51 protein-coding genes (1 of these 51 running past the window's edge) are annotated in these 57,671 nt (G+C 56.2%); 32 read left to right on the top strand and 19 right to left on the bottom strand.

Translation table 11 applies throughout. The features are described 5' to 3' along the window. Window positions 1–36: 36 nt before the first annotated feature. From AFL22_RS08905 to acs, 3 genes are all read right to left on the bottom strand, one after another. Window positions 37–1,692 (bottom strand): cation acetate symporter, encoded by a 1,656-nt coding sequence (locus tag AFL22_RS08905; RefSeq protein ID WP_052271198.1) that lies wholly within the window; start codon window positions 1,690–1,692, stop codon window positions 37–39. Further along, complete coding sequence (locus AFL22_RS08900; protein ID WP_010252143.1) at window positions 1,689–2,018, bottom strand: DUF485 domain-containing protein; 330 nt, start codon at window positions 2,016–2,018, stop codon at window positions 1,689–1,691. The genes AFL22_RS08905 and AFL22_RS08900 overlap by 4 nt, the downstream gene beginning before the upstream one ends. 140 nt (window positions 2,019–2,158) lie before the next feature. Then, entirely contained in the window at window positions 2,159–4,114 is a 1,956-nt protein-coding gene (gene acs, locus AFL22_RS08895; RefSeq protein WP_010252142.1) for an acetate--CoA ligase, read from the bottom strand. A gap of 583 nt (window positions 4,115–4,697) precedes the next feature. Between acs and gltP the strand changes: the two genes are divergently transcribed. From gltP to AFL22_RS08865, 6 genes are all read left to right on the top strand, one after another. Then, window positions 4,698–5,999 (top strand): glutamate/aspartate:proton symporter GltP, encoded by a 1,302-nt coding sequence (gene gltP, locus AFL22_RS08890; RefSeq protein ID WP_010252141.1) that lies wholly within the window; start codon window positions 4,698–4,700, stop codon window positions 5,997–5,999. A gap of 219 nt (window positions 6,000–6,218) precedes the next feature. Next, window positions 6,219–6,494 (top strand): type II toxin-antitoxin system RelE/ParE family toxin, encoded by a 276-nt coding sequence (locus tag AFL22_RS08885; RefSeq protein ID WP_010252139.1) that lies wholly within the window; start codon window positions 6,219–6,221, stop codon window positions 6,492–6,494. A 119-nt stretch (window positions 6,495–6,613) separates the two neighbouring features. After that, window positions 6,614–6,988: a helix-turn-helix transcriptional regulator gene (locus tag AFL22_RS08880; protein ID WP_033780420.1), complete on the top strand. Its 375-nt coding sequence runs from the start codon at window positions 6,614–6,616 to the stop codon at window positions 6,986–6,988. Window positions 6,989–7,443: 455 nt separating this feature from the next. Then, on the top strand, window positions 7,444–8,355 hold the full coding sequence (gene murQ / locus AFL22_RS08875; RefSeq protein ID WP_052271197.1) for an N-acetylmuramic acid 6-phosphate etherase: 912 nt from the start codon (window positions 7,444–7,446) through the stop codon (window positions 8,353–8,355). Further along, window positions 8,355–9,809, top strand: a complete 1,455-nt coding sequence (gene murP, locus AFL22_RS08870) for a PTS N-acetylmuramic acid transporter subunit IIBC (RefSeq protein ID WP_052271196.1) — start codon at window positions 8,355–8,357, stop codon at window positions 9,807–9,809. The genes murQ and murP overlap by 1 nt, the downstream gene beginning before the upstream one ends. A gap of 228 nt (window positions 9,810–10,037) precedes the next feature. Further along, window positions 10,038–11,582 carry a PAS domain-containing methyl-accepting chemotaxis protein gene (locus tag AFL22_RS08865; protein WP_010252127.1) on the top strand — a complete coding sequence of 515 codons (1,545 nt, stop codon included), beginning with the start codon at window positions 10,038–10,040 and terminating at the stop codon, window positions 11,580–11,582. A gap of 22 nt (window positions 11,583–11,604) precedes the next feature. Here AFL22_RS08865 and AFL22_RS08860 read toward each other — a convergent pair whose 3' ends face one another. Continuing rightward, a complete protein-coding gene (locus AFL22_RS08860) occupies window positions 11,605–12,570 on the bottom strand; it encodes an AraC family transcriptional regulator (protein WP_010252125.1) in 966 nt (321 codons plus the stop codon). 104 nt (window positions 12,571–12,674) lie between these two features. On the opposite strand from AFL22_RS08860, the gene AFL22_RS08855 reads away from it, so the two are divergent. From AFL22_RS08855 to AFL22_RS08835, 5 genes are all read left to right on the top strand, one after another. Beyond that, window positions 12,675–13,862 carry an MFS transporter gene (locus AFL22_RS08855; RefSeq protein WP_010252123.1) on the top strand — a complete coding sequence of 396 codons (1,188 nt, stop codon included), beginning with the start codon at window positions 12,675–12,677 and terminating at the stop codon, window positions 13,860–13,862. 212 nt (window positions 13,863–14,074) lie between these two features. After that, window positions 14,075–14,284 (top strand): DUF1471 domain-containing protein, encoded by a 210-nt coding sequence (locus tag AFL22_RS08850; protein ID WP_009092571.1) that lies wholly within the window; start codon window positions 14,075–14,077, stop codon window positions 14,282–14,284. A gap of 202 nt (window positions 14,285–14,486) precedes the next feature. Further along, a complete protein-coding gene (locus AFL22_RS08845) occupies window positions 14,487–15,539 on the top strand; it encodes a YncE family protein (protein ID WP_010672046.1) in 1,053 nt (350 codons plus the stop codon). A gap of 209 nt (window positions 15,540–15,748) precedes the next feature. Then, window positions 15,749–16,102, top strand: coding sequence for a type II toxin-antitoxin system RelE/ParE family toxin (locus tag AFL22_RS08840; RefSeq protein WP_022625232.1), 354 nt, complete (start codon window positions 15,749–15,751; stop codon window positions 16,100–16,102). After that, complete coding sequence (locus AFL22_RS08835; RefSeq protein ID WP_022625233.1) at window positions 16,095–16,394, top strand: helix-turn-helix transcriptional regulator; 300 nt, start codon at window positions 16,095–16,097, stop codon at window positions 16,392–16,394. Before AFL22_RS08840 ends, AFL22_RS08835 begins: the two co-directional genes overlap by 8 nt. 47 nt (window positions 16,395–16,441) lie before the next feature. Here the strand turns inward: AFL22_RS08835 and sbmA are convergent, their stop codons facing one another. Next, the gene (sbmA, locus tag AFL22_RS08830) at window positions 16,442–17,683 is read right to left on the bottom strand and encodes a peptide antibiotic transporter SbmA (protein WP_010672044.1); all 1,242 of its coding nucleotides are present in this window, start codon (window positions 17,681–17,683) and stop codon (window positions 16,442–16,444) included. A gap of 276 nt (window positions 17,684–17,959) precedes the next feature. Here sbmA and AFL22_RS08825 point away from each other — a divergent pair, with 276 nt between their 5' ends. Genes AFL22_RS08825 through AFL22_RS08815 form a run of 3 tightly spaced genes read left to right on the top strand, consistent with a single transcriptional unit; the run spans window position 17,960 to window position 21,802 of the window. Further along, window positions 17,960–18,694 carry a gluconate 2-dehydrogenase subunit 3 family protein gene (locus AFL22_RS08825; RefSeq protein WP_010672043.1) on the top strand — a complete coding sequence of 245 codons (735 nt, stop codon included), beginning with the start codon at window positions 17,960–17,962 and terminating at the stop codon, window positions 18,692–18,694. A 2-nt stretch (window positions 18,695–18,696) separates the two neighbouring features. Next, window positions 18,697–20,481: a GMC family oxidoreductase gene (locus tag AFL22_RS08820; RefSeq protein ID WP_052271195.1), complete on the top strand. Its 1,785-nt coding sequence runs from the start codon at window positions 18,697–18,699 to the stop codon at window positions 20,479–20,481. A 10-nt stretch (window positions 20,482–20,491) separates the two neighbouring features. Then, window positions 20,492–21,802, top strand: a complete 1,311-nt coding sequence (locus AFL22_RS08815; RefSeq protein ID WP_052271217.1) for a cytochrome c — start codon at window positions 20,492–20,494, stop codon at window positions 21,800–21,802. 46 nt (window positions 21,803–21,848) lie between these two features. On the opposite strand, the gene AFL22_RS08810 is transcribed toward AFL22_RS08815, so the two are convergent. Then, the gene (locus AFL22_RS08810) at window positions 21,849–23,258 is read right to left on the bottom strand and encodes an MFS transporter (protein WP_052271194.1); all 1,410 of its coding nucleotides are present in this window, start codon (window positions 23,256–23,258) and stop codon (window positions 21,849–21,851) included. A gap of 374 nt (window positions 23,259–23,632) precedes the next feature. On the opposite strand from AFL22_RS08810, the gene AFL22_RS08805 reads away from it, so the two are divergent. Then, window positions 23,633–23,965 (top strand): type II toxin-antitoxin system RelE/ParE family toxin, encoded by a 333-nt coding sequence (locus tag AFL22_RS08805; protein ID WP_033769627.1) that lies wholly within the window; start codon window positions 23,633–23,635, stop codon window positions 23,963–23,965. 1 nt (window position 23,966) lies between these two features. Next, window positions 23,967–24,251, top strand: coding sequence for a NadS family protein (gene nadS / locus AFL22_RS08800; RefSeq protein WP_022625237.1), 285 nt, complete (start codon window positions 23,967–23,969; stop codon window positions 24,249–24,251). 76 nt (window positions 24,252–24,327) lie between these two features. Here nadS and abgT read toward each other — a convergent pair whose 3' ends face one another. From abgT to AFL22_RS08785, 3 genes are all read right to left on the bottom strand, one after another. Continuing rightward, a complete protein-coding gene (gene abgT / locus AFL22_RS08795; protein ID WP_010252101.1) occupies window positions 24,328–25,845 on the bottom strand; it encodes a p-aminobenzoyl-glutamate transporter in 1,518 nt (505 codons plus the stop codon). 161 nt (window positions 25,846–26,006) lie between these two features. Continuing rightward, window positions 26,007–27,449 carry a M20 family metallopeptidase gene (locus AFL22_RS08790; protein ID WP_033769461.1) on the bottom strand — a complete coding sequence of 481 codons (1,443 nt, stop codon included), beginning with the start codon at window positions 27,447–27,449 and terminating at the stop codon, window positions 26,007–26,009. Then, the gene (locus tag AFL22_RS08785; protein ID WP_052271193.1) at window positions 27,446–28,759 is read right to left on the bottom strand and encodes a M20 family metallo-hydrolase; all 1,314 of its coding nucleotides are present in this window, start codon (window positions 28,757–28,759) and stop codon (window positions 27,446–27,448) included. The genes AFL22_RS08790 and AFL22_RS08785 overlap by 4 nt, the downstream gene beginning before the upstream one ends. Window positions 28,760–28,873: 114 nt before the next feature. On the opposite strand from AFL22_RS08785, the gene AFL22_RS08780 reads away from it, so the two are divergent. Then, window positions 28,874–29,770: a LysR family transcriptional regulator gene (locus AFL22_RS08780; protein WP_010252093.1), complete on the top strand. Its 897-nt coding sequence runs from the start codon at window positions 28,874–28,876 to the stop codon at window positions 29,768–29,770. A 75-nt stretch (window positions 29,771–29,845) separates the two neighbouring features. Then, window positions 29,846–30,283, top strand: a complete 438-nt coding sequence (yjdN, locus tag AFL22_RS08775) for a VOC family metalloprotein YjdN (protein WP_010252091.1) — start codon at window positions 29,846–29,848, stop codon at window positions 30,281–30,283. A gap of 96 nt (window positions 30,284–30,379) precedes the next feature. On the opposite strand, the gene AFL22_RS08770 is transcribed toward yjdN, so the two are convergent. The 3 genes from AFL22_RS08770 to AFL22_RS08760 all read right to left on the bottom strand — a co-directional run bounded on the left by AFL22_RS08770 (window position 30,380) and on the right by AFL22_RS08760 (window position 33,537). Beyond that, window positions 30,380–31,246: a nucleoside-specific channel-forming protein Tsx gene (locus AFL22_RS08770; protein WP_052271192.1), complete on the bottom strand. Its 867-nt coding sequence runs from the start codon at window positions 31,244–31,246 to the stop codon at window positions 30,380–30,382. A 279-nt stretch (window positions 31,247–31,525) separates the two neighbouring features. After that, entirely contained in the window at window positions 31,526–32,881 is a 1,356-nt protein-coding gene (locus AFL22_RS08765; RefSeq protein ID WP_010252088.1) for an ATP-binding protein, read from the bottom strand. Next, window positions 32,878–33,537 (bottom strand): response regulator, encoded by a 660-nt coding sequence (locus AFL22_RS08760; protein ID WP_052271191.1) that lies wholly within the window; start codon window positions 33,535–33,537, stop codon window positions 32,878–32,880. The genes AFL22_RS08765 and AFL22_RS08760 overlap by 4 nt, the downstream gene beginning before the upstream one ends. An 840-nt stretch (window positions 33,538–34,377) precedes the next feature. On the opposite strand from AFL22_RS08760, the gene AFL22_RS24005 reads away from it, so the two are divergent. From AFL22_RS24005 to AFL22_RS08745, 5 genes are all read left to right on the top strand, one after another. Then, window positions 34,378–34,719: a hypothetical protein gene (locus AFL22_RS24005; RefSeq protein ID WP_156311584.1), complete on the top strand. Its 342-nt coding sequence runs from the start codon at window positions 34,378–34,380 to the stop codon at window positions 34,717–34,719. 36 nt (window positions 34,720–34,755) lie between these two features. After that, window positions 34,756–34,974, top strand: a complete 219-nt coding sequence (locus AFL22_RS24000) for a hypothetical protein (protein ID WP_144340872.1) — start codon at window positions 34,756–34,758, stop codon at window positions 34,972–34,974. Window positions 34,975–35,408: 434 nt separating this feature from the next. Beyond that, window positions 35,409–35,777: a helix-turn-helix domain-containing protein gene (locus AFL22_RS08755; RefSeq protein ID WP_009092546.1), complete on the top strand. Its 369-nt coding sequence runs from the start codon at window positions 35,409–35,411 to the stop codon at window positions 35,775–35,777. A 170-nt stretch (window positions 35,778–35,947) separates the two neighbouring features. Further along, complete coding sequence (locus AFL22_RS08750) at window positions 35,948–36,844, top strand: LysR family transcriptional regulator (protein WP_052271190.1); 897 nt, start codon at window positions 35,948–35,950, stop codon at window positions 36,842–36,844. A gap of 110 nt (window positions 36,845–36,954) precedes the next feature. Then, window positions 36,955–38,160 carry an MFS transporter gene (locus AFL22_RS08745; RefSeq protein WP_010252067.1) on the top strand — a complete coding sequence of 402 codons (1,206 nt, stop codon included), beginning with the start codon at window positions 36,955–36,957 and terminating at the stop codon, window positions 38,158–38,160. Window positions 38,161–38,215: 55 nt separating this feature from the next. Here AFL22_RS08745 and AFL22_RS08740 read toward each other — a convergent pair whose 3' ends face one another. Then, complete coding sequence (locus AFL22_RS08740) at window positions 38,216–40,606, bottom strand: glucose/quinate/shikimate family membrane-bound PQQ-dependent dehydrogenase (RefSeq protein ID WP_010252065.1); 2,391 nt, start codon at window positions 40,604–40,606, stop codon at window positions 38,216–38,218. Between the two features lie 275 nt (window positions 40,607–40,881). Then, window positions 40,882–41,481: a hypothetical protein gene (locus AFL22_RS08735; RefSeq protein WP_029519503.1), complete on the bottom strand. Its 600-nt coding sequence runs from the start codon at window positions 41,479–41,481 to the stop codon at window positions 40,882–40,884. 400 nt (window positions 41,482–41,881) lie between these two features. Between AFL22_RS08735 and AFL22_RS08730 the strand changes: the two genes are divergently transcribed. Continuing rightward, the gene (locus tag AFL22_RS08730; RefSeq protein ID WP_052271189.1) at window positions 41,882–43,123 is read left to right on the top strand and encodes an MFS transporter; all 1,242 of its coding nucleotides are present in this window, start codon (window positions 41,882–41,884) and stop codon (window positions 43,121–43,123) included. 512 nt (window positions 43,124–43,635) lie between these two features. Then, on the top strand, window positions 43,636–44,277 hold the full coding sequence (locus AFL22_RS08725; RefSeq protein WP_052271188.1) for a hypothetical protein: 642 nt from the start codon (window positions 43,636–43,638) through the stop codon (window positions 44,275–44,277). A 623-nt stretch (window positions 44,278–44,900) separates the two neighbouring features. Here AFL22_RS08725 and AFL22_RS08715 read toward each other — a convergent pair. Both AFL22_RS08715 and AFL22_RS08710 read right to left on the bottom strand, forming a co-directional pair. Continuing rightward, window positions 44,901–45,110, bottom strand: a complete 210-nt coding sequence (locus tag AFL22_RS08715; RefSeq protein ID WP_010252057.1) for a hypothetical protein — start codon at window positions 45,108–45,110, stop codon at window positions 44,901–44,903. A 215-nt stretch (window positions 45,111–45,325) separates the two neighbouring features. Beyond that, window positions 45,326–46,483, bottom strand: coding sequence for a Gfo/Idh/MocA family oxidoreductase (locus tag AFL22_RS08710; RefSeq protein WP_010252054.1), 1,158 nt, complete (start codon window positions 46,481–46,483; stop codon window positions 45,326–45,328). Between the two features lie 270 nt (window positions 46,484–46,753). On the opposite strand from AFL22_RS08710, the gene AFL22_RS08705 reads away from it, so the two are divergent. Both AFL22_RS08705 and AFL22_RS08700 read left to right on the top strand, forming a co-directional pair. Further along, on the top strand, window positions 46,754–47,638 hold the full coding sequence (locus AFL22_RS08705) for a BadF/BadG/BcrA/BcrD ATPase family protein (RefSeq protein WP_052271187.1): 885 nt from the start codon (window positions 46,754–46,756) through the stop codon (window positions 47,636–47,638). Between the two features lie 40 nt (window positions 47,639–47,678). After that, the gene (locus AFL22_RS08700; RefSeq protein ID WP_010252050.1) at window positions 47,679–48,797 is read left to right on the top strand and encodes an ROK family transcriptional regulator; all 1,119 of its coding nucleotides are present in this window, start codon (window positions 47,679–47,681) and stop codon (window positions 48,795–48,797) included. Window positions 48,798–48,854: 57 nt separating this feature from the next. Here the strand turns inward: AFL22_RS08700 and AFL22_RS08695 are convergent, their stop codons facing one another. Both AFL22_RS08695 and AFL22_RS08690 read right to left on the bottom strand, forming a co-directional pair. After that, on the bottom strand, window positions 48,855–49,946 hold the full coding sequence (locus tag AFL22_RS08695; RefSeq protein WP_010252048.1) for an ABC transporter ATP-binding protein: 1,092 nt from the start codon (window positions 49,944–49,946) through the stop codon (window positions 48,855–48,857). Between the two features lie 12 nt (window positions 49,947–49,958). Then, window positions 49,959–50,558, bottom strand: coding sequence for a GNAT family N-acetyltransferase (locus tag AFL22_RS08690; RefSeq protein ID WP_033780445.1), 600 nt, complete (start codon window positions 50,556–50,558; stop codon window positions 49,959–49,961). A gap of 550 nt (window positions 50,559–51,108) precedes the next feature. Between AFL22_RS08690 and AFL22_RS08685 the strand changes: the two genes are divergently transcribed. The 4 genes from AFL22_RS08685 (at window position 51,109) to AFL22_RS08670 (ending at window position 55,620) form a co-directional block, all read left to right on the top strand. Beyond that, window positions 51,109–52,440 (top strand): extracellular solute-binding protein, encoded by a 1,332-nt coding sequence (locus AFL22_RS08685; RefSeq protein ID WP_010252044.1) that lies wholly within the window; start codon window positions 51,109–51,111, stop codon window positions 52,438–52,440. Between the two features lie 57 nt (window positions 52,441–52,497). Next, entirely contained in the window at window positions 52,498–53,370 is an 873-nt protein-coding gene (locus tag AFL22_RS08680; protein ID WP_010252041.1) for a sugar ABC transporter permease, read from the top strand. Beyond that, a complete protein-coding gene (locus tag AFL22_RS08675) occupies window positions 53,370–54,185 on the top strand; it encodes a carbohydrate ABC transporter permease (RefSeq protein ID WP_010252038.1) in 816 nt (271 codons plus the stop codon). The genes AFL22_RS08680 and AFL22_RS08675 overlap by 1 nt, the downstream gene beginning before the upstream one ends. A gap of 103 nt (window positions 54,186–54,288) precedes the next feature. Further along, window positions 54,289–55,620 carry a glycoside hydrolase family 28 protein gene (locus AFL22_RS08670; protein WP_052271216.1) on the top strand — a complete coding sequence of 444 codons (1,332 nt, stop codon included), beginning with the start codon at window positions 54,289–54,291 and terminating at the stop codon, window positions 55,618–55,620. 1 nt (window position 55,621) lies between these two features. Here the strand turns inward: AFL22_RS08670 and AFL22_RS08665 are convergent, their stop codons facing one another. After that, window positions 55,622–56,692: a tartrate dehydrogenase gene (locus AFL22_RS08665; RefSeq protein WP_010672027.1), complete on the bottom strand. Its 1,071-nt coding sequence runs from the start codon at window positions 56,690–56,692 to the stop codon at window positions 55,622–55,624. 64 nt (window positions 56,693–56,756) lie between these two features. Here AFL22_RS08665 and AFL22_RS08660 point away from each other — a divergent pair, with 64 nt between their 5' ends. Further along, window positions 56,757–57,671, top strand: partial view of a LysR family transcriptional regulator gene (locus AFL22_RS08660; protein WP_033769472.1) — the 5' portion only. 24 nt of this gene lie beyond the right edge of the window; 915 of the gene's 939 nt are visible here — the first part of the coding sequence; it begins with the start codon at window positions 56,757–56,759; its stop codon lies beyond the right edge, outside the window.

Below are 57,671 nucleotides of genomic sequence, written 5' to 3'. Positions count from 1 at the left end.
TTTTATTGCCTGCTCGTTATGAACGAAAAGCCACGATCAGTGCGCTTTGCCCTGTTCGATGCCGGTGCCGGTCTGTGAGCGGATAAACTGTGCACGGAAGCGTGAACGTTCTTCTGCGCCCTGCTGCGAATGGTCGGTAATGGAGAAGAGCCAGATGCCCACGAAGGCCACCGCCATGGAGAACAGCGCCGGATACTCATAGGGGAAAATCGCCTTCGCGTTGCCCAGCACCTGTACCCACACCGTCGGGCCGAGGATCATCAGGATAACGGCGGTCAGCAGACCGAGCCAGCCGCCCACCATCGCGCCACGCGTCGTGAGTTTTGACCAGTACATCGACAGCAGGATGATCGGGAAGTTACAGCTGGCCGCAATCGAGAAGGCCAGCCCGACCATAAAGGCGATGTTCTGTTTCTCAAACAGAATACCCAGCGCAATCGCCACCACGCCCAGCGCCAGCACGGTAATTTTTGAAACCCGCAGTTCATCTTTCTCGCTCGCCTGACCTTTACGATACACGCTGGCATAGAGGTCGTGAGACACCGCCGATGCACCCGCCAGGGTTAAGCCTGCGACAACGGCCAGAATCGTGGCGAAGGCAACCGCAGAGATAAAGCCCAGGAAGGTGCTGCCGCCCACGGCGTTCGCCAGATGCACCGCCGCCATATTGGTGCCGCCAATCAGCGCGCCGCTGGCATCTTTAAAGGCCGGATTAGCGCCCACCAGCAGGATGGCACCGAAGCCGATAATAAAGGTCAGGAAGTAGAAGTAACCCATAAAGCCGGTGGCCCAGAAGACGCTTTTACGTGCCTCTTTAGCATCCGCTACGGTGAAGAAGCGCATCAGGATATGCGGTAATCCGGCTGTACCAAACATCAGCCCCAGCCCCAGCGACAGCGCCGAGATAGGATCTTTAACCAGTCCGCCAGGCTGCATAATCGCGATGCCTTTTGGATGGACCGCCATCGCTTCGGTGAACAGCGTATTAAAACTGAAACCGGTCGCCTTCATTACCATGACCGCCATGAAGGTGGCGCCAAACAGCAGCAGCACGGCTTTGATGATCTGCACCCATGTGGTGGCCAGCATGCCGCCAAACAGCACATACATCACCATCAGAATGCCGACCAGGACTACCGCAACATGGTAGTTAAGGCCAAACAGCAGCTGGATCAGTTTACCGGCCCCGACCATCTGCGCGATCAGGTAGAGCGCCACGACCACCAGCGAGCCGCAGGCTGACAGGGTGCGGATCGGCATCTGCTTCAGACGATATGAGGCGACATCGGCAAACGTGTAGCGACCCAGGTTACGCAGTCGCTCAGCGATTAAAAACAGAATCATCGGCCAGCCGACCAGGAAGCCGAGCGAGTAGATCAGCCCGTCATAACCGGAGGTGTAAACCAGCGCCGAAATGCCCAGGAACGAGGCGGCCGACATGAAGTCACCCGCCATCGCCAGGCCATTCTGGAAGCCAGTGATATTGCCGCCCGCGGTGTAGTAGTCTTTACGTGATCGGGTGCGCTTTGAGGCCCAGTAAGTAATTCCCAGCGTGGCCCCGACGAAAATCGTAAACATGATAATCGCCTGGTAGTTGGTCGCCTGGCGCTGCACGGCACCGGTTATCGCATCGGCAGCCAGCGCTGAAAACGGCAGCATTAAGGCCAGCAGCCATAAGGTGAGACGAGTCATGATTTCACCTCGCTGAGGATCGCTTTCGTTAAACGGTCAAACTCACCGTTGGCACGCCAGACATAGACGCCGGTCAGCACAAACGACATCACAATCAGCCCGACCCCAATCGGGATACCGCGCGTGACGTTGGTGCCGGCATGCAGCGGGGTACCGAGCCAGCCGGGTGCAAACGCGATCAGCAGGATAAAGCCGACATAGAGCACCAGCATGATCAGCGACAGCAGCGTCGCGAACGCCTGGCGCTTACGGACTAATTCATGAAAAAGGGGATTACGCTCAATCTGTTGATTGATGGCATCCTGATTCGAAAGGGCGTCATTCATCACATTTTCTCCAGAGGGCTTGCAGGCGAGAACCTCGCGACAGGGCGCGGATTCAGCTGGTTATAATATTTGTGACTACCGAAACAGACTGCGTAGGGCGGGTGTGGCGGGAAGCGATCTTCCCGCCGGACAGCGTGCGCTTAAGGCATTTTGATCGACTGTTTCTCCTCAAGCAGTTTTTCTACTACGCCAGGATCGGCGAGCGTAGAAGTATCACCAAGATTACTGGTATCCCCGGTGGCAATTTTGCGCAGAATACGCCGCATGATTTTGCCGGAGCGGGTTTTCGGCAGTGAGTCGGTCCAGTGCAGTACATCCGGTGTGGCTATCGGGCCAATCTCTTTACGGACCCACTGGCGCACTTCGGTGTACAACTCCGGCGACGGCTCTTCGCCATGATTCAGCGTGATATAGGCATAAATCGCCTGGCCTTTGATGCTGTGCGGAATCCCCACTACCGCCGCTTCGGCAATTTTAGGGTGCGAGACCAGCGCCGATTCAATTTCGGCGGTGCCGAGTCGATGACCGGAAACATTGAGTACGTCATCGACGCGTCCGGTGATCCAGTAGTAGCCATCTTCATCACGACGGGCACCATCACCACTGAAGTAGACATTTTTAAAGGTAGAGAAGTAAGTCTGCTCGAAACGGTCGTGATCGCCATAGAGGGTACGCGCCTGACCCGGCCATGACTCGGTGATCACCAGATTGCCTTCACAGGCGCCTTCCTGTGGCTGACCTTCGTTATCCACCAGCGCGGGCTGCACGCCAAAGAACGGTCGGGTGGCGGAACCCGCTTTCAGCTCGGTCGCACCCGGCAGCGGCGTGATCATGAAGCCGCCGGTTTCGGTCTGCCACCAGGTATCAACAATCGGGCAGCGGCTGTTGCCGATTTTCTTGTAGTACCACTCCCAGGCTTCCGGGTTAATTGGCTCACCGACCGATCCCATAATGCGCAGGCTGCTGCGGTCGGTGCCGGCAATCGCCTTATCACCTTCCGCCATCAGCGCACGGATGGCAGTGGGCGCGGTGTAGAGCAGCGTGACTTTATGTTTATCGACCACTTCCGCCATACGGCTCGGCGTTGGCCAGTTCGGCACCCCTTCAAACATCAGTGTGGTGGCGCCACAGGCCAGCGGGCCATAAACCAGATAGCTGTGGCCCGTCACCCAGCCAACATCAGCGGTGCACCAGTAGATATCATCCTGATGGTAATCAAAGACGAACTTAAAAGTGGTCGCGGCATAGACCAGATACCCGCCGGTGGAGTGCAACACGCCTTTGGGTTTGCCGGTTGAACCGGAGGTATAAAGGATAAACAGCGGATCTTCCGCGCCGACTTCTGCGGCAGCGTGGTTGGTGCTCGCGTTCAGCATCAGGTCGTGCCACCACTGATCGCGGCCTTCAACCCAGCCCACATCTTTACCAGTGCGCTGGAACACCACCACGTTTTTCACGCTGGTGACATTAGGATTTTTTAACGCGTCATCGACATTTTTCTTCAGCGGAATGCTGCGACCGGCGCGGATCCCTTCATCGGCCGTGATTACCAGCGAGGCGCTGGAATCGACGATGCGGCCCGCGACCGCCTCCGGTGAGAAACCGCCAAAGATCACCGAGTGAACGGCACCGATACGCGCACAGGCCAGCATCGCTACTGCGGCTTCCGGCACCATCGGCATATAGATCGCCACCACGTCGCCTTTTTTCACTTCCAGCAGTTCCAGCACGTTGGCGAAGCGACAGACTTCGGCATGCAGCTGGCGGAAAGTCAGGGTTTTGCTTTCGCTGGCGTCGTCGCCCTCCCAGATAATCGCCGGGTGATCGCCGCGTGTGGCTAAATGACGGTCAAGGCAGTTTGCCGCCAGGTTGAGCGTGCCATCTTCGTACCAGCGAATGTTAATGTTACCTGGTGCAAACGAGCAGTTTTTCACTTTGCTGTAAGGCTTGATCCAGTCAAGGATTTTGCCCTGTTCGCCCCAGAAACTGTCTGGATCGTCGACAGATTGCTGATACATCGCCTGATACTGTTCTGCAGTAATCAGGGTGTTTGCTGCAATATTCTCTGGAACGGGATGTTTGTGTATTTGGCTCATGGCGGATCTCCTTGAAGATGTTAATGATATGTCAATCAATGGTTAATTAAAGCCTGTGCCAAAGCTTTGTTTCTTTTTTGCGCCACAGATCACGTGATACACATCCCCCAAGAAGCGTTAAGCCATTCTGATCTATCAGGTTAACGCTCTGGCGGCGCTGGAGAAGTCAGGCATCGCTTTTACGCTTTCATCCTGAATAAAAAGCGAGCAAACGCGCCGGATCAGTTTTTAATCGTTTCTGCATAGCTATGCGTAAATTCATCGAAGTAATACTTTTCATAACAGCAGGTTAGGGTTTTTCAGCTCCAGCAGCACTTTATGCTGCTTAGATGGTGAACTTTTAATCGGATCCGCCAGGGGTTGCATTTACCACAGTGAAAATGGTACTTATCTCGCCCCTGTTCTGCAGGTATCAACTCAGACCGCGTCTGAAAATGGGTATGGGAATCATCAGATTTTCATACGAGGCGCTGTTTCAAGACACCCTCTAATTTACCGGGCTTTTTGCTCACTCCCTGTGTGTATTGTCTTCTGCACCTTCGCAGTAGAGAGAAACGGGTTTTGACTGAGGAAATTACACGTTATGAAAGGTTTTAAAATCAGCCTGGCCTGGCAGATTCTGACAGCCCTGGTGCTTGGCATCGTTGTGGGTGCTGTGTTGCATAATCAGCCAGACAATCGTGAATGGTTAGTCACCAACATTCTCAGCCCGGCAGGCGATATCTTTATTCATCTTATCAAGATGATTGTGGTACCGATTGTGATTTCATCCCTGATTGTCGGCATCGCTGGCGTGGGTGATGCAAAGAAGCTGGGACGCATCGGCGTCAAAACGATTCTCTACTTTGAAGTGATCACCACCATTGCCATTGTGGTCGGTATTACGCTGGCCAACGTATTTCAACCCGGCACCGGCATTGATATGTCAACGCTGGCAACGGTGGACATCTCTAAATATGAAGCGACAACGGCAGAGGTACAGGGCGGTCCGCACAGTCTGGTGACCACCATTCTGTCGCTGATCCCGCAGAATATTTTCGCCTCAATGGCGAAGGGCGACATGCTGCCGATTATCTTTTTCTCGGTGCTGTTTGGCTTAGGCCTGTCGTCACTGCCGTCAGAACAGCGCGATCCGCTGGTGAACCTGTTCCGTGGCATTTCTGAAGCGATGTTTAAAGTGACGCACATGATCATGCGCTATGCCCCGGTGGGTGTGTTTGCGCTGATTGCGGTGACGATTGCTAACTTCGGCTTTGCCTCGCTCTGGCCACTGGCTAAGCTGGTGCTGCTGGTTTACGCGGCAATTCTGTTCTTCGCCTTTGTGGTGCTGGGCGGAGTGGCGCGCTTCTGTAAGCTGCGGATTACCACGCTGATGCGTATCCTGAAGGATGAGCTGATTCTCTCTTACTCCACTTCCAGTTCGGAAACGGTGCTGCCGCGCATTATGGAGAAGATGGAAGCCTACGGTGCGCCGAAAGCGATCACCAGCTTCGTGGTGCCGACCGGTTACTCGTTTAATCTGGATGGTTCAACGCTTTATCAGAGTATCGCGGCGATCTTTATTGCGCAGCTGTATGGCATTGACCTGTCGCTGACCGACGAGATTGTGCTGGTAATAACGCTGATGGTGACCTCGAAAGGTATCGCTGGCGTGCCAGGCGTCTCCTTCGTGGTGCTGCTGGCCACGCTGGGCAGCGTCGGCATTCCTCTGGAAGGTCTGGCGTTTATCGCCGGTGTTGATCGCATCATGGATATGGCGCGTACCGCGCTGAACGTGGTCGGTAATGCGCTGGCGGTGCTGGTGATTGCCCGCTGGGAAAACCAGTTCGACGTCGAAAAGGCGAAAGAGTATGAGCTGGAGCTGCGGACACAGACCGCAAGCTGAACACGGCATTAACGTAAGAATGGGCTCAACGAAAGTTGGGCCTTTTTTTTTATGAGATTTTTCATGGCAGATATACAGGTTGACTGAAAATTAAAAGGTTATAATTTTATAACTAAAAACCATGTTTATACGACAGGGATATTGTGATTATGATTGATTATAGTTATATTTCGTTGCGGTAAGTTGACTGTCTTCTTTGACAACATGGAGTGTTGACGGATGCCAGAAATTAACTGGACGAAAAAGGCATTGAAACAGCTTTATGGGCTGCCTCAGAAAGAGGGCAACGCTATTGAAGATGCTGTAGAGGCGCTGGCTAAATGGCCGGATATTCCCCATCTGAAAGTCGAAAAGCTGACTGATGATAAACAGAAGCGAATGAAGCTGGTAGTAGGTCACTACCGCGTACTCTGGAAGATAGAGAAAGGTCAGCCAGTAGTGATAGATATACTTGAAGTCGTAAGAAGAACATCGACCACGTACAAAAAGCGCTAGCAGTGTGGCAGGAGCAATGTGCGTCATCAATAAGTTCTGTGCAGCCGGGTTTAGCGTTCCGCAGCACAGGCAGACGATCAGACAGTGTTGCCTGCCGTACCAGTAAGGAGTGATTACCCATGAATGCTATACAGTTTCTGACGGACGAGCGCGGGAACCGCACTGGTGCTGTCATCCCTATAGAGCTGTTTAATAAGCTCATGGCTGAACGTCATTTAGATGATGTGTTTGAGTCTGTCCCTTATGAAGTGGGTCCAGACGATGATGAAACGATTCCTCACGATGTAATGAAAATCAGCCGACGGCAATCTGTTCCTTTGCATGTTGCCTGGCGTTTGCATCGTCACCTGTCACAGGAAGAGGTGGCGAATAAACTTGGCATCACGCAGGCTGGCGTGTCGAAGTTAGAGTCGAGAAAAAAACCTCAAAAACAAACGCTTGAGAAGCTGGCTGCTTTATATGGCTGCAGAACGTCACAACTTTATATTGATTAAATGGATGCGCGTTTAACCTGCGATTGGTGGGTTTTAATTGTCTTTTGGATGAGTGACATAGGATGGGAGGCGAGGTCTTTGCAGGGAAAACAGTGCTCCGTTCAGTCGGATACCAGCAGTGACTGCGTAAAGTCGTCGAAAACCCATCCCTGGGGCCTCGGCCGCCGGTTCACTCACCTCATGGATGAGGTGCGTAATCGCGTGGGCCGAGCGTCATGGATGACGAATGCGTCTTTACGATCAGGTGAACCTTTTCTGACCTGTACCGGTCTCCCAGCGATTCCACTCACATGCACCGCACCCAGGTCGTAATGCTTATACTCATCACTCACCCAACCTGATCCCCGGCAACATGACTCACCCCACATCCATCGAAAAAAGATCTCACCCAATGAATTAATCATTCGTTATGATAGTTAGTAATTTGAATAATTTATTCCTTTGCGGAGCCCGCCATGAAACTCGACCTCAGCCAGATGATCACCGAAGGCCGCAACCCGGCCAGCCAGAATATTGACGAACTCTCCACCGAAGCGATGCTTCGCGTCATCAATGATGAAGATAAAAAGGTGGCGCTGGCGGTTGAGGCCATCGTGCCGCAGATTGCCGCCGCCGTTGACGCCATCTGCGCCGCATTCCAGGCCGGTGGACGACTGATCTATTGCGGCGCAGGCACCTCCGGTCGGCTGGGCATACTGGATGCCAGCGAATGCCCACCTACCTTTGGCACACCCCGCGAGCAGGTGGTCGGCCTGATTGCAGGAGGTCATACCGCCATACTCCAGGCGGTAGAAAACGCGGAAGACAACCGGGAGCAGGGCGCGCAGGATCTGAAAGATATCCACTTCAGCCGCCACGATGTGCTGGTTGGCATCGCCGCCAGCGGTCGCACACCCTACGTACTGGGCGCGCTGGCATACGCGAACGAACTTGGCGCAACCACTGTATCGCTCACCTGTAATCCAGGCAGCGCCATGTCGCAGGTTGCCGCGATTGCGCTCACGCCGGTGGTCGGCCCCGAAGTGGTCACCGGGTCTTCCCGTATGAAAGCGGGCACGGCACAAAAACTGGTGCTCAACATGCTCACTACCGGGTCGATGATCCGCAGCGGAAAAGTGTACGGCAACCTGATGGTCGATGTGGAAGCCACCAATCAGAAACTGGTACAGCGTCAGGTTAACATCGTCATGCAGGCCACTGACTGTGATGAGGCGACGGCTAGCGCCGCGCTCACCGCCTGTGGCGGACACTGCAAAACCGCCATTCTGATGGTGCTGGCTGACCTGGCTGCCGATGAGGCGAAAGCGCTGCTCAGTCAGCATCAGGGCTTTATCCGTCAGGCTTTACAGGCAGCGGGAGCACGCTAATGGCCAGAATCACCGAGGCACTGTTGCGCGACATCCTGCATGCGGTCGGTGGCGCGCAAAATATCGCGGCCTGTGGTCACTGCATGACGCGGCTCCGCCTGACGCTCAATCAGCCGGGAGAGAGTAATCTGGCACGGTTAAAAAGCCTGCCGGGTGTCTTAGGCGTTATCGACAGCGAGGCACAGTTGCAGATTGTGCTGGGGCCTGGCAAGGCGCAAACCGCCGCCGAGGGGATGCAGAATCTGCTGGCTCAGGGTGATACCGCGCTGGCACCGCAGGGCGAAACAGCGGAACTTCGCGTGCTGGCGCAGCAGCAGAAGCAGCAGCTAAAGGCGAAACAGACCAGCGGCGTGCATCAGTTCCTGTCGCGCTTCGCCACCATCTTCACTCCGCTGATTCCGGGCTTTATCGGCGCGGGACTTTTGCTGGGATTTGCCACGCTGATTGAACAGAGTCTCCACCTCAACGCACCCGGTGACCACGCGCCCTGGCTGCTGCATACCGTGGCGTATATGAAAGTCTTCGGTAAAGGGCTGTTCACCTTTCTCAGCATCCTGATTGGCTACAACGCGCAAAAAGCGTTTGGCGGCAGCGGCGTCAATGGCGCAATCATCGCCTCGCTGTTTGTGCTCGGCTATGTGCCCACGGCCACCACCGGCTACTACAGCGGCATGGAAAACTTCTTTGGCCTGACAATCGACCCGCGCGGCAACATTATTGGCGTGCTGATGGCGGCGATTATCGGGGCCTGGATTGAAAAACAGCTGCGCAAAATCATTCCCGACAATCTCGATATGATCCTCACCTCGCTGTTTACGCTGTTGATCACCGGCACCATCACTTATCTGTTGATCATGCCGCTGGGCGGCGAACTGTTTAAAGGGATGTCGTGGCTGTTTATCCATCTCAATAACAATCCCTTTGGCTGTGCGCTGCTGGCCGGGCTGTTCCTGATCGCGGTGATGTTCGGCATCCATCAGGGCTTTATTCCGGTCTACTTTGCGCTGATGGAAACCCAGGGTTTTAACTCGCTCTTCCCGATTCTGGCGATGGCGGGAGCAGGCCAGGTCGGCGCATCACTGGCATTGTGGTGCAAAGCAGAAAAAGGGGCGCTGCTGCGGGCGCAGATCAAAGGCGCTATCGTGCCGGGGCTGCTTGGCGTCGGTGAACCACTGATCTACGGCGTCACCTTGCCGCGCCTCAAGCCCTTTATCACCGCCTGTGGCGGCGGTGCGCTGGGCGGGTTCTTTATCGGGCTGGTGGCGTGGCTGGGTTTACCGGTCGGGATGAACACGGTATTCGGACCCTCCGGCCTGGTCACGCTGCCACTGATGACCTCCAGCCAGGGGATCTTCGCTGGCATGGCGGTCTATCTGGCCGGGCTGATGGTGGCCTGGATCGGCGGATTCCTGCTCACCTGGTGGTTTGGCACCCGTAATGTCGACCTCAGCTGACCCGCTGCCGGAATTCTCCAGTCCGGCTAACGGATGGATAATCAACCAAAAATGTGAAAGCCGCTACAAAGCGGCTTTATTATTGCCACTAATTTAACTTAAACGCTAAAGAGTAGGCAGAAGCATGCCGAAAATATAAAAAAAGGTAATCGTTATCTCTCAGCCCACAGTTTTCATGCCGACACTCAGACCGTCGCGTGCAGGACGTCGGGTCTCCAAGGACTTTTGATGCGTAACAACCAGCCTGTCTCTCAGCGTGAATATCTGTTCGACGATAATGCGACACTGATGTCGACCACCGATCTTAACAGCCACATCACCTACGCTAACGACGCGTTTATCGAGGCGAGCGGCTTCACCGCCGATGAGATCAACGGCCAGCCGCATAACATGGTGCGTCATCCCGATATGCCATCAGAAGCGTTTGCCGACATGTGGGCGACGCTGAAACAGGGTGAACCCTGGACGGCACTGGTCAAGAACCGCCGTAAAAATGGCGATCACTACTGGGTACGGGCCAACGCCATTCCGGTAGTACGCGACGGTAAAGTGCAGGGCTACATGTCGGTGCGCACCAAACCCACGGCAGAGGAAGTGCGTCAGACTGAGGTGCTCTATCAGGATTTTCGTGAAGGCCGCGCCAGAGGGCGACGTTTTCACAAAGGCCTGCTGGTTCGCAGCGGCTGGCGTCGTCCCGCCTCAATCCTGAAGACGCTGCCCCTTCGCTGGCGGATCCGAACAACGCTGCTGACGTTACTGCCCCTCTCGGTGGCAGGCGTCTGGGCGCTGGGCATGACGCCCGCGGCACTGGCAGGCTTTACCGCGGGAATGGCTGCGCTGCTTCTGCTCTGCAGCCTGTGGCTGGAGCAGCAGATTTCACGCCCTATCGAGCGGATGTGCAAACAGGCGCTGAGCGTGGCAACCGGTGCCAGCCATAAAGTGGAGCAGATGGACCGCGTTGATGAGGTGGGTGTGACGCTGCGCGCCATCGGTCAGCTCGGATTGATGTTCCGCTGGCTGGTGGATGATGTCAGCGGCCAGGCGATCAACGTGCTGAGCGCCAGCGACGCCATCGCCCGCAGCAACAACGAACTCAGCCGCCGTACCGAACAGGCGGCTGCCAACGTGCAGCAGACTGCGGCCACCATGAACGAAATGACCGCCACGGTGAAGAGCAACACTGAAACCGCGCATGAGGCGAATACCCTCTCAGCCGGCACCAGCCACGCTGCCAGCAAAGGCGGCGAGGTGATGACCGAAATGATGGGCATGATGGGCGAAATTGCTGACAGTTCAAAGCGGATTGCCAATATTACCAGCGTTATCGACGGGATTGCGTTCCAGACCAATATCCTGGCACTGAACGCCGCCGTGGAAGCGGCGCGGGCCGGTGAGCAGGGCAAAGGCTTTGCGGTGGTCGCCGGAGAAGTGCGCAGCCTGGCGCAGCGCAGCGCCAAAGCCGCGAGCGAAATCAAAATGCTGGTTGAAACCAGCGCCAGCCGGGTCAACTCGGGCAATGAGCACGCCAGCGCGGCAGGCCGCACGATGCAGGATATCGTGTCGCAGGTGCAGAATGTCACCGCACTGATCGCCCAGATCAGCGCCGCCACGGCCGAACAGGCGACCGCGCTCAGCGAAGTCAGTTCAGCGGTGGAAGATCTTGATGATATCACCCACCAGAATGCCGCCCGCGTGACAGAAAGCGCCGAGGCTTCAGGTCGTATGACTCATCAGGCTAACCGTCTGGTCGAAGCGATCAGCGTCTTTCGTTAAGAGAAGAGATTAAGCGGCCCGGTTAAGAGGCCAGCGCCTGCGTGCCGTCGCGTCCGGCACGCAGTGCGCCTGGTGACTGACCGACAATCCGTTTAAAGGCGCGACTGAATGCCGCAATCGAGCCGTAGCCGAGATGATAAGCCACGGCTTCCACCGCTTCACCGTTGTTCACAATCCGCTGCACCGCCAGCCGCATCCGCAACTCCGTCAGATAGCGCAGCGGCGTCATGCCGGTGGCATTGAGAAACCGTCCGGCAAACACTGAGCGCGAACAGCCTGCCACGCTGGCCAGCCGCGCCACCGTCCAGTTTTCGCCCGGCTCCCGATGCATCGCAGCAATCGCCTGGCTCAGACGTGGATCGCGCATTGCCTGCACCAGCCCACTGCGCTCGCCGCAGCCGTTCTCTACCCAGCCGCGCACAATCAGCGCGGCAACCACGTCTGCCAGACGCGACAGAATCCCGGCGAATCCCGCCTGGCGGGTGAGCGACTCCCGCTCCATCGCCGCCAGAATCGGCTGAATCTCCGGGTATTGCGACAGCAGAGTACTCACCAGCATCACATCGGGCATGGTATTGATCAGCGGCTGCATGCCGCCGAGCTCAAACGCCATGCAGGCGCTGAACAACAGCACACTGTGCTCGTCATCACAGGCATCTTCCGGTGCTGCAATGGCGCAGACGCTGTCGCAGAGCGGCTTGCTCGCCATGTTCTTAATACACTGGCAGCTCGCCTCCTCACTGGAGATCAGGCTGTGGGGTTTGCCGTGCGGCACCAGCAGCGCATCGCCGCTGTTGAGCTGAAACACCTCGCCGGAGGCGCTGCGCACCATCAGTGAGCCGCGTCCGACAAAGTGGAACTGCGCCCGGCCCGGCGCGTGCTCATAACGCAGCCCGAACGGCGCGCTCACTGCGATACGCTGATAGTTCACGCCATAGAGGCGCATCCCCATCAGCAGCTCGCTGGTCAGATCTCCATAGTGGCTCATGTGATTCCAGACGAATTATCAAAAATGAAGGTGTAAGCATCATAGATCGTCCTGACACGGCGTTCTATGCTCACACTCACTTTTTTATCTTCCGGAGAAGCAGCATGAGTCTGACAACCGAAGTGGCTGATGAGGTTTCCTCGCCGACCCGTCCCGCGTGGGGCGCGGTATTTGCTATGGCATTTGGGGTGTTCAGCCTCATCACCGCCGAATTTTTACCCGTGAGTCTGCTGACGCCGATGGCTCACAGCCTGGGCGTATCCGAAGGCCAGGCGGGACAGACCGTCACCATCACAGCGCTGGTGGCGCTGTTTACCAGTCTGGTCACCGGCAGCGTCACGCGGCGCATCGACCGCCGCATCGTCATGCTGGTGTTTTCGCTGTTGCTGATCGCTTCGGCACTGATGGTGGCGTTTGCGGCTGACCTGACGGTGATCCTGCTGGCGCGGGTGCTGCTGGGTATGGCCATTGGCGGCTTCTGGACACTCTCAACCGCCATCACCATGCGCCTGGTTCCCACCGATCAGGTGCCGCGTGCGCTCTCTATCGTCTTCAGCGGTATCTCGCTGGCGACGATTATCGCTACGCCACTGGGCAGCTATCTCGGCGGACTGGTGGGCTGGCGCAACATCTTTATGCTGACTGCCGGACTGGGTGCGGTGGCGCTGCTGTGGCAGTTCTTTACCCTGCCCGCCATGCCGGCAGAGAACAAAGCCCGCAACGGCGGGGTGCTGGCGCTGCTGCGTATTGGTGTGATGCGCTGGGGAATGCTGGCGGTAATCATGATGTTTACCGGTCACTTTGCCTTCTTTACCTATCTGCGTCCATTTCTGGAAAGCGTTGCGCAGCTCAACCTCAATCAGCTGTCGCTGGTGCTGCTGGCCTTTGGTGTGGCGAACTTTTTTGGCACCTCGCTGGCCGGTTTCCTGGTCACCCGCAGCGTATCACTGACCCTGAGTGGCATGGCGCTGTTGATGAGTGTCACCGCGCTGCTGCTGGTGAGCTTTGGCGATGTCAGCTGGATGGTAGGCGCAGGCGTGGCGATCTGGGGTATGGCGTTTGGTTCGATGCCAACCGGCTGGTCAACCTGGATTTCGCGCGCGGTGCCGGATGATGCGGAGTCGGGCGGCGGTTTACTGGTTGCCACCATCCAGCTGGCGATTACTGTCGGCGCGGCGGCGGGCGGCTGGATGTTTGACCTGCGCGGCGCAGGCGGTGTGTTCGTTGCCAGCGGAGTGCTGATGCTGTTGGCCGCGCTGACCATCTTCACCCGGGTACGGCATCACGGTTAAATTCTCAAGGGCAGCAATATATGCTGCCTTTTTTAATGGGCGTAGATTATTAACCTTTTGAGTGATAACTGTGCGAAATGTGCTTTTTATCATCAATTTTACTGAACGAGTTAAGCAAAACCCTCCGCTTTTTACTGATCAACTTCCGGACTAATATATCTATCAACAAGGCAGCAAGCCTTACCTGATAAAAATTAACCGAGGAATTGACCATGAAATCTATCAAAACTTTTGCAGCTGTTATCGCGCTTTCTGTTCTGCCATTCGCCAGCTTCGCCCAATCTGTGACCGCCATCGACTCTACGCTGGATGGTGCTGAAGCGAAAATCGCTGCGCAGGCTCAGGAAGCTGGTGCTTCATATAAAATCACTGAAGCTTACACCAACAACGGCGTTCACATGACCGCTGAGCTGCTGAAATAAATTAAGTTTTACCCTCTTGTGCTGACAGGACGCCTTTGGGCGTCCTGGCGGCGTTTATCCGCTAATAATCCTGTCCCTTTCCCCCCGAAATAATTATTATTCTCAAAAAAAATTCTGCATCTGACTGCTGGTCAGCTGTTTCTGGTTGCAATGTCGGGCTTTCTTTTCACTGCGTCTGCAGTGGATTAACTATGGAGAAGTTATGAAAGCGATTACCAATACGTGCCGGACCCTGCGTCCGCTGTTACTGGCTACGGCCCTGTTCTCTGCCTCAGGATGGCTGGCGGTGCAGGCTGAAGATCTCAATCAGGCTGTGGGTAAAGGCGTCTATGAACTGGCAGTCAGCCCGAAAGATAACGCGCTGTTCGTGGCGACAGCGCAGAACAGCAGCGGTGACGGCGGCACAGTTTTCCGTCTCGACCCGGCTACGCTGGCGGTACAGCAGTCGATCAACACGGAGCTGAAATCGTTCGGCGCGGCGATCAACCCGCAAACCAACGTGCTCTACATCGGCAACACCGTAAACGGCTCGGTTACGGCCATTGACGCCAGCAGCGGCAAAGTGCTCAACACGCTGGTGCTGGATAGCCGTAAGCGCAGTGAGACCGTGCGCCCATTGCAGCCGCGTCAGGTGGCGGTTGATGCTAAAACTAACCGGGTTTATATCACCGGCCTGGGACCGCAAAGCGTGGTCTGGGTGGTGGATGGCAGCACGCTGAAGCTTGTCAGTACCATCCCGAATACCGGTAAAATGGGCACCGGCCTGGCGGTAGATTCAGACGCGCAAAAGGTCTACGTCACCAACGGTGATGGTGAACTGGTGACGATCAATGCGCGCACCAATGCCATTGAGAAAAAGCAGAAGATTGACGGAGATAAAGAGCACTTCTTCCTGAACATCGCGCTGGATACGCGCGGTCAGCGCGCCTTCCTGACGGATTCAAAGCAGGCGCAGGTGCTGGTGGTTGATCTGCGTAATCAGCAGGTGATTCAGCGGATTGATGTGCCGGAATCGCTGGCGGTGCTGTTTAATGGTGATCGCGATGAGCTTTATGTTACTCATCGCAAAGCGGGTGAAGTCAGCATCATCGACGCCAGCAGCTATAAGGTGAAGCGCACGGTGAAAACCCCGGCACTGCCTAACAGTCTGGCACTCTCGGCAGACGGCAAGGTGCTTTATGTCAGCGTGAAACAGCCTGGCTCGCGTAAGGCGCCGCCAAAAAATCCTGACAGCGTGATGCGTATTGCACTGTAAGGCGTGAAGTCCCGGACACTGCTGTATTGAAGCTGTTTTACATCCGGTCTTTGTAAACGAGAAAGCCACTCTGACGAGTGGCTTTTTTATTTTCAAAGCTGTTTTGTAGTCTGGGATATCCTTTTGCCCTGGCGGCCCGCGAGACACTTGCCTTTATAGCGAACAGGCTATAGCATTATTTATAGCTTATTCGCTATAAGGATGTTGCGATGTGGGATGTGGATACAACCAAAAGATTTGATGAGTGGTTCAAGGCTCAGAGTGAGGAACTGAAGGAGGATATGCTCGCCGCGATAGTTATCCTGTCTGAGTATGGGCCGCATTTAGCGAGGCCGTTTGCTGATACTGTAGACGGCTCTGATTTTCCGAATATGAAAGAATTAAGAGTGCAGCATCAAGGCAAACCGATACGGGCCTTCTTTGCTTTTGATCCTTCTCGCCGCGGCATTGTGTTGTGTGCAGGCGATAAAACCGGGGTTAAGGAAAAGAAATTCTATAAAGACATGATCAAATTGGCAGATGCTGAATTCCGCAAATATTTGAATGGAGGGGATAATGGCTAATTTAAAAGAGCTGATGGCAAATCAAAGTCCGGAGAGTCGCGAACGGATTGCCAAAAAAGTCGATGCAATGCGGCAGGTTATCGCACTACACATGTTGCGCGAAGAACTTAACCTGTCACAGACAGAGATGGCGCATGCAATGGGTGTGAAACAGCCAACTATCGCCAGAATGGAACAGGCTGATAATGATCCTCGCCTTTCTACGCTGAAGCGTTACGTTACGGCTCTGGGAGGCGAGATAAGTATCGATGTCAAATTGCCGACAGGCAAAAGAATAGCTTTTGATCTGTGATTAGAAGAGAGAAGCCACATTATCGTGGCTTCTCTCTTTCCAACCCGTTACACCTCTTCCGACGCTTCGCGCATCATCTCATCGTGCGGAACATCATCCAGAATCTGCTCAAAGCTGCGCAGACGCTTATAGATCGACATTAGTTCAATCAGCGTCGACCAGGAGGCGATCAGATACTGGAACGAGCCGCGCACCTGATCAAACACGTTGGTGATCTGGTTGAGTAAGCCCAGCGTGATGGTGCCCGCCACAATGGATGGAAAAAGCAGAAACAGACCAAACACGTTATCAACCTGCAGATAGAGAATGCGGGTGATGTTGAAGTAGAGATAGTGAAAGTAGAGACGGAAGTAGTTAACCCGCACCCGACTGAACAACTCCTGAACCGTCTGCGGTGTGGCGCGATCGGCATTGTCTTCGCCGTAGACCAGTTCTTTACGGTAGGCGGCTTCAACCCGCTGATTGCGGAACTCCAGCCCCGGCAGCTTAATCCCTACCAGCGCCAGCAAACCGGTACCAAACACTGACCAGAGCACAGCGGCAATCACCAGTGCGTAAGGAATATTGCCGAGGATGGGAATATCTTTCACGTGATGGGAGAGCGCGACCAGCACCGGTAAAAACGCCACCAGCGTCATAATCGCCTGAATGAAACTGACACCCCAGTTTTCCAGCGTGGTCGCAAACCGCATGGTGTCTTCCTGCACACGCTGTGCGGCACCTTCGACATGACGCAGACGCTGCCAGTTGTGCATGTAGTAGTTATTCATGGCGCTACGCCAGCGGAAAACCCAGTGGCTGATAAAGAAGGAGTTGAGTACGCCAATCACCACTGCGATTAATGCGATGCCGAGAAAAGAGAAAACCTCATGGTAAAACTCCGCAATCTGCACCGATCCCGCTTTGGTTAACGCTTTCTGAATCAGATCATAAAACGGTCCATACCAGGCGTTAATGGCCACTCCGACCTGCACGCCAAACCAGGTAACAAAGATGATCAGCGCGGAGCCCCAGACTGACCAGCGTTGCCATGGATGCGCATCAATCAACCGCCAGGCCCCGGCAAAAATGGCTACCATGATCCAGTAATAGAGGTAGAACCAGAGCTGACTCACGGCGATAAAACGCGCTGCCGTCGTCGGCAGGGGCTGTTTCATTGCTGTTTCAAAGGTGGGCCAGATGCCGGGCAGATGCGCGGCAAAGCCGAACCAGGCAAAAATCGCTACTAAGCTCCAGACAGCCGCAGAGCTGAAAAACAGCGCTGGCCGCGGAAAAAAAGACTTAAACATAGGCACTCCGCTGTTGTGTGTTGCCTGTTATAACGTTTTTGACGGGTCGCTGTCTGTAGTCTGTTGTTTCTGCTAATGACAGGAGGGGGATAGATGTTAATGAAATTGTGCGGTTTTGTTTCCTGGAACTAAATCTTTGTGAATGGCAGTGTTACAATAGGTTGTTTGTTACCGGTAACAAACAGGCTCCTGGCCTGTATCTGCTGATAAAAACCATTACAACGCAACCACCTATTTTTTTCATACCGCCGGTCAGCGCGGGAATGAGGCAATGTCATGTCAGAACAAAAAAAGGGTCATTCACGCAGGGATTTTTTGCTGAAGACAATCACCCTGGCGCCTGCAATGGCGGTAGGTTCCACAGCGATGGGTGCACTCTCCCTGCCGCTGGCCACACAGGCGGCTGAAACCCCGGCCACGCCACAGCAGGCGCGCGACTACCAGCCGAACTGGTTCACCGCCGAAGAGTTTGCTTTTATTACCGCCGCCGTGGCACGGCTTATCCCCAGCGATGAACGCGGGCCTGGTGCGCTGGAAGCGGGCGTGCCTGAGTTTATCGATCGTCAGATGAATACGCCGTATGCCACGGGGTCGAACTGGTATATGCAGGGGCCGTTTAACCCCGACCTGCCGAAAGAGCTGGGCTATCAGCTGCCGCTGGTGCCACAGCAGATCTACCGCCTCGGTCTGGCCGATGCCGATAATTACAGCAAAAAGCAGCACGGCAAGGTGTTCGCCCAGCTCAGTGGCGAGCAGCAGGATGCCTTACTGCAGGCGATGGAAAATGGCAGTGCTGAATTCAGCCAGCTGCCGGCAAAAGTCTTCTTTAGTTTCCTGTTGCAGAATACCCGTGAAGGCTTCTTCAGCGATCCTATACACGGCGGGAATCAGGGCATGGTCGGCTGGAAGCTGATTAACTTCCCTGGCGCACGCGCCGACTTTATGGACTGGGTAGAGCGCGGCGAACGTTATCCGTTCCCGTCAGTGTCGATTCGCGGGGAGAGAAGCTAAGCATGGCAAAAGAAATGAAAAAAGTGGATGCGGTGATTGTCGGCTTCGGCTGGGCGGGTGCCATTATGGCGAAAGAGCTGACCGAAGCGGGCCTGAACGTGCTGGCGCTGGAGCGCGGACCGCATCGTGATACCTATCCTGATGGCTCTTATCCGCAGTCCATTGATGAGCTGACCTATAACGTCCGCAAAAAGCTTTTCCAGGATCTTTCCAAAAGCACCGTGACCATTCGTCATGATGCGTCGCAGACCGCAGTGCCCTATCGTCAGCTGGCGGCGTTTCTGCCCGGCACCGGTACCGGTGGCGCGGGTCTTCACTGGTCCGGCGTCCATTTTCGTGTCGATCCGGTTGAGTTGCGGATGCGCAGCCATTACGAAGAGCGCTACGGCAAGAACTTCATTCCGGAAGGCATGACGATTCAGGATTTTGGCGTCAGCTACGATGAGCTGGAGCCGTTCTTCGACAAAGCGGAAAAAGTTTTTGGCACCTCAGGCAGCGCCTGGAGTATCAAAGGCAAAGTGGTCGGCAAAGATACAGGCGGCAACCCGTTTGCACCCGATCGCTCAGATAACTTCCCGCTGCCCGCGCAGAAGCGCACTTACTCGGCGCAGCTGTTTGCTCAGGCGGCAGAGTCGGTCGGCTATCACCCTTACGATCTGCCGTCCGCCAATACCTCGGGTCCGTATACCAACACCTACGGCGCACAGATGGGGCCGTGCAACTTCTGCGGTTACTGCAGCGGCTACGCCTGCTACATGTATTCCAAAGCGTCGCCTAACGTCAATATCCTGCCTGCGCTGCGTCAGGAGCCTAAGTTTGAGCTGCGCAATAACTCTTATGTGCTGCGGGTCAATCTCAGCGATGACAAAACGCGTGCGACCGGCGTGACCTATGTGGATGGGCAGGGCCGCGAGCAGATTCAGCCCGCTGACCTGGTGATCCTCTCCGCCTTCCAGTTCCACAATGTTCACCTGATGCTGCTGTCGGGCATCGGCAAACCCTACAACCCGATTACCAATGAAGGGACCGTGGGCCGTAACTTCGCCTATCAGAACCTCTCTACGCTGAAGGCGCTGTTTGATAAGAACACCACCACTAATCCGTTTATCGGTGCGGGTGGCGCAGGCGTTGCGGTTGATGATTTCAACGCGGATAACTTCGACCACGGGCCGCTGGGCTTTGTTGGTGGTTCGCCATTCTGGGTTAACCAGGCGGGCACCAAACCGATCTCCGGCCTGCCGGTGCCGGCGGGTACGCCCAACTGGGGCAGCAAATGGAAAGCGGCGGTGGCGGATACCTACACCCATCATCTGTCGATGGATGCGCACGGCGCCCACCAGTCTTATCGCGCCAACTACCTTGATCTCGATCCCAACTACAAAGATGCCTATGGACAGCCGCTGCTGCGCATGACCTTTGACTGGCAGGAGAACGACATCAAAATGGCGCAGTTCATGGTCGGCAAGATGCGCAATATCGCTGAAGCGATGAATCCGAAGATGATCATCGGCGGCGCGAAAAAGCCTGGCACCCATTTCGACTCCACGGTTTATCAGACTACCCACATCAGTGGCGGAGCGATCATGGGCGACGATCCAAAAACCAGTGCGGTTAACCGTTATCTGCAAAGCTGGGATGTGCCGAATGTGTTTGTACCGGGCGCATCAGCTTTCCCGCAGGGACTGGGCTACAACCCGACCGGCATGGTGGCGGCGCTGACCTACTGGTCAGCTAAAGCGATTCGCGAACACTACCTGAAAAACCCAGGCCCACTGGTGCAGGCATAAGGACATGGCGATGAAAAATGGCATTCTGGCTCTGATTCTTGGCTCACTGACGTTCGCCGCCCTGGCGGAGAGCAGCCAGGACGATCTGGTAAAACGGGGTGAGTATCTGGCGCGAGCCGGTGACTGTGTGGCCTGCCACACCAGCAAAGGCGGCGCGGCGTTTGCCGGTGGTCTGCCGATGGCAACACCGATTGGCACCATCTACTCCACCAACATTACGCCCGATCCCGCGACTGGCATTGGCGAATACAGCTACGACGACTTCCAGAAAGCGGTGCGTCAGGGCGTGGCGAAAAATGGCGACACGCTCTATCCGGCGATGCCATATCCCTCTTACGCCGTGGTCAGCGATGAAGACATGAAGGCGCTTTACGCCTACTTCATGCATGGCGTCGCGCCGGTCGGGCAGCCAAACCGGGAGAGCGACATTCCCTGGCCGCTATCGATGCGCTGGCCGCTGGCGATCTGGCGCGGTATTTTTGCGCCCGACGTGAAAGCGTTCCAGCCTGCAGCCCAGGAAGATCCGGTGCTGGCACGTGGTCGCTATCTGGTAGAAGGACTGGGTCACTGCGGGGCCTGTCACACGCCGCGCAGCATCACGATGCAGGAGAAGGCGCTGACCAACAATGAGGGCAGCGACTATCTGGCGGGCAGCAGCGCACCGATTGATGGCTGGACCGCCAGCAATCTGCGTGGCGACAACCGCGATGGACTGGGTCGCTGGAGCGAAGAGGACCTGCGTCAGTTCCTGCGTTATGGCCGCAACGATCAGACCGCTGCTTTTGGTGGCATGACCGACGTGGTGGAACACAGCCTGCAGCACCTGAGCGAGTCCGATATCACGGCGATTGCGCGCTATCTGAAGTCGCTGGGCGCGAAAGATCCTAATCAGGCAGCCTTCAGCGTCGATGACGCCACCGCCAAAGCGTTGTGGAAAGGTGACGACAGTGCGACGGGGGCAGCCACCTACGTCGACAGCTGTGCGGCGTGCCATAAAACCGATGGCAGCGGCTATAAACGTTTCTATCCGGCGCTGCGCGGTAATCCGGTAGTACTGGCGGACGATTCGACCTCACTGATTCATATCGTGCTGGTGGGCGGACAGTTGCCTGGCGTTAATGGCGCGCCGTCGACCATTACCATGCCAGCATTTGGCTGGCGTCTTGACGATCAGCAGGTGGCGGACGTGGTCAACTTCGTGCGTAACAGCTGGGGCAACAAGGCGTCGGAGCCGGTCAGCGCGAAACAGGTCGCTGAGCTGCGTAAAGATGAGAAAGATCGGCTGGGCAGTGCAGATATCCGGGTACTGGAAGGCAAATAATCAGCAGTAAAAAAGGCCGTCATCATCAGGATGACGGCCTTTTCTTTTAGATATTCTCCAGATCGATACCGCGCGTTTTCGGCCCATAAATCCCTACCGACAGCATCACCATCACCATGCTCAGCACGATAAAGGTAATCACACCTGGCGTACCGGCATACTGCAGGATCACCCCAATCAAAATACTGCTGAATACCGTAGAGAGACGGCTGAAGGAGTAGCAGAAGCCAACCGCCCGCGCCCGAATATGGGTCGGGAAAATCTCGGTCTGATAGGCGTGGAAGCTGAAGGTCAGCCAGGCGTTGGACCAGGTGATCAGGAAGCCGCAGAGAATCAGCAACACCGGCTGCGTCTGGAAGGCGAACAACGTGCCGAACACCACCGTCATCAGCGACGACAGGACAATCTGCCACTTATTCTCCAGCTTATCGGCGTAGCGGCTACAGATCAGCGATCCCAGCGGATAGGCCAGCGTGATGAAGAAGGCATAAAGCAAACTGTGCGTCACCGTGGCACCGCGGCCTGACAGCAGCGCAGGCAGCCAGTTACCAAAGCCGAAAAAGCCGATCGCCTGGAAAAAATTCATCACCACCAGCATCAGGGTGCGCTTGCGGTAAGCGGGTGACCAGATCTCGCTGAAGCGCCCCCGTTTTGGCAGCTGCGCCGCGGCGTCATCGGCTGAAAAAGCAGGTCCGGCCGGGATGCCGCAGCGTTGCTCCATCATGGACAACACCTGATGCGCCTCCTGATGACGACCCTGCTGCGCCAGCCAGCGCGCCGACTCCGGCAGGTTCCTGCGCACCAGCCAGATCACCAGCGAACAGACCGCGCCCGCAATGACCACCCAGCGCCAGCCTTCAAGGCTGAACAGCGTTTGCGGAATCAGCCACCACGACATCAGCGCCACGGCCGGCACCGATAAAAACTGCACGAAAAAGGAGAAGGCAAAGGCGCGGCTGCGCAGATGGGTCGGCACCCATTCCGACAGATAGGTGTCGATGGTCACCAGCTCGACGCCCAGCCCGATCCCTACCAGAAAGCGGAACAGAATAATCATCTCCGCGCTCTGCTGGAACGCCATCAGCAGCGAAAAAAGCCCGTACCACAGCAGCGCACACATAAAGGTGAGTCGGCGACCAAAGCGGTCAGCGTAGGGTGCCAGCAGGCTGGCACCAAAAAACAGACCGAGAAAAGTGGCTGAGGCGAAGGCCGCCTGATCGGAGAAGCCCAGCACGCCTGCCGCACCCGTGTGAAATACGCCCGCCGACAGCAGGCCGGTACTGATGTAGCCGGTTTCAAACAGGTCATAAAGCTCAAAAAAGCCGCCCAGCGCCAGCAGCGTAATAAAGCGCCACAATCCGGCGGAGGAGGGCAGCGCATCAACCCGAGCGGCTAAGCTGTTACGGGCCGCCGATGAAGCGTGCATCGGTGGCAGGCTGGTGGAGGAGGTGGTCATGTCAGCGTGAACCTCTGGCAGTGTGGAGACGACTCGCAGCCGGTCGGAGGCTTATTAAAATAGTTAACCGTTAGCAAGCGAAGAAATAGCAGAATAGTCAATTCATCCGCCGTTGCCGAGAGGGTCGTTGCTGACTATTTAGCAACGTACGTTGCAGGTTTTGCCATCCGTGGCACTGTGCTTTACGGCAGTTTCGGCCAGGGGAGCCAAAAAATCATATGGGTTTCGGGTGCTATCTCTTTCGGGTCACGCAGCTACAGGCCAGGCTGGCTGCAGAAATAGTGCATGTTCGACTACTGACCTCCCCGATTCACTCTTCTCATAGCCATACCTGGGGTGTACTATGTACTCTCCAGGGAATGGAGGAACAGCCAGTGAGTCAGGCGATTGAGTTTATTGAGACCCCGATGTTTACCCGGCAAATAAAGCAGATCGCCACAGATGAAGAGCTCCGGGAACTTCAGAAGGCGCTTATTGAGTCACCGGAAAAAGGCGATCTCATTCAGAAAACCGGCGGGCTGCGTAAAATCAGGATGGCGACAGGTAATCAGGGCAAAAGCGGCAGCGCAAGGGTGATTTACTTCCTGGCCACCGCTGAGGTGATCTACCTGGTGATGGCCTACCCAAAGAGTATTAAAGAGACTCTCACGAACGCGGAAAAAGCTGAGCTGAAGAAGCTGACACAATTACTGAAAGATGAGGTGTAACGTGAGTTTTTTTGACGAGCTGAAAGCATCGCTGGAAGAGGCTGTGGAGATCAAAAACGGTATCAGGGAGCCCGGTCGTGTTACCCGTTACGCGGTTGCCGACGTGAAGGCTATCCGGGCACAGCTTAACGTCTCACAGAGCGAGATGGCGACGGCATTGGGAACCAGCCTCGATACCATAAAGAGCTGGGAAGCCGGACGGCGTAACCCGACCGGGCTGGCAGCTAAAGTACTGGTCACTATCCAGAAAAACCCGGAATTTTTTAAGGAGCTGGCGGCGCAATGAGCCGTTGTTCCCTGCACGCCGTTTAACAAAAAATAAAACGTGGCACCGATGAAACATTCATCGGTGCCACTGTGCTTTACGGCAGTTTCGGCCAGACGCCTGGCCCGATCGGCAGACCCAGCAGATACCACACCAGCAGCAGCGCTATCCAGCTGATAAAGAACACCAGCGGATAGGGGAAGATCAGCACGTAATAGGTGCCGAGCTGCGCATCTTTCTGGTAACGCTGCAAAAAGGCGAGAAACAGCGGCAGAAACGGCGACATCGGTGCCAGTGGCAGCACGGCGGAGTCGGCAATGCGGAAAATCATCTGGGCAAAGGCGGGATGGAAGCCGAGCAGCATAAACATCGGCACAAAGACCGGCGCCAGAATCGACCAGATGGCTGAGCCGCTGGCGATAAACATGCAGAGAAACGCCGACAGGAACATCAGGCCGAGAAAAGCGGGCGCGCCGCTGACGCCTGCGCTCTCCAGCACATCGGTCAGCCCGATCGCCATGAATTTTCCCATGTTGCTCCAGTTGAAGAACGCCACGAACTGCGACAGCGGAAACACCATCACGATAAAACCCGCCATGCCCTTCATCGGATCGACCAGCAGCTGCGGGATATCATCCGGACGGCGGATCTGTCGGGTGACCACGCCATAAGCAATCGCCACCACAAAGAAAAACAGAATGATGATTGGCACGATGCCCTGAATAAAAGGCGAGGGAATAATGGCGCCGGTGGCGGGATTGCGCAGCGGTGCATTTTCCGGCACCACCAGCAGCGCCATCAGGGCGATAAACAGCAGCGCGGCGATCCCGGCAGCCCGCAGACCGCGGTTTTCAAGCGGCGTCAGCGCCGCCAGCTTCTCGCCGTTGCCCTGCCACTTTGGCAGTCGCGGCTCGACAAATTTATCGGTCAGCAGCGCGCCCACAATCGTCAGCACAATCACCGACGTGGCCATAAAGAACCAGTTATCGATGACGCTGACATGCACCGTGTCGCTGACCGCTTTAGCCGCTTCAGTGCTGATGCCCGAGAGCAGCACATCGGTGGTGACAATTAGCAGGTTGGCGGTAAAGCCGGAGGCCACACCGGCAATGGCGGCCAGCAGGCCCGCCACCGGATGACGGCCCACCGCCAGAAAGATCAGTGCGCCCAGCGGCGGCATCACCACCAGCGCGGCATCCGAGGAGATATGGCTGAAAAAGGCGATAAACAGCACCATGTAGCTGGCATAACGGCGGCTGACGCGTGACGCCATCTTCACCATCAGCGACTGGAGCAGGCCGACCTTTTCCGCCAGTCCGGCACCAATCACCAGCGCCAGAATCGATCCCAGCGGGGTAAAGCTGCTGAAATTTTTGATGATATTTGGCAGGATCCACTGAATGCCTGCGACGCTCAGCAGGTTATTCACCCGCACGATTTCGCCGTTGCTCGGATTCTTCACCGCCAGATCCAGCGCGCTGATAATGGCGGTCGCCACCATCAGCACCACGATCAGATAGACAAACAGTAAAAACGGGTTGGGGACTTTATTCCCCACGCGCTCGATCCAGCTGAAGAGCCGGCCAGGACTGCGGTTCTCGGATGTTGCTTCCATGGTATTGGTTCTCGTCTTGTGTCCCTTTTATCGGCGGTAGCAAGGCCTGACGCCGGTCGCGTTGTGCGACAGGCGGTGAGTTCAGTTCCGGCACCGCTGAATCGGGGAAGTGTTTGCAATATTTTTTTATAGTGGTCCGCGTCAGAGACACGGCCGTTGGCTCATTCGGCCAGTTTTGTTGGTGTGATCCCCGCCGGGATCGGGCAGTGATAGGGCTGCGCGGCGCGTACCCGATCAAACTCGGCCCGGCAGCCAGCCAGCGCCTGCCGATCCGTTAACAGCGTTAACACCGTGGCCGCCATCACTTTGCCCGCCAGAAACATCCCCTTATGCCCGATACTGGTGCGTCCCTGCGCCACCAGTTGCCAGGTGTGCAGCGGCGTGCCGAAGGTAAAGCAGGGCGCAAAACACTGTGCAGTCGGCGTCACCCAGCTGACATCGCCGACGTCGGTGGAGCCATAAAGCAGTTCACGTGTGACCGCATAGGGCGCGACCTCATCCATAAACAGCTTGTCGCCCAGTTTTTCAGCCCAGGCGTGACCTGCTTCACCACCGGTTCGGGCGGCATTGAGCCGGGCATTGCGCAGATCGTCATCAGTGAGCGTGGCACGCAGTTCAGCCGCAAACGCGCGTTCTTCGTCGCTGTAGTCGGGCAAACCAAACTGATGCAAATAACGCTCCATGACCGCTTCCAGCGCGCGATTCGGGACGTAATCCGAGCAGGCTTTGTCAAAACGTACGGTCAGCGTGGTGTCGGTCATCAGTGCTGCCCCCCTGGCGATATTGATCACCCGTTCATAGATCGCCTGCGCCTGTGGCAGTTCCGGGGCGCGGATCAGGTAGAGCACCTCCGCATCGGCCTGCACCACGTTCGGCGATACACCGCCGCTGTTGGTGATGGCGTAGTGCAGACGCGCCTCCTGGACGATATGCTCGCGCAGAAAGTTGGCCCCGGTATTCATCAGCGTGACGGCATCCAGGGCGCTTCGACCCAGATGGGGAGAATTGGCCGCGTGCGCCGCAACGCCTTTGAAGCTGAACGCCGCCTGAATATTGGCGAGGGTGCGCAGATTGAACATGCCGCTGAACCCCTCCGGATGCCAGGTCACGGCGGCATCAACGTCGTCAAACAGCCCTTCGCGCACCATAAAAGTCTTGCCCGAACCGCCTTCTTCGCCAGGGCAGCCGTAAAAGCGCACCGTGCCACCCGTGTGATGCTGTTCCATCCAGGCTTTCACGGCGCAGGCCGCCGCAACACCTGCCGTGCCGAGCAGGTTGTGACCGCAGCCGTGTCCGTTGCCGTTGGCTTCCAGCGGTTGTGGCCGGGCGCAGCCCGCCTGCTGACTCAGGCCCGCCAGCGCATCGAACTCGCCAAGGATGGCAATCACCGGCTTGCCGCTGCCCGCACTGGCGATAAACGCCGTATCGATGCCACCCACGCCGCGTTCCACTCTGAATCCCTCTTCTGCCAGCGCATCAGAAAGCAGGGCTGACGAGCGGGTTTCGGCAAAGCGGGTCTCCGGTGTGTCCCAGATGGCGTCACTGAGCGTGCTGAAACGAAGCTGATGACGAGCGATATAGTCGGCAATAAAGTCTTCCATCATCGTGAGCCCCCATACTGCGCCTGGTTCAGCGCCAGCGTCGCCAGCAGCGTGATGGCGTCCGACATCACCCGCTCATCAAAGTCGAATTTCGCATTGTGGTGACCTGCCGCCAGCTCACAGCCAAAAATGACGTAAGAGGCCTGACCGCCGCGCTGCTTTACCCGTTCCATCATGTAGGTCGCATCTTCCGAACCCGCCGCCTGCGCTTTACGATCGACCACGGAGTCGAAGATACCGAGCGCGTCCGCCTGCTGATGGATGAAATCAACCCATGGCTGCGTCGGGGTACAGCTGCGCGCGGCCCCCATCAGCGAGACCTGCTGCTCAACGCCATACATCGCCGCCGCACCGGCAATCACCCGCAGCGCCTGCTGATAGATGTCGTCGTTGACCTGATTGGTCACGCCACGGGTTTCGACTTTCAGCAGGGCGCAGTCGGCTACCACGTTGCGGCCGGTCCCCGCCTGCAGCACGCCCACGTTGACCCGTGCCACGCCGCCGCTGTGCTGGGTTAAACCATGCAGCGCCAGCGTTGCCTGTGCGGCGGCCAGCAGGGCATTGCGCCCCTCTTCAGGACGACCGCCCGCATGGGCACCGACGCCGGTAAAGTGAACATCCAGCTTGGTAGTGGCGAGGAAGCTGTCGCTGCCGCACACCACTTCGCCTGCCGGCACGCCGGTGCCGATATGAATGGCGGTGAAGCGATCAACGTCATCGACTACGCCCGCCGCCACCATCGCTTTTGCGCCGCGCACACCCTCTTCGGCGGGCTGGAAGATCAGTTTAATCGTGCCGCTGAGCTGATCTTTCATCGCCATCAGCACCGAGGCGAGACCCAGCCCGATGGTGGTGTGGCCGTCATGTCCGCAGGCGTGCATCATGCCTGCGTTGCAGGAGGCGAACCCTTCACGCTGCGGCAGATGATCGTCAGCCTGGCTCTCGTTGAGATCCAGGGCATCCATATCGACGCGGAAGCCCATCACCGGGCCAGGACGGCCGGTCTCGAGCGTTGCCACGATGCCGCAGAATCCGCCGGAGAAGTGGCTGATCCACTGCGGCAGCGCGCCCTGTTGCAGCGCGCGCGCTTCCTGCTGCTTCAGCACTGCCTCGTCGGGCAAGCCCATCCGCGCGTCGGCGTCGATGACCTCACGGCCCAGCTTCAGTTGATAACCGAGCTTATGCAGCTCTTCAGCGACTAAGGTGGCGGTGCGGAACTCCAGCCAGCCCGATTCGGCATAGTGATGGAAGTCGCGACGCCACTGTTGCAGCTGTGGCAGCCGGGCGCTGACGTGGTCTGAAAGGGGGTTCATCGGCTCTCTCCTCGGTGTTGATTTTTTATGCACTGTTCCGAATCTACACAATGGTATTGACCGGCATAAGATGCGAATATCTTGTGACTGATAAACAACGGTTATCGCAAAATTATGTCTGCCAATCTCAAGCTCCATCAGCTGCGCGCCTTCGTTGACGTGGCGCGACAGGGCAGTATCCGGGCGGCAAGCCGTCTTTCCGGGCTGTCACAACCGGCGTTAACCAAAGCGATTCAGGAACTGGAGCGCGAGCTGGGGGCAAAGCTGTTTATCCGTCGTCAGCAGGGCGTGGTGTTAACCGATATCGGTGATAACTTTTTTCGGCATGCCAGCCTGGTGCTGGCAGAGCTGCGGGTCGCCGAAGAGGATATTCAGCAGCGGCTGGGACTGGGTGGCGGTCAGGTGAATATCGGCGTCGGTGGCAGCGTGGCGCGCACCATTATGCCGCAGGTGATTAATCAGTTTCATCGCGAATACCCGCTGGTAAAGGTGCGCATCGTCGAAGGCCAGCTGGTGTCGATGGTGCATGAACTGCGCCAGGGGGCGCTCGATTTCACCATTAATACCTACGATCAGAGCCATCTCGATCAGGAGCTGATGTATGAGCGGATGATGGAGCGCGAGTACAAGGTGGTGGTGCGCAAAGGCCATCCGCTGGAAAAGGCGCGTTCTCTGGCGGAGTTACAGCAGGCGGACTGGACGATGCCAACGCCTAAAGGCAGTTACTACCGCTTGTTGCACGATCTGTTTGGCGAGCGCGGCATGGCCCCGAAAATTGTGGTGACCTGTGAAACCTTTATGGCCTGCACCAGCCTGGTCGCGCAAAGCGATTTCATCAGTATTCTGTCGGTCGACGTCATTGACGACCCGATTCTGGGTCGGTCGCTGGTGGCGCTGACGCTCGACGAACCCCTGCCGAAAGCGATCTTCTATCTGATCCAGCGCAAAGACACGACGCTGACCCCAATGAGCAGTTATATGGCACAACTCTTTCGCCGTTATTGCCAGTAAAATCAGCGAGTAAACTCGATCGTCTACACTGTTAAGGTACTGAAAAAAATCCACCCGACAAATATAGAGGTTACGATGCAAGTCAGTCCTTATCTGTTTCTCTATGGCCGTTGCGAAGAGGCTATCGACTTTTACCTGCAGGCGACCGGGGGAGAGTTGCTCTCTAAAATGAAATTCGGTGATATGCCGGATCAGGGTGAGCAGGTCGGCGATCAGTCTGCCGCGCCGCAGCCGCCAGAAAAGATCATGCATGCCCAGCTGCGTATTGGTGACGGTGAGCTGATGCTGAGCGATGGCAACACCGATCAGCCGCCAGCGTCTGAGCATGCCGGTTACGCGGTCAGTCTCTCAACTACCGATGTCGAAAAGGGTAAAGCCTGGTTTGAGAAACTGTCGGCAGGCGGCAAGGTGACAACTGAGTGGCAGGAGACGTTCTGGTCGAACGGATTCGCGATGTTCATTGATAAGTTCAACATACCGTGGCGCATCAATGTCGAGAAGCCGCAGGAATAATCGGGCCAGTCGGCGTCGCAATTTGCGGCGCCGTATTAATTAATGGCAACTGCCCGGATTAAAGCGCGGCGGCGCTATGCAGGCCGCCGCACGTAATCAGAAGTTATAACCCGCCACCAGGTAGTAACCCCAGCCAGTCGATTTCACTTCAAACGGCCCGTTGCCGAAATTCTGTTCCTGTCCATCCGCCCACTGTCCGCCGTTGTGGAAGTAACGCGCCACCGCAGAGAAGTGCCAGTGATCGTAACCCAGTGACAGAATGTGGCTGGAGGCGATGGAGTTGCTGGTGCGTGATGAACCGCCTTTATCGCGGAGATCGGAACCCCAGTCGAAGTTGGTGAAGCCCACATAGCCCAGATTACCGCCCCACAGCGTGGTGATTGGCACAAAGTATTTCACTTTGAAGCGATAGCCATCCCAGCTGTTTTCATTCGCCGCACCGTAGTTTTCCCACTGATATTTTGCGTAGACGTTCAGCGACAGGCCGACATCGCTGTGCGTATCGATATCGGTGCCCAGACCCATATACCAGGTGTTCTGGCGGCTATCGCTGTTGCGGCCCATGTCGTAGATGTAGTTGTTAGCGAAATACCACTCTTTGAACGGACCAAACGCCAGGCTGGTGCCGGTCAGTTTGTCGATAGAGAAGCGCGGCTCAATCTCCATAAACATCGGTGAACCGTGATCAAAAATGCCGTTGGCGTTGCTGTTGCCTGCGCCGAAGAAGTTGGTCAGATCGAGGTAGCCATAAAAATCGAACCAGTCCTTCTTCGCAAACGCTTCATATTCCAGATAAACGTCGTTGTTAAACTGCGGTCCGAAACGGGTGTGGTAGCTGCCTACCACGTTAACGCTCTGATGCCACCAGTCGGAGACATACTGCGGATCGCTTTCAGCGGCCTGCGCAGCGCCACTCAATGAACATGCCAGCACGGCACCTGCTATCAACGTTTTAAATTTCATTATTATCAGCCACATGCTTTTGACCGCCGCACAGCAGACGCAGTCAGAGAGAAATCGGTCCCTTGATGGGAATGAGGGTTTCACAGCAAATAACAGCCAGTTCTTCAGCCCGCGTAGCGTGCCTGTAACAGATCGATAGAAAATAGATTTTGCTCACGTTTGTCAAAAAGTGTTGCATTACAATTCAGCTAAAATGTGATGCGCTTCACAATAATGACCAGAATCGAACGGAACCAGGCAACCGTTTACGTTGTCTGGTTCGTGATCAAACGGGCGGGATCAGGGAAGGGTGACGCGAACCTGCAAACCACAAATGGCACCCTGTGGCGTCAGGCAATTGGAAAGGGCGACGTGAATCTGATGCTTCTGTGCGACGTTGCGCACAATGGATAATCCCAGTCCGCTGCCCTGGGCTTTAACGTCAGGCGAACGGGTAAAACGGTCAAACGCGCGTTCGATAAAGGATTCCGGCATGCCTGGCCCATTATCGACAATATCGACCACTGTTTTACCTGCGACCCGATGCAGCAGCACATCGACCAGGCTGCCCTCCGGCGTGTGCAACATGGCGTTACCAATCAGGTTATCGAACAGGCTGCGCAGCTCGGAACGGCTGGCCTGCAAACGATACTGCGTGGAGCCATTAAAGCCGATATCGATGCCGCGTTTATCTGCCACCACCATCAGCTGTTCAATGCTCTCTTTCAGCAGATCGTCCAGTTCGATATGCTCGACGCTGGCGACCACGCTCTGGTCATCCTGACGCGAGACATTGAGTAACTGCGTGACCAGATGACGGGTGCGTGTGACGCCCGCTTCCAGCTGGCTGAACTGCCGGCTCGCTTCGCCCGGCTGGATATGCTGACGCAGATTTTCCAGCTGCAAGGTCACCGCCGTTACCGGCGTTCGCAGTTCATGCGCCGCATCTTCCAGGAACTGACGCTGCGACGACCAGGCCTCACGCAGCTTACTCAGCAGCGAGTTGTAGGCGGCCACCAGCGGCAGGATCTCATCCGGCAAGCCTTCGGGTGAGACATTGTGCGGATGGTGCGTCTCCTGCGCGGCAATCTGACGCGAAGCGACCTGCAGATCCCGGGTGATCTTGCGCACCACCAGCCAGATCACCAGCAGTGAAAGCGGCATCATCAGGATCAACGGAATGATCGCTGACAGCGCCCGTTTGACCATCAATGCCTTCATGTAGCTGAGGTTGTGCATCACCTGGATGGTTTTGATCTCGCTGCCAGGTAAGCCGGGCCGGGTATAGATGCGCCATTCGCAGTCGTCGCACTGACCCACATGCACGTCGCGATAGCCCCGTTGATTTTGCAGCGGAGCCTGCAGCTCCGGCCATGAGCTGGCCCGTAACTGACCCCGATCGTCCCACAGTTGCACCACAAAGGCGCTCTTCGCCTTGTCAGGCGCAATAAGCATCGGCATCAGGGCGGGCATCTGTTTATTAGTGGACCAGGCATCAGCGATTTTTGCCAGCTGATCGTCCTTCATGGTGCCAACCATATCGCCATAGCAGCTGAAGAAATACCAGGTGACGCCACCGATCATCAGCAGATGAATAATCAGCAGCGTAGAGAGTAATTTGTTGCGTAATGAACGCATAAAGGTGAAGGGTTTCATATTGCCGGTACCCGCCAGCCCAGCCCGCGCACATTGCGGATCACGTCGTTATCCAGCTTGCGGCGCATCCCGTGGATCAGGACATCCACCGCGTTGCTGCTGACTTCATCGCCCCAGCCATAGATGCGATTTTCCAGCTGCTCGCGCGACAGAATAGCGCCTGGCCGCTCCAGCAGGGCGTAGAGCAGGGCATATTCGCGCGCCGTAAGCTGCTCTCGCTGTCCTTTGTAGAGCACTTCGCGGGTCATCATATCCAGCTGTACATCGCCGCTGCCCAGCACCGAGTCTGCTGCGCCGTGACTACGTCGGGTAATCGCGCGCATCCGGGCCATGACTTCCTGTAAATCGAACGGTTTAAGCAGGTAGTCGTCAGCGCCGCTGTCGAGTCCCTCAATCCGCTGCGCCACCGTGTCGCGTGCGGTAAGAATCAGCACCGGCGTGGCGTCGCCGCGCCCGCGCGCCCGGCGCAGTACCTGCAGGCCATCATCGCGCGGTAAGCCGAGATCGAGCAGCACGCAGCTGTAGCCGCCTTCGCTCCAGGCATTCTGGGCATAGATGCCATCACGCACCCAGTCCACCGACCAGCCCGCGCCCTCCAGTGCCTGCTGCAGGTTCGCGCCGATCATTTCATCATCTTCAACCAGTAACACGCGCATGGCTGATCTCCTTCAGAAAGATGAGGGGAGTTTACTCACCAATTGTTAGGCCAGAATTATCCGCCGTCATACTTCGCGCTGTAGCGGCGTTGGCTGCTTTTGCTCACCCCAGTCACTGACTTATGTCAGCTCCTGGGGACTCACGCAGTTGCCGCCTTGCCACAGCATGAATTATTTTGGCGGACTACTGCCGTCATACTTCGCACTGTAGCGACGTTGGCTGCTTTTGCTCACCCCAGTCACTGACTGATGTCAGCTCCTGGGGACTCACGCAGTTGCCGCCTTGCCACAGCACGGATTATTTTGGCGGACTACTGCCGTCATACTTCGCACTGTAGCGACGTTGGCTGTATCAACAGTGCTCTATCAGAACTCTATCCGCATTTTTCATATTAAACGAGAGTAAAACTACTGGCCTCAGTGTAAAATTTTGACGCTTTCATGATTAAATAAACACAATCCTGAACAAACGTGAAGGATGCCATTTCACCCTTATATTAATAATCCACGTTAAAAATAATTGTTATTCGATACACGTTTCAGTTTCGGTTATTCAACCATTTGTAGATAAATGTTAAAACTATGCAATGAAAATTAACTCTAAGAATAAATTGTGTTTGATGTCACAAAATTACGTAAATATTAAGATTATTTCAATGTGACCAGACAAAAAATATCGCATAACAGCCTGTTGTTTCCATTAATCTATTTGATATGAATTGTTTTTTTCTAAATCACAACAGGGATGATAACTATTTGCTCATGGAAAATTCAATTGATATAAACGTGCTGGCAATAGAGGTTGCTATCAATAGATAAAGAACAGAAGGAGTTTGTTAAATGAAGATCTTAGAACATAATCAATTGCTTTTAGTCACTGGTGCAAGCGGTGCATATGATCCTGCTTATGCCGGAGCGTCTTCTCATGCTAGCCAGCATGGTAATAAGTCGGGTGGTTCCAGTAATCTATTTGGGCCGAGTAATGGCGTAGTACAGGTCGTGGCAGCTCATCCTGAAATTGCGGGCTGCCTCAATGGTATTCTCGGCGGGATGATTGGTGGTTCAGCAGGTGGTCCGGGCTCAGCTGTGGCAAGTGCCATTGGTGGTGGTATTGGTTCATGTTTTAATAATTCTGGAAACAGCAATGCTGGGAATAATTTTGGTGGTCAATGTACCTGGTGAAGTTAGTCTCCATGACTAATGACAGCTGAGGGTCTTATGCAAAAAATAGTCTGCTATCTATCTATATTAATCAGCATATTAGTAGGCGCAATGTTTTTGAGTGGCGCAGGCGTCTCCTATGTAGGCTGGTATGCTATGCCAGAAAACGCATCAAAAATGGTGGTTACAATCGCTACATTGGCTACGTTTGTTAAAGCTGCTATTTCTTTGTGTTCACGGTTTTTCAGTGCATCTGGCAGCGGTAAAAAAAGTTAAGCGTGGATATTAAATCTGCAGGGGCTTCGGCCCCTATGTTTATTTAATAAAATCAGTAAAACAGGAGGCTAATACATGTCACCTGGAACTATAAATGGTTAAACAGCGATGCTTTGACAGGGTTTGCTCAGAAATGGAGGATTTGTGTGTGGGGCAAAGATTTATTGATAACGTAAACGTTTAGATGCGACCAGGAACTAATCACCACATCACTTCCCACACAAAAGATGCTCCCGGCTGACTAAGTTTTTTAAAAATCCCACTTCTTTTCAACAGCAATCTCACTTTAGAATTTCCCTCCAAAGCCCCGCTGGCCGCGCGATCCCGCCTCCGTTTCCGCCGTTGCTAATTCTGCGCTAATTTTCTGCTAATTAAGGGATAAATTTTAGCGGGTAGAGTGGCTCCACTGCACATCAGCATCAACAGGAGGAACCATGAATCAGCGCGAGTTTATTCGGAGTTTGCTGGACTGGATTGAGAACAACTTAGGACACGATCTGCATCTGGATGAGGTGGCGCGCCGCTCGGGCTATTCGCGCTGGCATCTGCAACGGCTGTTTCGCCAGCATACCGGCTTTTCACTGGCAGAATATATCCGTCAGCGCCGTTTAACCGAGTCTGCGCTCACGTTGCTGAGCAGCAACGAAGCGATACTGCAGGTGGCGATGAACTATGGCTTTGATACCCAGCAGGCCTATACCCGCACGTTTAAAAACTACTTTATGGTGACGCCTGGCCAGTTGCGCCGTCAGCGTCGCGTCGAGCCGGATCGGCTGCTATTCCCTCTGGCGATGGCCAGCTGATGCCTGATAAGACCTTCCCGTCACAGCCTGCGGACGGGAAGGTCGGCCCGCGCTTTGCGCTTCTCTCCACTTGTTCTTCGCCTCGCCTTTTTTTACCCATCAGCCACAGTGACCCCGCCCGAACGTGTTAGTTTGTTGCCAGCATCCCTTTACTGTCGGAGTCGGGAAACATGGAAAACGGCGCGAATTTAACCGCCATGTTGGTATTTGCACGGGTTGTGGAATTACAGAGTTTCAGTGAGGCGGCACGCGCACTCGGCTTGTCCAAATCCCATGTCAGCCGGGAGATCGCCCGTCTGGAGCTGCGGCTCGGTATCCGGCTGCTGCAACGCACCACCCGGCGGCTGGCGCTGACCGAGCTGGGCCAGGCGTACTATCCCTACTGTGTGCGGATGCTGGCCGAAGTGCAGCGCGCCGAAGCCTTTGTGCAGCAGGTGCATCAGCAGCCCGCCGGCCATGTCAGGCTGCAGGCACCCGTTACGTTTGGCTGCCAGTGCGTAGTCCCTGTCCTTAACCGCTTTCTGCGTCGGCATCTGCATATCAATGTCGATCTTGATCTGACCGATCGCAGTCACGATCGGCTGGATGATCAGGCGGATCTGGCGATTGTGATCCGATCCCGATCGCCACAGCAGGGCAATTTTCGGGTACTGAGCGAAATCGAGTGGGGGCTCTATGCCGCGCCTGCCTACCTGGCGCAGCGACCCGCTATCACACATCCTGAGATGCTGCCACGGCACGACCTGCTGCTGTTTCATGGTCCGGCGCACACCGCCGCACTGCCGTTCCGCCGTGATAAACAGCGGCTGGCACTGGATGTACGCAGCCGTTTTCGCGCCAATAACAGTATGGCGCTGCTCAATGCGGCACTGGCGGGGAGCGGCATCGCCTATCTGCCCTCCTACATGGCCCAGGACGCGATGGCGCGCGGTGATATTCAGCAACTGCTGCCGGAGTGGCAGATGGATCGTCTGCAAAGTTATCTGCTGCTGCACGACACGCCTGAACCGGCGTCGCCCGTGACGCTGCTGTGCGATGCCCTGGTTGCGGCGCTGAATACAGGCTGATTGTTGCCTGCTGACAACAATCAGCGCCACAGAGTAACTATCCCGCCGCGACTGTTGTTACTCCGCTACGCCGGTTAGGCTGTATCCCTGATTACTCACCGGATATCATCATGCAACAGTCACCCGAAACTGCAGAGTTTCAGCACTGGCGACGTAACTTAGGGGTCTGCGTCGTCGGCTCTTTTACCACTATCGTGGCGATGACGCTGCTGCTGCCGTTCCTGCCGCTCTATGTGCAGCAACTCGGCGTTGAGCAGCCTGCCGCTATTGCCCGCTGGTCCGGCCTTGCCTACGGCGCGACCTTTTTCAGCGCCGCACTGACTGCGCCGTTGTGGGGCAGGCTGGCTGACCGCTATGGTCGTAAGCTGATGCTGATTCGGGCCAGTCTCGGGATGGCGATTGCGATGTCGCTGATTGGCATGGCGACCGCGCCGTGGCAACTGGTGGCGCTGCGCCTGCTGGCGGGGCTGCTGGGCGGCTACGCATCGGGATCGACCATTCTGGTGGCGGCACAAACGCCGAAAGCGCAGACCGGCTGGGCGCTGGGGGTGTTGTCTTCCGGCATTATGGCCGGCAACGTGGTCGGACCGCTGCTGGGCGGTGTGCTACCGCCACTGATCGGGATTCGTCAGACTTTCTGGCTGACCGGCGCCGTGATTTTTCTCGCCTTCCTCGCCACCACCTTTTTACTCAAAGAGCAGCCACGTGCTCCCGCTACATCGCGCGCCAGCCAGCAACCGCATCCTGAAGCCGGGCCGGTTAATCACAGCCTGATACGGCTGATGTGGCTCTCTGGCATGTTGCTGATCTTCGCCAGCATGTCGATTGAGCCGATTATTACGCTTTACGTGGGCGAGTTTGTGCAGGGCGACCACCAGATTACCCTGATAGCCGGACTGGTGATGTCCGCGGCGGCGCTGGGCACGGTCCTGGCGGCACCACGACTGGGTCGGCTGGCCGATCGGGTAGGGCACTGGCGGGTGCTGACCGGCGGTTTAGTCGTTAGCGGGCTGCTGCTGATACCCCAGGCATTTATCACGGCGGCCTGGCAACTGGTGCTGCTGCGTTTTCTGATGGGGATGGCGCTGGGCGGGTTGATGCCGTGCATCACGGCGATTATTCGTCATAACGTGCCGGGCTCACAGGTTGGGCGGATGCTGGGATATTCGACATCGGCACAATATATCGGCCAGGTCAGCGGCCCGCTGTTCGGTGGGCTGGTGGGCGGTGCATTCGGGATGCGGCCGGTGTTTCTGGCAACCTGCGTGGTGATGCTGTTTTGCGCCTGGCTCAACTGGCGTGGCATGAAAAAGTAGTGCGATCAAAAAAGGCGGACCGGAGTCCGCCTTAGTTTATTCACAGCTGCGTGAATTACTTCTGGTCTGGCAGCGCGTAGGCAATGACATAATCGCCCAGCCTGGTACCAAACGAGCCGTGACCCCCTGCCGCGATGACAACGTACTGCTTGCCATCCACTTCATAGGTCATTGGTGTCGCCTGGCCGCCTGCTGGCAGACGTGCCTGCCATAACAGTTCGCCGGTATCAGTGCTGAAAGCACGCAGGTAGTTATCTGCGGTCGCACCAATGAAGAACACCTTACCTGCGGTGGTGATAGGACCACCCAGCATCGGCATACCCATTTTGAACGGCAGCGGAACCGGTGCGCTATCGCGAACGGTACCGATACGCTGTTTCCACACCACGTTGTTGGTCTTCAGATCCACCGCGGAGATGTAACCCCAGGCAGGCTGTTTGCATGGCAGACCAAACGGTGACAGGAACGGGTTCAGCTCGACGCCATACGGCACGCCATACTGTGGCTGAATACCGGTTTCAGTACCTGAACCACCTTCAGCGCCTTTCGGCGGCTCAATCGGGTTGCCTGGGCCACGTGGAATCAGCTTAGAGACAAACGGCAGCGCCATTGGGTTAGCAATCGCGATCTGACGATGAGGATCGACTGCGATGCCGCCCCATTCGAACATACCGAGGTTACCCGGGAACACCAGCGTACCCTGCTCAGATGGCGGGGTGAACGGACCTTCATAGCGCAGGCGCTTGAAGATCACGCGGCACACCAGTTGGTCAAACATCGTTGCGCCCCACATATCCTTGTCCGTGAGATTCTGTTTCGGACGGAAGGTCAGCTCAGAGTAGGGCTGAGTGGCGGCAACGTGATCGCCTTTAGCAGCACCCTGTGGCACTGGCGTTTCCGGCGCAGGCACGACTGGCTTGCCGGTACGGCGATCCAGTACAAAGATGTTGCCGGTTTTCGCTGGCGCGTAGACAACCGGTACGGTGTTGCCATCTTTGTCGGTGATGTCAGCCAGCGTAGGCTGCGACGGCAGATCCATATCCCACAGATCGTGATGCACAGTCTGATAAGACCAGACCAGCTTACCGGTGGTGGCGTTCAGGGCCAGCACGCTGCTTGCATAACGCTCCTGCTCTGGTGTGCGGTTACCGCCCCAGATATCCGGTGTGCTCACGCCCATCGGCAGGTAAACGGTATCCAGTTTCGGATCGTAAACTGCCGGTGCCCATGAGTTCGGAGAGTTCATGGTGAAGGTGTGTTCATCAGCCGGTATGGCATTAGGATCTTTTGCGCCTGGATCAAACACCCACAGCAGTTTGCCGGTATTCACATCAAAGCCACGAATCACGCCTGACGGCTCGCGGGTTGAGTAGTTATCGGTAACCGCACCCGCCATCACGATGGTGGTGTTAGTAATCACCGGCGGTGAGGTCGGCTCATACTGACCCGCAGTGGTGACAGGCTGTTTGTGTTGCAGATCCAGCTCGCCGTTGACGCCAAATGCCGGGCAGCGTTCGCCGGTCTCTGCGTCCAGTGCAAACAGACGACCATCGTTGACCGGCAGATAGATACGACGTGAACACAGCGCAGGCTGAGTGTTCGCTGCATCGGCGGCTGCCGGCACTTCGTGGTAAGAAACACCGCGACAGGTCACGTGCTGGAAGGTCGGGTTGACCTTCATGCCCGGATCAAATTTCCACTTCTGCTTACCGGTGGCCGCATCCAGTGCAAACAGGATCTGGTGTGGCGAACAGAGGTAAAGCGTGTCGCGGATTTTAATCGGCGTGACTTCGTCGGTAATTTCACCCGGATCGTTAGGGGTTTTCATGTCGCCAGTCTGGAACTGCCAGGCAACCTGCAACTCTTTCACGTTCTGGTGATTAATCTGCTTCAGCGGAGAGAAACGGGTTCCCTGCTGATCGCGCGCATAAGCGGGCCAGTCAGCATCCGGGATGTTGCTCAGCGGCGCAGCCTGCGGGGCGTTGTCAGCGGTTTCTGGTACTGACCCGTTGATGACCTGCGGATCGTTGAATACCGCATAGGCCAGCACAATGGCACTGGCAATCAGCGCCACAGCCATGGTACCCAGCGCGGCTTTGCTGCCCGCATTGAAGCTGCGATAGACAAACGGCAGGATCAGCCAGACACCGAAGATCACCAGCACATCGGTGCGTGGTGCCAGTGCCCAGAAGTCGGTGCCCACTTCCCATACACCCCAGATAAGGGTGCCGATCAGCAGCAGCGCATAGAGAACCAGCGCAGTGCTTTTACGACGGGAAAGCAGATAAGCGGTGATAAGCATCACCACACCGCCAAAAACGTAATACCAGGAACCACCAATGGCGGCTAACCAGCCACCGCCAATCAGCATAAACGCGCCCGTCAGCACTGCGAACAGCACCGTCAGGAAACGAATTACGCCAAAAGATGAGGAGTTTTTCCCCATAATATCGACCTCGTTTCGTTGCCATAAAACACACGAAAACAACCAGATAGGCTGTTTCCAGTTATCAAGTACAAATGATTAGGGTGTTCTGAAGTATCTCTTCCGTTAAGACAGACGATCCCTTTGTGTTAAATGTTATAGCAAAATCAGATCGAGGTTTGATTTTTTTGGCTTAAACCGCTTAACAACTGGAATAAAACGACATTTTATGGGGGATTAAAGGACGTTAAGCGCACCGCCGTGTGCCCTTAACGCCGGAAGGCAGGATTTGTGAATCAGCAGCTAATAAGATCGCCGTCCGAGCGTTGCTGTTGCCAGCCGCTGATATTTATCTCAGCAAACTGCTCAGCGGTTAAGGGCGGCGTATGACTTCGTACGATTACCTCTGCCCCTTTTTCACGAAACGTCGCCATAAAAAAGGGAAAGGTAAACTTCTCATAATTATCATTAAAGAAAGATTCGGTTAAAACAATTCCTGAAAAAGGAAAAGATTCCAGCAGTCGCCAGTCTGCACCCGGCGGCGCAAAATCATAAAGCCAGAAATCAAATTTCTTTGTTAATTCAAGCAGTGACGTACTGTGTGCTGCCAGACTGGAATAATTAATTCCAATCCGGACACGCGCATTTTGTAAATGCGTATAGGCATCCGGAACCGCGATCATTCCCCGTAATCGAATATCTTCCACCGGCACAACCATTAATGCTGCTTCAGTAGCAATTTGATTGTGTAATGAAATAATGTTGTTTGTATTAAGTATATTGCCGCTATCCTGGTTTTGCTGAAGATAAGGCACGCTATAGCAAATGCCAGTGACATTACGCTTAACGTGATGGATTGGTTCAGTAACATAGGGGTTATATAAACTGTTTTTCATTATCTCTATGAAATTCAATAGAAAGGATTTGTTGTTAATTAAGCATATAAAAAGTCGCATTTTTCTAAACGCGTGAATAAATATAGATCACATGCTTAATCCAAATCATCCTTTTGTTGCCGGAGAAAGTAAATAAACCTGTTAGCAAAGAAACGATAATTCCTTTGGCGTCTGATGATGTGCTGGAATATATTCAATAGTCGGGACCAATAGGCTGGTAATAATCATGAGGGGTCTGACGCGCCTCGGCCGGACAGGGACGCTGCTTATCGCGCAGGGAGGCTGCGCTGGAGCCGCAGGCCTTCTGCTCGCATCCGGTCTGCTATCGTGAAGCCGACAATCACCACACCAATAACACCGCGCAACGACGCGGGTTTCCTCACCTGATTTGGGATAAGACATGGGATTTATGGCATCGGCAGCGGAAGAGTCGCTGTGGCGATATCGGACATTTGTCGCCTTCTGGGTGGCGCGTACCTGCTCATCATTTGGTTTTCAGATGTTCTCGGTCGCAATCAGCTGGCAGATCTATGCGCTGACCAACAGCGCGATGGCGTTAGGGATGATTGGCTTAATGCAGTTTCTGCCGTCGGTGTTGCTGGCGCTGCCAGCGGGCCATCTGGCGGATCAATATGACCGGCGGCGGATCGTGCTGTTGGGTCAGCTGGTAGAATTTGCCGCACTGCTGGCATTAGTGGTGCTTACCTTATTCCATACCCCCGATAAGACCGCGTTGTGGGGGCTGGTGTTTATGATTGCGGTGGCGAAAGCGCTGGAGTGGCCTGCGATGTCTTCGATGCTGCCGTCGCTGGTGCCACCTTCGATTCTGGCGCGTGCGATGGCGATGAACTCCGTGGGCGGTCAGGCAGCGGTTATCGTCGGGCCGACGATTGGCGGGCTGCTTTATGTCGCCGGGCCGCATGTGGTGTATGGCGTTTCCGGGCTATTTTATCTGGTTTCGCTGACGCTGGTGAGTCTGCTGCGTTATGAACGCCCGGTGCAGGCTCGTCTGCCGATGAATATGAAGAATCTGTTTGCCGGGATTCACTTTATTCGTGAGCGCAAAGATGTGCTTGGGGTAATTTCGCTCGATCTGTTTGCGGTGCTTTTGGGCGGGGCAACGGCGCTGCTGCCGATTTTTGCCAAAGATATTCTGCATACCGGACCGTGGGGGTTGGGGATGTTGCGCGGCGCGCCGTCGGTGGGAGCATTGCTGGTGGGCATCTGGCTGAGCCGTCACAAGCTGGAGAAGCATGTCGGGATGATTATGTTTGGCTCGGTGGCGGGCTTTGGCGTTGCCACGCTGGTGTTCGCGCTTTCCACGCAGTTATGGCTGTCGCTGGTGGCGCTCTGTGCGCTGGGTGGCTTTGATATGGTGAGTATGGTGATCCGGGGTGCGCTGGTGCAGCTGGATACGCCGGATACCATGCGTGGTCGGGTGAATGCGGTTAACGCGATTTTCATTAATACGTCGAATCAGCTGGGCGAGTTTGAGTCTGGGTTGCTGGCGGCCTGGATGGGTGCGGCACCGGCGGCGGCGATTGGCGGCATCGGTACGCTGGTGGTGGTGGCGCTTTGGATGAAGTTGTTTCCGCATCTGCGACGGCGTCAGAAGCTGGAGAATGAGGTGGATCCGGTTTGATGACTGGCGTTGGGGTTAGGTGAGGGGGGTTGTGCGGTGGTTAACCACGGCGCAGGCGCAGGGAACAAACACCTTTCGCAAAGACGCAAAAGCGCCATCCATTCGCTCATTCGCTTTGAGTTTGTTCGTTGCCTAAGGCTGCGGAGAGATGGATTGAGGCTGGCTGGGTTATTGCGGTTGTAGAATTGTGTGCAGGCATATGCTGCCATCGCTTTAAGTTTGTTTGTGACCAAAGCCTGTCTGCGGCCCTTGAGAGTCCTTTAATGCTTTTCTGATACGAACGGCTCGTTTCCGGCACCTTTAACTGTTCCGCCATTTAGTGATGCTGCGCAGCGGCAATGATTAAAAAATGCCCTTTTCTAATCCCAGTTCTTGATCCTGGCATAGGAGTGAATGACAAATCAGTACCAATTAAAACCATATTAATGGCACTCAAGAGATCAGTTTTCGTTTACGGAAGGCAGCGTGGGCTGATATTTTTCAGGCTGGTATCTAAAACGGTAGAAGAATGAATGGACGCAAAGACGCTCGCCGTATCAGTTGCTCATGGTATTGCTTCACTTCCGATGGATTTTTATTTGGGTATTGAAAGAACCTTTCAGGATCTCAACCTGGCAGATGGCGGCAAAAACATTCAGCGCCGTAACTTCGGTGAGGATGAGAGGATGTATCGGGCTTTGAACAAGCTCTTCCGTAACAGAGCCATTCTGGGGCAGATTGCAGAGATGATAATCAAAGACTCTCTTTCCTACCTTCCGGATCCAGCCCTTAAAAAAATCACAGATAAACTCATCGGAGCAGCGTCTTCACTGGGTTCAAGACAGTCCATGCAGCTGGCCATTACAGGTTATCTTGGTTCAAAAGTTGTTGGAGGAATGATGGCCAGCGTGATAACGAAGTTATCACTGCGATTATGGACAGGCACCCTTGCGGGCGGCATAGTTCTGCAGGGGGTGCTTTCGCGTGCTTCTGCAGCTTCACGGCGTTTGAGGCATCAAAATCCTGAATTATGGTCAAGGCTTTATATACTTGATTTTGAAATGCTTTACTTCCTCTTTGAAGAACCTTTAGCCAATTACATCGAGCTCGGTGAGACTCTACGTAAAAATCCTTCGAAAACGGAGCAATTTCTGGGTGCAATCGAAAATCTTTAGACTAATCAGAAAAGTCATTTCTGAGTTATCAGGGGCGGTTGTTGTCAGCGCTGTAGTGATTGGAATTTTCATCGCAATATTTGCGAATGAAGGAATTATGCGCGTTATCGCCCCCTTACTCGTCTTTATCGCTGGCCTGGTTCTTTACTGGTTAGCCTGGAAGATTTCATCCAAAGAAGATTGAAACCAGGTCACTAATAAACACATTACCATCAGGGATGAAAGACTGTCGCGTATCAGCACAAGATCACCCGGTGCAGGCTCAGCGCGGGCGATTACGCACCTCATCCCTGAGGTGCGCCCGAAGCCGGGCCAACGCTTTGCGTTGTTCAAAAACGCTCCCGGCGTTTTTGTCCGTGGCCCGCGATGCTTTGCTACAGGCATATGTTCCCATCGCTTTAAGTGTTTAAGTTGCCTCTGACTGAGACGCAAACCGGACGAACGCAAAGCTCCGGGACGCCTTTCAAAACGTTCCTGATTTACACGAAAACACGTTCCTTGCTATAACTTATCTCTCATCGGCAGGCCTGTGGCCTCCTCAGTCAGCTTAAGCGCTTATAGAGGGTTCCGTTATGAATCAGACTCACTCCATTCCGGAAATTTATAATCCTGATGTGCCGTATTCAGTAAAGTGCGAGATCGTGGCGCAGCTGTGCCGGGCGCTGGCTTCCCATAAAAACATCCCGGTTAGCGCCCTGAGAAAATATCTTCTGGAAAAAACTCACGTTGATTTCGAAAATCTGGAGGATAACCCGGTAGGAATGCTGCTGCTGTATGAGTACCTTCACTGCCAGCGCCCCTCGGTCTGCGCCCGGAATGAAAAAAACCTTCATTAAGCGCTGCCTCCAGCAGGGGGCCATTTAATCAAATATGCCTTCGGAGAAGAGGGCTGGAGAGGGTGCGGTTGAGTTGTCGCTGGCAACGGTTTCCCGAGCCAGCTCAACCTCAATATTGTCACTGGCCCGAAGGCCAGTACAGGAAGTTACCAGTCATACTGCCATTAAAATCCTGGGGTCAGAGGGGGAGGCCGACCCGCAGGCTGGAGCCATCAGGCCCCGGTTTTTCCCAGGTTGGCGTCAAATGTTAGCCAGCTTTCACGCATGTCCACTACGCTGCGGGTTTTACGGGCCTCATCGATTTTTATTGCCGTGAGGCCCGCTTCCAGCGCGTCCACTACTGAAACTTTCAGCGGTGTTCCCTGTTTAATATGTTTAACGATCTCTTCAGCCATCAGCGCATCTGCGCCGTAATGGCCATCATACGCATTGCCGCTGTAGGCGGTATCGACCTCTTTCTCGCCGCTGCGCGCGTTGTGTACGCGGAAGTAGTTGCGCACGAAGTCGCCTTCCGCCATGCCGTCGGTGCCCATGACACAGAAACGGCGGAACTCATCCGGCACATTCAGATTGGCGTGGAAGGCCAGCGTCGCGCCGCCTTCGTACTCAATCAGGGCAGTCTGGTAGTCGACAATATCGGCATCGCTGTCGAACACCGCATCGGTGCTCGACCAGCCGCTGGGCTTCACGTGATAAAGTTCTGAGTCAGCGGTGATAGCTCCCTGCGGCGCATGAGCGGGAGTAAAAGATTTCCTGCCACCAAAGCTGGCGACGCGGATCGGGCGCTCCTGCAACAGGCCCTGATAGAGATCGATGTCGTGACAGCATTTTTCCAGAATGTACGGGCCGGCATATTTCTCCAGACGTCGCCAGTCGCGCTGAAAGAATGCGCCGTGATAAGGCTTGATATGTTCTGTCGCCTCAATCGAGGTGATCTCACCCAACTGACCCGCATCGCGTGCCGCCAGCAGATCGTGATAGAGCGGGGAGTAGCGCAGTACCAGGCCGACCAGAATGCGCGCTTCGCCATACTGACGCACCAGCTTCGCCATCTCCATGGTCTGCTCTTCATTGATCACCACCGGCTTTTCGGTAAACACCGTGTAACCCGCTGCCAGCGCCTGACCCACATGCTCCAGATGCAGAAAGTTGGGAGAGCCAACCAGCACGACATCCATTCCGCCATGTTCCAGCAGAGCATCGATTGACGCAAAGGCCTGGCCGGGCGCGATACCAAAGCTGTGCAGATTAGGCAGTCCGGCAGGTGCCGGATCGTAATAACCCACTACCGAAAAGGCGTCGTCGGCTTTGCTGAACTCTTTGATCACGTGGGACAGTCGAAAGCCGAGACCGATAATGCCTACTTTCATGTTAAACCCCTGCTCCTGAAATCGCATGATGCATAGCCCGCCTGTGATCGGGCGCGCCTGTTGATAATCTGACCATCAACTTATTACGACAGAAAAACTAATGTCAATAACGCACTACGCGTTTTGCGAGGGGGTTTTTTTTATCATGATGTAAAATAAGAAGAAAATTCAGATATGATTTTGCTATATTTATTTGTTATTGCGATTTAAGTTTTTTTATCCTATCGTTCGCTCATTATGGCTATAACCCTTAATCAGGGAAGGAAGCGCGTGCAACCACACTATCTTCTGGGCATTGATGGCGGCGGTACACAGTGTCGCGCGCGGTTAACCGACCTGCAGGGTCGCATTCTGGCTGAAGCCACCGGCGGGCCTGCCAACGTCTGGTCAGACTATGACGCGGCGCTGACCTGCGTCGGGCAGCTGATCGAACGGATATTGTCACAGGCGGGATTAGCCCCGGAGGCGCTGACGCAAACCGCGCTGGTGGCCGGATTAGCCGGTGCGAATGTCACCTCGGTACAGGCGCGGCTCGCCAGCTGGCGACCTGACTGCGCGGCGTTACAGGTGGTCAGCGATGTGGAGATCGCCTGTGCGGGCGCCCATGGCGGCGCACCTGGCGCCGTCTTTATTATCGGCACCGGCAGTCAGGGAGCCGCGTGGGATGGCGATCAGTTTACTCTGCTTGGCGGCTGGGGCTTTGCCTTGTCTGACCATGGATCGGGCGCTGAGCTGGGCCGTCGTGCGCTGCGGCTGGCGCTGCTGGCCCATGAAGCGATTATTACCCAGAGCGCTCTTACCCGGCAGCTGATGGCGCAGTTCGACCACAGTCCGGAAACCATGCTGCTCTGGACGCGCTCAGCGACGCCTGCAGACTGGGCCCGCGTGGTGCCACAGATTTTTGCGGCCGCCGACGCGGGCGATGGTCATGCACAGGATCTGCTGCATCAGACCGCAGCCGATATCGGCCTGATGGTCCGCCGTCTGACTGCCCTGAGCAGCGGACCCGTGGCGCTGATGGGGGGACTGGCCACGCCGATTCAGCGCTGGCTGGATGACGATATTCAGGCCCGGCTGGTGACGCCGCAGGGCGATGCCCTGAGCGGGGCGCTGATACTGGCGCAGCAGCTGACGCCTGCCCGATTACCGATCTGAAGCTGGCTGAGCATCCTCAGCCAGATAACCCGAGGAATTTATGACCGCTCCCAACGTAACCGCGCGCATTCTGCGGTTGATTGTTGAAAATGCGCCGATCAGCCAGTCAGACCTGAAAGTTCGTAGCGGACTGAGCATGTCGACCGTGTCGCAGGCGACTAATCGCCTGCTGGCGCAGGAAATCGTGCAGGAGCTGGGGCTGCGTCGCGTGTCGATGGGGCGGCCAAAAACGCTGCTTGGGCTCAATCCCGATCGCGCCAGCGTGATTGGCATTCAGCTCAATGCAGAACGCAACCTGATCGTCATGACCGATCTCAGCGGCAATCTGCTGGGCGAACAGCAGATGCCGAAAGGCACGCTGACACCGCGCCAGCTCGGCGATGCACTGGCGAAATTCCTGCGCGGCGTTGAGGAGAAGCGGGTGGGCGCCATTGGCCTGGCCTTGTCGGGACTGGTCGATGCCGAAAACGGCTACTGTATCCGCTCCAAAGTGCTCGACTGGGACAACGTCCCGATTGCGCGCCTGCTGGAAGAGCGTTTCTCGCTGCCGGTGTTTATCGAGAATGACGCCAACGCCATGGCAATGGCGGCGCTGGTATTTGGTCAGCTCGGCAACGCGCAGTCGGCGGTGATCGCCACCTACGGCAAAGGGATCGGGGCGGGCATCATCCTGAATCGTCAGCTCTACCGCGGTCGTCACGGCAAGGCGGGAGAGATTGGCAACGGGCTGGTGGGCGACGGATCACTGCGTCTGCTGGAAGATGTCGCCTCATCGCGCGCCATTCTGCAACGGCTTGCTGAGCAGGAACCGGTGGAAGGCCTCACGTTGCAGGCGCTGGATCAGCGGCCAACGCCCGAGGTGCTGGCGGTGCTGGAAGAGGCAGGACGCGAGCTGGGAATTTCACTGGCGAACCTGTCGGTGGCTTACGATCCGGATGTGGTTTATCTGGCGATGGAGCCGCACATGGCGTCACGCATTCTGCTCGATCACATTACCCAGAGCTTCCAGGCCTACCGGCTTAAACTGACGCCGCACATGACGCCGCTGCAGTTCCTGACTGAATCGAACCGCATGTGGGCGCTGGGCGCGGCGGGTTTTGCCGTCAACCGGCTGCTTGATCTGCTGGCGGCGCAGGCCGATGAAGAGCCGGTCACCTGAGTTATCCCTCCAATAAAAACGGGCGCCGCGGCGCCCGTTTTTGTTTCCGCGCTTCCCTTAGCGCAGGCGCATCCCCTGTTCATCAAACAGCAGGCAGTGCGCAGCAGAAAAGCCCAGTTCAACCTGCGTTCCCAGATCGCGCGTGGTTGCTTCGCGCTCTTCCACCACCAGCATCTCTTCACGCCCGATATCCAGGTAGAGATAGTTGGTGTGGCCCAGCATCTCGCCATAGGCTAGCTCGCCGTGAAAGCGCAATGCCTCCGGCGTCTGCGCGGCAGGCTGGAAATGCTCGGGACGAATTCCCAGCGTCACGGTTTGCCCCTCGCGGCAGTCGGCGGCGATTTTCAGCACCAGCCCCTCAATCTTCAGTTCCGGCACCCGCAGCTGCACTTCACCCTCGCCCGTGGCGCTGATTTCCGCCCGCAGGAAGTTCATTTTTGGCGAGCCGATAAAGCCGGCGACAAACAGGTTATCCGGGTCGTGATAGAGCGTCAGCGGTGCGCCGACCTGCTCAATGCGGCCCTGACGCAGCACGACGATGCGGTCAGCCAGCGTCATCGCTTCCAGCTGATCGTGGGTGACATAAATCATGGTATTGCCGAGCGAGGCGTGCAGCCGCGCAATCTCAATCCGCATCTGCAAACGCAGCTCGGCATCGAGGTTAGAGAGCGGCTCATCGAACAGGAAAATACGCGGATGACGGATAATTGCCCGGCCAATCGCCACGCGCTGCCGCTGTCCGCCAGAGAGCGCGCGCGGCAGGCGGTCGAGCAGTTCGGTGAGATGCAGGCGGGCGGCCGTCCGGGCAATCGCCTCGTTGATCTCCGCCTTAGACTTCTTCATTACCTCCAGCGGATAGGCCAGGTTGCCGCGCACCGTCATGTTGGGGTAGAGCGCATAAGACTGAAACACCATAGCAATGCCGCGCTCGGTGGCGGGCTGCTGCGTCATGTCCTGCTCCTCAATCAGCAACTGCCCGCTGCTGATCTCTTCCAGCCCGGCGATCATCCGCAGCAGCGTCGATTTGCCGCAGCCGGATGGCCCGACAAACACCACAAATTCGCCGCTGTTGATCGTCAGATCGATGCCATGAATGACATTAACGTGTTCATAAGACTTCTTCACATTCTGCAAGCGCAGGCTGGTCATCGGCTACCTCACTCAGAGTAACTGGCCCATGTAGATGGCATTGCTGCGCAGGATTGGGGTGAACCCCATGCGCTGATAAAAGGCACAGACCTGCTCATTCTGCAGGCTAACGCCAAGATGGACACCAGTGACACCGGCAGCGCGCAGCGCCGCCAGCTCATGCTCAATCATCCGGCGACCCCAGCCGCCTTTCTGTGCCGCCGGCAGCAGGTTGATATGCAGATGAGCGGGCCACTGCGTCACCAGCGTGTCAGCGGCCTGGTCAGGATGGCGTATTGCGTCGAGCACTTTGCTGTCGAGCGGCGCGCTGGCGCTGCGATCACGATATTTCTCCTGCAGTTGCGGCCACCATTCGGCCTGTAGCTGCGCTTCAAACGCGTGGGTATCGGGCGCGGCGACCACATAACCCTGCACCTCACCGTCCCGCTCCAGCACAAAAGCAAAGTCAGGCGCGAAACGCGCATAAGGCACAGCAAAACGCTGGCCGGGATAGTCAGGATCGGAATAGAGCGCGCGGGCATCGCCACCTGCATCGGCTGTTTCCAGGCAGATGCGGTAGAGCGCCGGGTAGTCCGCCGGGGTGGCCGGACGAATGACACCTTGATTCGCCATGGTGAATTCTCGTGAGTGAGTGAATCGGTCAGGGATTGAACAGATCCGCAGATAAAAGTTACGTTAATGAAAGTGGACTTAGTTTTCAAGATAGAATAATTACCTTATCTCACTAACACGGGCGCTTCGGCAATGTTTACCGGCATCGGGATGCACAACTGTGATCGCCAACACGCCCGGATCGTGGCGGCTGGCAGCAGATTCACGGCCAGTGAAAGGGGAAAAGTGTGAGCGTGATAGGATTTTCGTATGTTTTATCAGGACGTTATTTTGCAATGATTGCACTGGCATCTCCTGCTGCAGAAAAAGTAGCTGGCGACGCACCGCCACGGTTAATCGCGTAAATGCCAGCGCAGTGTGCTGAATTTCACGCCATGTCGCTGTTTATTTGCGCGTGCTCACAGCGTTGCAATTCCCCGCGCAGGCTGTTTGACTTTATTTTTTTATTAAAGTAAGTATGAGTGAGTGCGTTTGTGTGCGGCTGCAGCCTGCAGGATGTCAGGCGGTGAGATGAAAGGATGCCGATCCTGGTCTGAAGAAGGTGAGCATAATGTCTGTTTCCTCCGTTCGTTCGTTCCGAATTCGCAATGTGGGTCGGCTGCTGGCAGCGGGCCTGCTGGCGGGCAGCGTCTCGCATGCCGCCCACGCCGCCGTTACCCTGAATGAGTGGGATATCTACAACTACCCGGAGCAGACTGCCGCGGTAGATGAAGGGATTAAAGAGTTTTCCCAGCAGAATCCCGGCATTGTGATTAACCGCTCGGTTCACTCCTTTGAAGATACCCGTATTCCCCTGAAGCTGGCGCTGACCGCCGGTGATGGCCCGCAGATCGCTCAGGTCAACCAGGGCGGCGGCGATATGGGCTCGCTGGTTAAAGATAAGCTGCTGCTGCCGCTCGACAGCTACGCCGCCAGCAACGGCTGGACCACACGCTTCCCGGACTCGATTCTGAAACGTAACCGCTGGTCAGACAGCGGCGAGTTTGGCAGCGGCAAACTCTATGGCGTCGCCAGCCTGGGCGAGATGGTCGGGCTCTATTACAACAAAGCGCTGCTGGATAAAGCAGGTATTGCCGTGCCGAAAACGCTGGCTGAGCTGGAAAGCGCGATGGCGAAACTGAAGCAGCAGGGCACCGCGCCGATGATGCTCGGTCTGCTGGATGGCAACATGGGCCAGCAGCTGCTCAGCACCCTGTGGCAGGCGCAGATTGAGAGCCACGACCGCAAGACGCTGGATAATCTGATTTACGATGTGGGCGGCACCTTCAAAGACAGCAAGCTGGTCAATGCCGCCTCTATGATGAAGAGCTGGACCGACAAAGGGTACTTCTTCCCTGGCTTCCAGGGCATCGGTCACGACGATGCGGCGACGCTGTTCCAGAACGGCCAGGCCGCGTTCCTGGTCAGCGGCACCTGGTATCTCGGCCAGTTTAAAGACAACAAAGATATTCACTTTGCCGCGATGCCTGCCGGTGAAGGCGTGAAGCAACCGCTGATGGTGGGCGGTACCGATCTGGCGTTCTCCATCACCAGCACTGCCAAAGGCAAAGATCAGCAGGAAGGTGCGGCGAAGTTCATCAACTATATGGTCTCTGATGCCATGGCGAACCGCTGGCTGAAGGTGGGCTTCCTGCCTGCCAGCACCAACAAAGCGGCGAAAATGCCAGCGGACAATCCGCTGCTGGCCGAGGCGTATCAGGTCTGGCTGACGCTCAATGATTACGACGGTTTAGGCCACTACGTGGACTGGGCGACACCCACCATGAACGCCGAGCTGAATCAGAACGTTCAGCTGCTGCTGGCGGGCCGTCAGACACCCGATCAGATGGTAGTTAATTTTGATAACAACTATCAGCGTTACCTGAAAACGCTGAAGCATTAAGCCGGAGGCCCGGCGAACAGCCGGGCCTGAGCCTCGTTCTGAACCACGAGTAGAGTTATGTTGAATTTAAGTGGCTGGCGTAATTTTCTCTATGTTCTGCCTGCGGTGCTGGTCTATGCGGTGTTTCTGCTGTTCCCGCTACTGGCCTCGCTGGGCATCAGTTTTACCGAATGGGACGGCACCTCGCTGCCGGTGTTTAGCGGCGTCAGCAACTATCTGCGGATGTTCAGCGATCCGGTGTTCTGGATTGCGCTGGGCAATAACGCCATCCTGATGCTGTTCTATACCCTGTTGCCGATTGGCGTCGGCCTGCTGCTCTGCAGCTTTCTGTATGACACGCGCAACAACAGCGAACGCAGCGTGCTGCGCATTCTCTTTTTCCTGCCCTACATCATGCCGATGGCGGTGCTGGGCGTGGTGTGGCGCTGGCTCTATAACCCGGCGTTTGGTCCGATCGACCAGATATTACGCGCAATCGGATTGCCCCAGCTGGCACTCTCCTGGCTGGGTGATTTTACCTGGGCGCTGCCCGCCGTGGGTCTGGTCGCCACCTGGTACTTCTTCGGCTTCTGTCTGGTTCTGTTTATGGCGGGCCTGCAGCGCATGGATCCCTCACTGCTGGAAGCGGCCGATCTCGATGGCTCGTCGCGTCGCCAGAAGTTTATGCGCATTACGCTGCCAGGCCTGCGACCCGAGCTGCGGATTGCCCTGCTGCTGACGGTGATCGCCAGCCTGAAAGCCTTTGACCTGGTCTATGTGATGACGCAGGGCGGCCCGGGCACCTCCACCATGGTGACCAACATCTTTATGTATAAGCAGGGCTTTGATCTGCACTACTTTGGCTACGCCTCGTCGGTGGCGGTGTTCAGCATGGTCATTGTTTTAGGGATTAACTATCTGATCCATCTGGCCTTAAAGGAGCGTTACTGATGCGAAGCACGCCGGTGATTTCACGCGCGCTGATCTGGATCGTGGCGCTGATGACGATTCTGCCGTTCCTGATGGCGCTGATGACGTCGTTCAAAACCCAGATGGAGCTGTTTCAGGGGGTCTTCACGCTGCCCGCCTCGCTGAATTTCAAAAACTACCTGACCGCGTGGCAACAGGGCCACTTCAACGTCTACTTCCTCAACTCAGTGCTGGTGGTGATTCCGGTGGTGCTGTTCAGCGTGCTGCTGGGCATTCTGGCCGGGTTCGGTTTCGCGTGGCTGAAAATCCCTGGTAAAAAAGTCATCGGAGCGATGCTGGCGCTAGGGATGGTATTGCCGAGTGAAGCCTTTATCATTCCGCTCTATCACGAGCTGCGCTGGATGGGGCTGACCAACACCTATCTGGCGCTGATCCTGCCGCAAATTGCCCTGTCGCTGCCCTTTACCACGCTGATGATCGCCAGTGCTTTCCAGCAGGTGCCGAAAGAACTGGTGGAAGCGGCGGTAATGGATGGGGCATCGCGGGTCAAAATTCTGTGGGGCATTCTGGTGCCCGCTATCTGGCCGACCCTCTCAACGCTGGGGCTGCTGCTGTTTATCTGGACCTGGAATGAGTTCCTGATCCCGCTGATTCTGGTCAACAAGGATGAGTTACGCACACTGCCAATTGGCATGATGTTTTTCCAGAACAAAAACACCATCGACATTCCGGTGCTGATGGCGGGCGCGATGATTGTGATTATGCCGCTGATCGTGGTGTTCCTGATTTTCCAGCGCAAGTTCATCAGCGGCGTCACCGAAGGGGCCGTGAAGTAATCTGTGATAGCCCGCACGAAACGGCGCACTGGCGGCCAGACAAAGGTTTGCCGCGTCGTATCGTGCTGCAATTCCTCCTCCTCAATCCTGCGGGAGACGCATGATGCACCTTTCCCTTGCTGATTTTCACCCTGTCGCCGATGGCGAAACCCCGGACACGGCCGTGCTGCAACGCGCTATGGATCAGATTGCGGCTGCGGGCGGTGGCCGTCTGACCCTGCCTGCCGGGCGTTATCGCAGCGGCTGCCTGAATCTGCCCTCTGATTTTGAACTCCACCTTGAAGCGGGCGCGGTGCTGATCGCCAGTCAGCGGCTGGCTGATTACCAGGCGGTACAGGCGCTGAGCTGTGCTGAGAAGTCCCACAATGTGCTGCTCTATGCGCTGGGCCAGCGCAATATCACCATCAGCGGCACCGGCCGTATAGACGGTGACGGTGAAGCCTGGTTTGCCGCTGAGCGTGACGAGCAGGGCTATCGCCTGCCGCGCGCGGACCGGCCGCGGATCATTGTGTTTGAAGATTGCGAGCAGGTAACGCTGACCGTCTTTACCATCGTGCAGGCGCCGATGTGGACGGTGCATCTGGTGAGCTGTCGCCATGTGCATATCGACCACCTCACCATCGACAATGCCATGACCATGCCGAATACCGATGCGCTCGATATCGACAGTTGCGAAGCGGTGTTTGTCAGCAATAGCTATCTCAGTGCCGCCGATGATGCCATCTGCATCAAAACCACCTACAAACCGGCCGCGCTGCGGCGTCCGGCGCGGCAGATTATGATCACCAACTGCCTGCTGCGTAGCTACAGCTGCGCCTTTAAAATCGGCACTGAAACCTGGGATGATGTGGAAGATGTCACGGTGACCGGCTGCACCATTTTTGATTCCAACCGTGGCATCGGCATTCTGTCGCGTGACGGCGGCGCGATGCGGCGTCTGCTGTTCAGTAATCTGACTTTTGCCTGTCACCATGCGCCGCCCTGTCACTGGGGAAAAGCCGATCCGCTGCATATTTCGGTGCGCAGGCGCGATCCCGCCATTACGCCCGGCATCGTAGAGCAGGTGCAGTTCAGTAACGTTACGGGCGTGGCGGAAGGGGCGATTAACCTGCATGCGGCAGAACCGGGCTGGATACGCGATGTGGTCATCAGCCAGCTGCAGATGCGGCAGACCGTGGCACCGGTTGCACAGGGACACTATGATGTACGGCCGCCCTGTAACCCGGACTCCCCGACCGGCATGGGGCTGGATAACGCCTACAAACTTGACCCGAAAACCGGAGAAGCTTTTGGCGTAGAGCGCTATCCCGGCGGGCTGCCGGGCCTGTTCGCACGCGGGGTGGAGAACCTGCAACTGCACAGCCTGGCGATAATACGGCCGGAACCGTTACCGCCAGGCTGGCACCCCGAGTGCGTGGTGCAGTTGCCGGACTAAATCACAGCGCGGCGGCGATGGCCATACCGAGCTGTTCGGTGCTGGCGCTGCCGCCGAGATCGCGTGTCAGGTGCTCACCCGCTGCCAGCGTGCGTTCAATCGCGTCTAACACCGCATCACCTGCCGCTTTGTAGCCGAGGTGCTCCAGCATCATCGCGCCACACCAGATCTGTCCGATGGGATTGGCGACGCCTTTACCGGCGATATCGGGCGCAGAACCGTGAACCGGTTCAAACAGGCTGGGGAACAGGCCTTCCGGATTGATATTGGCCGAAGGGGCGATGCCGATGGTGCCGGTACAGGCCGGGCCGAGATCGGAGAGGATATCGCCAAACAGATTGCTGGCGACCACCACATCAAACCAGTCCGGATGCAGCACGAAGTTAGCGGTGAGAATATCGATGTGATACTTATCGACGCGAACCTCGGGGAACTGACCGGCCATGGCTTCAACGCGACTATCCCAGTAGGGCATGGTGATGGCAATGCCGTTCGATTTGGTGGCGGAGGTCAGGTGTTTCTTCGGCCGACTCTGCGCCAGCTGATAGGCAAACTTCAGGATGCGATCGACGCCGGTGCGCGTCATCACCGTCTCCTGAATCACCACTTCACGTTCGGTGCCGGGGAACATGGTGCCGCCGACGCTGGAGTATTCACCCTCCGTATTTTCGCGTACCACATAGAAGTCGATATCGCCGGGCTGACGATTCGCCAGCGGCGCTTTTACGCCTGGCATCAGTCGCACCGGACGCAGATTCACATATTGATCGAACTCCCGGCGGAACTGCAGCAGCGAGCCCCACAGTGAAACGTGGTCGGGCACCACATCGGGCCAGCCGACTGCGCCAAAATAGATCGCATCAAAGGCTTTCAGCTGTGGAAACCAGTCGTCAGGCAACATTTTGCCATGCTGCTGCCAGTAGTCGGCACTGGCGTAATCGAACCACTCCCAGCGCAGCGGAATGTTAAATTTCTCTGCGGCCGCATTCATTACACGGACGCCTTCCGGCATCACTTCTTTGCCGATGCCGTCGCCAGGGATCACGGCAACAGAGTGAATTTTGTCAGTCACAGGGTACCTTTCCGGTTGATGTTCGAATTGTGTACGCAGTATAACTGTCGCTTACGGGGAAATAATGAGCCTGAAAGGCAATCCAGTGTTGAATAAAAGTAGAGAATCCCGCACCTCCACCGATGATTTAGCCTTCTTTGTTCGCCTGGCTGCGCTGGATAGCCTGACTGCGGCGGCGCGCGAACTGGGACTGTCGCTGGCGGCGGTCAGCAAACGTCTGAGCCAGCTGGAACAGCGGCTTGGTGTGCAACTCCTGCGCCGCACCACGCGACGACTGGAGCTGACGCCGGAAGGGCGCCGTTATCTGGCGGGTGCGCGTCCGTTGCTGGATCAGCTGGCGGCGCTGGAAGAGGCGGTCAGCGGCGAAACCGCTCAGCTGCGCGGCACACTTAACATTAACGCCTCATTTGGCTTTGGCCGTCGGCATATTGCGCCCTGCGTCTCGGCTTTTGCCGCGCTGCACCCGGAACTCTCGCTGTCGCTGCAGCTCAGCAGCCAGCCACTTAATTTTCTTGATGCCCACATGGATATTGATATCCGCGTCGGGGAACCGCCCGACTCACGGCTGGTGGCGCGCAAACTGCGTACCAATCCGCGCATTCTCTGCTGCTCACCCGCCTATGCCGCCCGGCACGGTCTGCCGGAGACAGTGCGCGATCTGGCACAACACAACTGCATTTTACTGCGCCAGCACGACAGCGATTTTACCCTGTGGCGACTGACCAGCGGCGAACAGAGCATCAATCAGAAAGTCCGCGGCAGTCTGATCACCAACGATGGCGAAGTGGCGATGCGGCTGGCGATGGATGGGCATGGCATCTTGCTGCGTTCCTGGTGGGATGCGCAGCACAGTCTGGCGACGGGCGAACTGCTGCCGGTGTTACCCGACTGGCAGGCACCGGATGGCGATATTTTTGCGGTCTGGCAGGCGCAGCGTCAGCTTCCGGCGCGTATTACCGCATTTGTGGGGTTTCTGCAG

The sequence above is a fragment of the Pantoea sp. CFSAN033090 genome, from assembly GCF_001264395.1.
Taxonomy (GTDB): Bacteria; Pseudomonadota; Gammaproteobacteria; order Enterobacterales; family Enterobacteriaceae; genus Pantoea; species Pantoea agglomerans.
Note: the sequence above shows the minus strand (reverse complement) of the source record. Positions and strands in the feature narration are given on the sequence as shown.

Bases quoted from the DNA above. Each gene is read 5' to 3' on its own strand.
- AFL22_RS08825 (WP_010672043.1), top strand. From the start codon at position 17,960: ATGTCAGAACAAAAAAAGGGTCATTCACGCAGGGATTTTTTGCTGAAG.
- AFL22_RS08670 (WP_052271216.1), top strand. From the start codon at position 54,289: ATGCACCTTTCCCTTGCTGATTTTCACCCTGTCGCCGATGGCGAAACC.
- murP (WP_052271196.1), top strand. From the start codon at position 8,355: ATGGCCAGAATCACCGAGGCACTGTTGCGCGACATCCTGCATGCGGTC.
- AFL22_RS08680 (WP_010252041.1), top strand. From the start codon at position 52,498: ATGTTGAATTTAAGTGGCTGGCGTAATTTTCTCTATGTTCTGCCTGCG.
- AFL22_RS08780 (WP_010252093.1), top strand. From the start codon at position 28,874: ATGTCTGCCAATCTCAAGCTCCATCAGCTGCGCGCCTTCGTTGACGTG.
- AFL22_RS08695 (WP_010252048.1), bottom strand. From the start codon at position 49,946: ATGACCAGCCTGCGCTTGCAGAATGTGAAGAAGTCTTATGAACACGTT.
- AFL22_RS08855 (WP_010252123.1), top strand. From the start codon at position 12,675: ATGAGTCTGACAACCGAAGTGGCTGATGAGGTTTCCTCGCCGACCCGT.
- AFL22_RS08815 (WP_052271217.1), top strand. From the start codon at position 20,492: ATGAAAAATGGCATTCTGGCTCTGATTCTTGGCTCACTGACGTTCGCC.
- AFL22_RS08905 (WP_052271198.1), bottom strand. From the start codon at position 1,692: ATGACTCGTCTCACCTTATGGCTGCTGGCCTTAATGCTGCCGTTTTCA.
- AFL22_RS08725 (WP_052271188.1), top strand. From the start codon at position 43,636: ATGGACGCAAAGACGCTCGCCGTATCAGTTGCTCATGGTATTGCTTCA.
- AFL22_RS08675 (WP_010252038.1), top strand. From the start codon at position 53,370: ATGCGAAGCACGCCGGTGATTTCACGCGCGCTGATCTGGATCGTGGCG.
- AFL22_RS08900 (WP_010252143.1), bottom strand. From the start codon at position 2,018: ATGAATGACGCCCTTTCGAATCAGGATGCCATCAATCAACAGATTGAG.
- gltP (WP_010252141.1), top strand. From the start codon at position 4,698: ATGAAAGGTTTTAAAATCAGCCTGGCCTGGCAGATTCTGACAGCCCTG.
- AFL22_RS08715 (WP_010252057.1), bottom strand. From the start codon at position 45,110: ATGAAGGTTTTTTTCATTCCGGGCGCAGACCGAGGGGCGCTGGCAGTG.
- AFL22_RS08740 (WP_010252065.1), bottom strand. From the start codon at position 40,606: ATGGGGAAAAACTCCTCATCTTTTGGCGTAATTCGTTTCCTGACGGTG.
- AFL22_RS08765 (WP_010252088.1), bottom strand. From the start codon at position 32,881: ATGAAACCCTTCACCTTTATGCGTTCATTACGCAACAAATTACTCTCT.
- AFL22_RS08770 (WP_052271192.1), bottom strand. From the start codon at position 31,246: ATGAAATTTAAAACGTTGATAGCAGGTGCCGTGCTGGCATGTTCATTG.
- AFL22_RS08880 (WP_033780420.1), top strand. From the start codon at position 6,614: ATGAATGCTATACAGTTTCTGACGGACGAGCGCGGGAACCGCACTGGT.
- AFL22_RS08750 (WP_052271190.1), top strand. From the start codon at position 35,948: ATGGAAAACGGCGCGAATTTAACCGCCATGTTGGTATTTGCACGGGTT.
- AFL22_RS08690 (WP_033780445.1), bottom strand. From the start codon at position 50,558: ATGGCGAATCAAGGTGTCATTCGTCCGGCCACCCCGGCGGACTACCCG.
- AFL22_RS08735 (WP_029519503.1), bottom strand. From the start codon at position 41,481: ATGAAAAACAGTTTATATAACCCCTATGTTACTGAACCAATCCATCAC.
- AFL22_RS08845 (WP_010672046.1), top strand. From the start codon at position 14,487: ATGAAAGCGATTACCAATACGTGCCGGACCCTGCGTCCGCTGTTACTG.
- AFL22_RS08710 (WP_010252054.1), bottom strand. From the start codon at position 46,483: ATGAAAGTAGGCATTATCGGTCTCGGCTTTCGACTGTCCCACGTGATC.
- AFL22_RS08840 (WP_022625232.1), top strand. From the start codon at position 15,749: ATGTGGGATGTGGATACAACCAAAAGATTTGATGAGTGGTTCAAGGCT.
- AFL22_RS08860 (WP_010252125.1), bottom strand. From the start codon at position 12,570: ATGAGCCACTATGGAGATCTGACCAGCGAGCTGCTGATGGGGATGCGC.
- AFL22_RS08835 (WP_022625233.1), top strand. From the start codon at position 16,095: ATGGCTAATTTAAAAGAGCTGATGGCAAATCAAAGTCCGGAGAGTCGC.
- AFL22_RS08885 (WP_010252139.1), top strand. From the start codon at position 6,219: ATGCCAGAAATTAACTGGACGAAAAAGGCATTGAAACAGCTTTATGGG.
- AFL22_RS08755 (WP_009092546.1), top strand. From the start codon at position 35,409: ATGAATCAGCGCGAGTTTATTCGGAGTTTGCTGGACTGGATTGAGAAC.
- murQ (WP_052271197.1), top strand. From the start codon at position 7,444: ATGAAACTCGACCTCAGCCAGATGATCACCGAAGGCCGCAACCCGGCC.
- AFL22_RS08700 (WP_010252050.1), top strand. From the start codon at position 47,679: ATGACCGCTCCCAACGTAACCGCGCGCATTCTGCGGTTGATTGTTGAA.
- AFL22_RS08730 (WP_052271189.1), top strand. From the start codon at position 41,882: ATGGGATTTATGGCATCGGCAGCGGAAGAGTCGCTGTGGCGATATCGG.
- AFL22_RS08760 (WP_052271191.1), bottom strand. From the start codon at position 33,537: ATGCGCGTGTTACTGGTTGAAGATGATGAAATGATCGGCGCGAACCTG.
- sbmA (WP_010672044.1), bottom strand. From the start codon at position 17,683: ATGTTTAAGTCTTTTTTTCCGCGGCCAGCGCTGTTTTTCAGCTCTGCG.
- AFL22_RS24005 (WP_156311584.1), top strand. From the start codon at position 34,378: ATGAAGATCTTAGAACATAATCAATTGCTTTTAGTCACTGGTGCAAGC.
- AFL22_RS08790 (WP_033769461.1), bottom strand. From the start codon at position 27,449: ATGATGGAAGACTTTATTGCCGACTATATCGCTCGTCATCAGCTTCGT.
- abgT (WP_010252101.1), bottom strand. From the start codon at position 25,845: ATGGAAGCAACATCCGAGAACCGCAGTCCTGGCCGGCTCTTCAGCTGG.
- AFL22_RS08850 (WP_009092571.1), top strand. From the start codon at position 14,075: ATGAAATCTATCAAAACTTTTGCAGCTGTTATCGCGCTTTCTGTTCTG.
- AFL22_RS24000 (WP_144340872.1), top strand. From the start codon at position 34,756: ATGCAAAAAATAGTCTGCTATCTATCTATATTAATCAGCATATTAGTA.
- AFL22_RS08745 (WP_010252067.1), top strand. From the start codon at position 36,955: ATGCAACAGTCACCCGAAACTGCAGAGTTTCAGCACTGGCGACGTAAC.
- yjdN (WP_010252091.1), top strand. From the start codon at position 29,846: ATGCAAGTCAGTCCTTATCTGTTTCTCTATGGCCGTTGCGAAGAGGCT.
- AFL22_RS08685 (WP_010252044.1), top strand. From the start codon at position 51,109: ATGTCTGTTTCCTCCGTTCGTTCGTTCCGAATTCGCAATGTGGGTCGG.
- AFL22_RS08810 (WP_052271194.1), bottom strand. From the start codon at position 23,258: ATGACCACCTCCTCCACCAGCCTGCCACCGATGCACGCTTCATCGGCG.
- AFL22_RS08865 (WP_010252127.1), top strand. From the start codon at position 10,038: ATGCGTAACAACCAGCCTGTCTCTCAGCGTGAATATCTGTTCGACGAT.
- AFL22_RS08820 (WP_052271195.1), top strand. From the start codon at position 18,697: ATGGCAAAAGAAATGAAAAAAGTGGATGCGGTGATTGTCGGCTTCGGC.
- AFL22_RS08785 (WP_052271193.1), bottom strand. From the start codon at position 28,759: ATGAACCCCCTTTCAGACCACGTCAGCGCCCGGCTGCCACAGCTGCAA.
- acs (WP_010252142.1), bottom strand. From the start codon at position 4,114: ATGAGCCAAATACACAAACATCCCGTTCCAGAGAATATTGCAGCAAAC.